The following is a 56890-nucleotide window of genomic DNA, read 5'->3' on the forward strand; positions in this document are numbered from 1 at the left end:
CCTCAGGCTCAGGCAACAAACGCCCCCACCGATGGGCAGCTGTAAGGCGGGAATAAAGGCGTAAACAAAACACAGCAAGAAAAAAACAGGCCGGGGACTGCATTTACAGTCTCCGGCCTGTTGGCTGACAAGCAGGGGTTGAGGGCGGCAATCAGGAATTCGATTTTGTCTCCTGCTGCGGAGCGGGCATGGGAGCGCGGCGGTTGGTCAGATGAATGCCGCAGAGGCCCAGCGCCCGGTTAAAGGACTTCTTGTTCTTATACAGGATGCCGGTAATGCCCAAGTTGTAGGCCGCCTGGGCATTCTGCTTGTTGTCGTCCACAAAGATGGATTCCTCGTAAGCAAGGTGATATTTCTGCATCAGCAGGGTATAGATTTTGGGATCGGGCTTGTTGACGTGGACATCACAGGAGGCGATGCCGCCGTCGAACAGGGGAAAAAAGTCCCGCTGTTTGATGTTTTCCATGGTGTCGGCGGCAATGTTGGAGAGGTAGTACAGCCGATACCCGGCAAGCTTCAGCTTGCACATGGTCTTGATGGTTGTTTTTTTGGTGCGCAGGATCTTTTCCCACTCGTCGATGACGGTTTGGACCTCAAAGGTGCGGCCGCAGCTGGCAGCGTTTTCCAGCATAATACGGTTGGCCGCTGCCCGGGTGATGTCGCCCCGGTCCAGATCCTCCCATTCCTTGCTGCCGAAGGTCAGATCGTAGACGGCATCCTCAGCGGACTTGTTCATGAAATAATCCATAAGGAAATCTCTGGGGTTGAAGTCCACGACAACGCCGCCCAGATCGAAAATGATGTTTTTATACATAAATCAGGAACCTCCAGGCCCGAGGGGGCCGTTCGTCTCGAATGGCAAAGTATGATTTTGCATTATACACCATTTTGTCTGTCCTGTCACCTGCCGCAGGGAACAAATCCCTTTGTGCACCATATAATGGAAGGAGAAGGCAATCGGCAGAACTGCGGGGGTGATGACCATGACATTGCGGGAACTGAGCAGAAAAGATGTGATTCAGGCCAAAACGGGGGAAAATCTGGGACGGGTGGACGATATCGGCTTTGACAGCGCCACGGCGCAGATCAAGTCGGTGATCCTGCATGGACGCTGCCATTGTTTCGGGCTTCTGGGGCGGGACGAGGACCTGGAAATCCCCTGGGAGAGCATCCGAAGTGTGGGAGCGGATGTGATCATGGTGGACCTGCCGGAGCACACCTGCAGCCGGCAGCCCAGACGTTTCTTTGGCTGAATGGGGGACGGTGACGCCTGGCGGGGATAAAAATCGGTGTTTTGCACCCTGTACGGCATAAAAAATCGGGAAAATGCCGAAAATATGCTTGCAAAGCCTCCGGGCTTGTGCTATTATATTACGGCAATACACACGCATTGCGTTGTTTTTTTGTGCCCAATTCCGATTGGGTTAGGAAACAATCACGCGGTGCGGAGGGTAAAACTAAATGATATTTGGAGGAAAATCACTATGGCAGTCGTATCCATGAAACAGCTTCTCGAAGCAGGCGTCCACTTCGGTCACCAGACCCGTCGCTGGAACCCCAAGATGGCAAAGTACATCTTCACCGAGCGCAACGGCATCTACATCATCGACCTGCAGAAGACCGTTAAGAAGCTGGATGAGGCTTACAACTTTGTTCGTGAGACCGCAGCCGCCGGCGGCGACATCCTGTTTGTCGGCACCAAGAAGCAGGCTCAGGAGTCCATTCGCGATGAGGCTACCCGCTGCGGCATGCACTATGTCAACGCTCGCTGGCTGGGCGGTATGCTGACCAACTTCCGCACCATCCGCAAGCGCATCGACCGCATGGATCAGCTCAAGACCATGCAGGAGGACGGCACCTTTGATCTGCTGCCCAAGAAGGAAGTTGTCAAGCTCGAGCTGGAGATGGCCAAGCTGGAGAAGTATCTGGGCGGCGTCAAGAACCTGAAGGGTCTGCCCAAGGCCATGTTCATTGTTGACCCCCACAAGGAGCGCATTGCCGTTTCTGAGGCCCGCAAGCTGAACATCCCCATCATTGCTATCGTCGATACCAACTGCGATCCCGATGAGATCGATTACGTCATCCCCGGCAACGACGACGCTATCCGCGCTGTCAAGCTGATCTCCGGCGCTATGGCTGATGCTGTTCTGGAAGGCAAGCAGGGCACCCAGGACGCTGAGGCAGCTCCCGCTCAGGAGCAGGCTCAGGCCTGAGTAAATCCCCACACCTGTCACGCGAACTTTTGAAACGGAAAGGACAATAGAATTATGGCTATTTCTGCAAAAGACGTTATGGAACTGCGCAAGCAGACCGACTGCGGCATGATGGAGTGCAAGAAGGCTCTGACCCAGGCTGACGGCGATTTCGCCAAGGCCATTGAGATCCTGCGTGAGCAGGGCCTGGCAACTGCTTCCAAGAAGGCTGGCCGTATCGCTGCTGAGGGCATGGTTTACGCCGTTGCTTTTGAAAACTGCGCTGTCATGGTCGAGGTTAACGCTGAGACCGACTTTGTTGCCAAGAACGACAAGTTCGTTGACTTCACCAAGGAGCTGGCTGGCGTTATCGCTGAGCAGGCTCCCGCTGATGTGGATGCGCTGATGACCTGCAAAATGGGCGAGGGCACTGTTGATGATGCGCTCAAGGCTCTGATTCTGGTCATCAAGGAGAACATCAAGGTTCGCCGTTTTGCCCGCTATGAGGGCCATTGCTCTGCTTATGTCCACGGCGGCGGCACCCATGGTGTCATCGTCAAGTTCGAGACCAGCGACGAGGTTGCTGCAAAGCCTGAGTTCGTTGCTTTCGGCAAGGACATTGCTATGCAGATCGCTGCTGCCAACCCCACCTACCTGAACCAGGAGGCTGTGCCTGCTGACGTTCTGGCCAAGGAGAAGGAGATCGTTCTGGCTCAGATGGCCAACGATCCCAAGACTGCCAACAAGCCCGACGCTATCAAAGAGAAGATGGCCATCGGCAAGCTGGGCAAGTTCTACAAGGAGAACTGCCTGATGGATCAGGCGTTCATCAAGGACGGCAGCATGGACGTTACCAAGTATGTTGCTGCTACTGCCAAGGAGCTGGGCGGCGACATCAAGGTCGTCGAGTACACCCATTATATCAAGGGTGAGGGCCTGGAGAAGCGCAACGAGGATTTCGCTGCTGAAGTGGCTGCTGCTATCAAGGGCTGATTTGTGTTTTGGGGCAATTTATCTTGTCCAAAAGGGCAATTTAATTTGTCAATGATATGAAAAATATACGGAGTAATGTGGAGTTTTCACTCTCATTACTCCGTTATTTTTTTACCATTTTTGCAGCGGATAACCTCCAAGTGCTCTCCTGATGATTCTCCTCATAACCCTTCTGTAAAGGGTGGGAAATGAGGGAAATTATCAGAAATGCAGGTGATTTTCCGCGAATTATCGCAAAATATTTTGCGCGTCAATGACTGCCGGGTACCTCTTCAAACTCTTTACCTTCATCCTATTACAACTGCAAAACGCGAAAAAGCGGCCGGGTACCCCGAGTAATTTCTCTTATCCTGTTCTCAAGTTCCATTGACAAGTTATTTTTGCTCGATTGACAAATTATTTTGCCCCCTGACAATTTGGCGATATCCTGAACCCAAACAAATAGCAAACCGCCCCGGGAAGATTTCCTTCCCGGGGCGGTTTTTGCATGCCGGAGGCTTACGGAGGAGCAAAAGGAGTCAGCAGGTCGAGATTTGTTCCTTGATCTGCCGCAGTGCGTTTTTTTCCAGCCGGCTGACCTGAGCCTGACTGATGCCGATTTCTCGGGCTACTTGCATCTGTGTTTTGCCGCAGAGATAGCGCAGCGAAATTATTTTTTTCTCCCGTGGACTCAGTGCCCGGACGGTATCGCGGAACATGATGTCACTGATCCAGCTCTCTTCATTGCTGCCCTCATTAACCTGATCCATGATGGATACCGAGTCATCCCCATCGGAGTAGGCTGACTCATACAGGCTGGCCGGTTCGATCACCGATTCCAGTGCCATGGCTACACTCTCAGGGGAGGAACCTACCGCTTCGGCAATCTCACTGAGGTGAGGCTCCCGACCGGTTTTCTGCTGCAGCAATTCCCGCGCCTGCATGGACTTGTAGGCCAGATCCCGGATGGAACGACTGACCCGGACCGGGTTGTTGTCCCGCAAAAAGCGTCGGATCTCTCCCACGATCATGGGAACGCCATAGGTGGAAAACCGTACATTCAGTGTGGGGTCAAAATGGTCGATGGCCTTGATCAGCCCGATGCAGCCTACCTGAAAGAGGTCATCCAGATTCTCTCCCCGGCCGGCAAACTTCTGAACCACGCTCAGTACAAGACGCAGATTCCCCTGGATCATCTGCTGCCTTGCATTGCCGTCGCCGTTTCGGGCGGCGGCCAAAAGTTCACATTTTTCTTTTTCACTCAGGACGGGGAGCTGTGCTGTGTTCACCCCGCAGATTTCTACTTTTCCTGCATACATTTCAGCCTATCCTCCTGTCTGTACAGACAGTATGGGCACGCGGCGGAAGGAACAGACAGAAAAATATTTCCATTTGCCGCCCGCACACCGGGAGAGCTTTGTGCATAGGATGGCTAAGAGGGAGGGGTGAACAATGGAGCAAACAACAATCTGGGTCATTTTACTGGCAGTGTTTGTGGCATTGTCGGTGGGGCTGGCCATTGCACTGGCTGCTGTGAGCTATGCCTTGCGCCGGAGCAAGAAACCGGAGCGGGAAGTTCATGTAGAATATCTTCGGCCGGATTATACACGGTCGGCGGGATTTCGGCTGGATACACTGCCTGACGATGATATTCTGACGCCGACCCGCTACTGGCTGGTGGATGGCGAAATTGCGGAGGTGGAGTATTCAGTGGCGTACAGCGATGACATAACCTTCCGCGTGGCCCCCACGGGAAATTTACAGGTGCCGGACAAATACGCCGGCTTCGACTATGAGAGCCTCGGCAGTTACCCGGTGGGAGATGTGGATGTCACACTGCAGCAGTCCCCGGGCAGGGCGTCGATTATGAACTGGACCAGAGACGGCTTTGATTATGCCGTCTTTGCACCGGGGGCCGAAATGAACCTGATGGGTGGTGTATCCCAGCAGTTCGTGACGGATTCCAGTGCCGTTTACGGAAGATAACCCAACCAAAAAGCCTGTGGGAATCCTGAGCGTTCTCACAGGCTTTTTCATGCGGAACATGGCAATGCTTCTCAGACGGCTGCTTCCATTTCACGGCGCAGGCGTTTAATGATCCGCTTTTCCAGACGGGAGATATAACTTTGAGAGATGCCGATAATATCGGCAACCTCTTTTTGTGTGTGCTCCACACCGCTGTCGAGCCCAAACCGCAGCTCCATGATCTGGCGCTCCCGGGGAGCCAGACGCTCAACAGCACGGCGCAGGGCCGCACGCTCAGCACTGCGCTCCAGTTCCTCGCCAACTTGTGCATCCTCACTTACAAGGACATCGACCAACAGCAGTTCATTGCCGTCGGAATCGGTGTTGAGAGGCTCATCGATGCTGGCGTCCTGGCGGCGGTTGGAACCTTTGCGCAGATACATCAAAATTTCATTTTCAATGCATCGGCTGGCATAGGTGGCGAGTTTGATGTTCTTTTCCGGCTCAAAGGTGTTGACGGCTTTGATCAACCCGATGGTCCCTATAGAGATCATGTCCTCTACACCCGCCGAGGCACTTTCAAACTTTTTGGCAATGTACACGACCAGCCGAAGGTTATGTGTAATGAGGGTATCGCGGGCACCAGGCTGTCCGGCAGCAAGCTCGGCAAAGACCTTACGCTCTTCGTCTGGAGAGAGGGGCGGCGGCAGCGTGTCGGGGCCGTTGATGTAGTGAAGCGTCTGAGCGCCGGTCAACTGCAGAAAGAACCGGTACAGCTGGGAGCGGATCTGGTCGATGTTCATGGCGGGAGCCTCCTTCCGATGAATGGACAGACGGCGGAATGCATGGAGCAAAATGATACACTATAAAAAATCTGCACCGTACAGGGCCTCGTAGGATTCGCTGCCGAAGCTTTGACGGGAAAAGGCTACGGCAGTGCGGTCAAGGGGGATCACTCCGCTGGAAGAAATCAACCCGATGCGCCCCACCGCAAAGCCGGGCAGAATGGAGCGTTCCTCCGCTGTTGTACAGGGAATGACACGGAAACGGAGTCCGTCAGGGGGTTCGGCAGGTGGAAATCCATCGAACCAGGCAGAAAGGAATTCCCGAACAGTGGCGGGCAGGCGAGTCTCGGCGTCGGGATAGCTGACCAGCAGGACAGGCAGACAGGTGATGGGATCGCTGAGATGGCAGCCGGTATCCAGCATGGCGCGCAGACAGACCTTGGTCCCGCAGAGCTCCAGCTCAAGACCGACGGATTCATGCGGTTCGCCGCGCCGGGGCAGCACTCGCATGACAATCTCAGCACCAAGACAGCAGATGCCGGCCAGGAAGAGGAGCAGAAGTGGGGAGATGCGCAGATACACTGACAGATTGTTGGTCTGCAGAAAAGGACTGCCAGTCTGCAGAATGACAAGCAAGGTCAGCCCTGCAAGCAGCAGGTTGAACATGACATACCAGAACAGCGCACACAGAAAACGACGCCCAGAACGAAAGCCAAAGGCAACCCAAACGATGCAGCCGCCGCTCACAAATTTATAGAGAAGCTGAACCGGATAGGGAAGCTCCGGGACAAACAGAATCAGAGCGGAAAGGGCGGCCAGGGCGGAGGCAGCCAGCATTCGAGGGAGCCGTGCTGCACAGCCGAACAAAAGTCCGGTGGCCATCAGCAAAAAATAGCCTGCAAGAAAATTGACCAGCAGCAGTACATCCAGATAGATGACGGTTTTCATTGCAGGAAGCCTCCTTGTCCAGACCACGGGCCGCTATCATTTTGGGGCTTTTCCAGTGTATTCGATGCCCGGAGAAAAAATGCGGGAAAGAGAGCGGGCCGGTAATCCGCCGACATTCGGAAAATCTTTGCAAAAAGGTGCACAGACAAAAAGAAAAGCCTTCCCAATCCGGGAAGGCTTGACCTTTTCTTGGTGACTGGAGGTCGATTAACGGTAATCAATGGGGAGGGTGGGCAGACCGTTCAACGTGAGATCGGCGATGTTGCCGTCCAGATATTCATAGTATCCCTGGGCAGCGATCATGGCACCGTTGTCGCCACAGTATTTCAGTTCGGGCAGATAGACTTTGGCACCAAGTTTCTGCACGCCGTCGTTGACCAGTTGGCGAAGGCGTCCGTTGGCAGCAACACCGCCGGCCAGGCAGACGACCTTGGCGCCGGTATCCGCTGCGGCAGCCAGCAGCTTTTTGGCAAGGATCTGGGCAATACGTTCCTGAAAACTTGCCGCCATATCGGAGACATTGATGGTTTCTCCGCGCTGTTCGGCGTTATGTACCTCATTGATGACGGCGGTCTTGAGGCCGGAAAAACTCACGTTGTATTTTCCTTCTACATGAGGCGTCGGCAGGTGATAGGCGCGAGGATTGCCGCCCTTGGCCGCGGCAGAAACGCTGGGACCGCCGGGATAGGGCAAGCCTAAGGTGCGCGCCACCTTGTCGAAGGCCTCACCCGCTGCATCATCGACGGTACGGCCCAGTACGCGGTAGCGGCACCAGTCCTCCACCATAACGATATGACTGTGCCCGCCGCTGGCAACCAGACAAAGGAAAGGTGGCTTCAGATCAGGGTGGGTCAGGTAGTTTGCGGCGATATGCCCGCGAAGATGGTGTACCGGGACCAGCGGTTTGCCGGAGGCGTAGGAGAGGCCCTTGGCAAAGTTGACGCCCACCAGCACCGCGCCGATCAGCCCGGGGGCAAAGGTGACGGCCACCGCGTCAATGTCCTTCATCTCCATGGAGGCGTCGGCGAGGGCCTTCTCCACGGTGGCACTGATGTACTCCACGTGGCGGCGGCTTGCGATTTCGGGCACAACGCCGCCGTACAGAGCCTGCTCTTTGACACTGGTGCTGATCACATTGGAAATCAATGTGCGCCCATCCTGCACAATGGCTGCGGCGGTCTCATCACAGGTGGACTCGATGCCAAGAATATACATAGGAAAAATCACCAACCAATCTTGCGTTGTGAATCAATAACAGAAAATCAGACAACATGCCGTGTGAAGCGATAAGACTTTACATGTTCGCCGCAATTCCGTGACGGCGCGGCAGTGCTGTAAAGATAAAAGCTTTACGGTCTGTCAGTGTGCTTCCAGCCAGGTCTTGCCGGTTCCCACATCGGCAGTCAGAGGGACGGAGTAGCTGACGACCTGCTCCATCTTTTCCTTGAGCAGCTGCTTGACGCGCTCCACCTCATCCTCGGGAGCCTCAACGATCAGTTCGTCGTGGACCTGTAGCAGCAGCCTGGCCTTTAGGCCCTCCTCCCGGAGGCTCTGCCAAACATGGACCATGGCCAGCTTGATGATGTCGGCGGCCGTACCCTGAATGGGCGTGTTGCGGGCCATGCGTTCCCCGCTGGAACGGACCTGGAAGTTGGAACTGGCCAGCTCAGGCAGCGGACGGCGTCGCCCGAACAGAGTGGAGACGTAGCCGTTCTCCTTGGCCTGAGCTATGCAGTCCTTCATATAGCCGTCAACCTTGGGGAAGGTGTTGAGGTAGGTCTTGAGGAAGGTCTCCGCCTCCTTGACCGGTACATTCAGGTCACGGCTGAGAGAGAACGCCCCTTTGCCGTACATGATGCCGAAATTGATGGCCTTGGCGGAGGTGCGGAGCTCATGGGTCACAGCCTCGGGGGGAATGCCGTAAATCTTGGCAGCGGTGGAACGGTGAATGTCGGCCCCCGACTGGAAGGCGTGCTGCATGGCTTCGTCACCGGTGATGTGGGCCAGGATGCGCAGCTCAATCTGAGAGTAGTCGGCGTCCACCAGTTCGGCGCCGTCCGCTGCCACAAAGAATCCGCGCAGGCGGCTGCCCAGTTCGGTGCGGATGGGAATGTTCTGCAGGTTGGGCTCGGTGGAACTGATGCGCCCGGTGCGGGCTTCCGTCTGGATGAAGGTGGAATGGATGCGCCCGTCGGGACCTATGGCCTTGAGCAGGCCTTCCACGTAGGTGGAGTTCAGCTTCTGGTAGGTGCGGTACTGCAGGATATCGTCGATGACCGGACTGTACGGCCGCAGGCTTTCCAGTGTCTCGGCGTCGGTGGAGTAGCCGCTCTTTGTCTTTTTGCGGGGCGGCAGGCCCAGCTTCTCAAACAGGGCTTCCCCCAGCTGCTTGGGACTGTTCAGGTTGAAGGTGTAGCCCACCTCGCTGTAAATGCGCTCCAGAAGTTCCTGCAGGGTGGTGGTCAGCTCTACGCCGAAGGCACGGATGCCGTCGGCATCCACCGCAAAGCCGATGCGTTCCATGTCGGCGAGCACGCGGGCCAGGGGCAGCTCGATCTCGTCGTGCAGACGGAGCATGCCCTGTTCCTCCAGATGAGAGTGCAGCGCTTCGCACAGCGGGGCAAGCACGGCGGCGTCAGGAAACTCCGCACAGGCAAAGGCCGGGGCAATACCGTACTCCGCTGCCAGCGAGGCAACTTCATAGCGGCTGGCGGAGGGGTTGAGCAGATAGGCGGCCAGCTTGCCGTCAAAGTGCAGGGAACGGCCGATGCCGCCGTGTTCCAATGCCAGACGATAGAGGGGTTTGGCATCAAAGGCCCAGAGCTCGGCGTCACTGTCGAGAAGGGCAGCGAGGCGGCTTTCCTCCAGCGAGTAGACAGCGGGCTCCGGCTGAGTCCGAACCGCATACCACTGCCCACTGTCGTCCTTGGTGGCTGTGCGGGCAAGATAGAGACGGCCTGATACCAGGAAAGGCAGAGGCTCAGCCTCTGTCTGCGGCAGAGGAGTCTCCGGTGCGGCGGATGTCTCATTCAGCCCCCAGCGGTCCACCAGTTTGTGCATTTCCAGATCGGCCAGCAGCTTGGCGGCTGCCGCAGGGTCGCCATCTCCACGGACGTAGCTCTGGGGATCGGTGTCGATGGGGGCGTCCCGCCGGATGGTGCCCAGCATATGGGAGAGTTCGGCCTCTTGCCGGTGGTTGAGCAGGTTTTCCCGCTGCTTGGGCTTGATGGCCTTGTCGTCGATATTGGCATAGACATTTTCCAGGCTGCCGAACTTCTGCACCAGAGAGAGCGCGGTTTTCTCGCCGATGCCGGCAACGCCCGGAATGTTGTCGGAGGCGTCTCCCATCAGGCTCTTGACCTCGATGAGCTGGGGCGGGGTGACGCCATATTTCTCCTGGATGGCTGCCTCATCCATGGTCAGGGTTTCCCGGTTGGTGGCGAGGAGCACGGTGGTAGAACCGTCAACCAGCTGCAGACTGTCCCGGTCACCGGTGGCCAGCAGGGTGGTGCCGCCGGTCTTTTCACAGGCGGCTGCCAGCGTGCCCAGAATGTCGTCGGCTTCCCAGCCGGCCTTGCTCACCTGAACAAACCCCAGGTCAGACAAGAGCTCTTTGAGCACCGGCATCTGCTCGGCCAGCTCCTGCGGCATACCGTGGCGGGTGGCCTTGTACCCGTCGTAGGCGGTGTGGCGGAAGGTGGGGGCCTTCTCATCCCATGCGATGGCGACGGCGTCGGGTTTGTGAGCTGTCAGCAGATTGAGCAGAATATTCTGGAAGCCGTAGATCGCATTGGTGTAACGGCCGTCCTTTGTGGTAAGCACCTTGATGCCGAAAAATGCCCGGTTCACCAGGCTGTTGCCGTCTAGGACAAGTAGTTTCATAAAATGTGGCCTCCTGATTCTGGTTGGAAGGTTCTGAGGGATCGCACGGAAGTGAAAAAGAATACCTCCGGCAGATAATTTGTAAAAACAAAAATACGGACACTTTTTTCAGTATACCACAAATTGTCACGGTGTGCGTATTGTGGTACAATAAAATAGTTTTGAATCACATGACAGGAAACGGAGAGAAAACCGGATGACAATACGCATTGGCAGTCTTGAACTCCCCACGGGAGCAGTTTTTGCCCCCATGGCGGGCTTTACCGACGCGTCCTGCCGCCATTTGATGGCGGACCATGGCGCCGCGTACACGGTGAGCGAGATGGCAAGCGCAAAGGCAATCACCTACGGCGACCAGAAGAGCGTGGGCCTTCTGCGAGATAAGGACCCCCACGGCATCTATGCGGTGCAGCTGTTCGGCGCAGAGCCGGAAACACTGGGGGAGGCTGTGCGCATCATCCGGGAAAAGGGCGTGCAGTTTGATATTTTGGACATCAACATGGGATGTCCGGCCCCCAAAATCACTGGCAGCGGGGCGGGCAGCAAGCTGATGCTTGACCCGGACCTGTGCGGCCGCTTGGTGCGTGCCGCCGTGGCTGCGGCGGAAGGAACGCCGGTCACTGTCAAAATGCGCGCCGGATGGGACGGGGAACACCTGACCGCCGTGGAGGTGGCCAAGCAGTGTGAGGCAAACGGCGCCGCACTCATCACCGTTCATGGGCGGACCCGGGAACAGATGTATATCCCGCCTATCAGCCCGGAAGTGATCCGGGCGGTCAAGCAGGCAGTATCGGTTCCGGTGCTGGGCAACGGGGATATCACGACGGCGGAGGACGCTCTTGCCATGATCCGCGAAACCGGCTGCGACGGCGTCATGGTGGGGCGGGGAGCGCTGGGCAATCCCTGGCTGTTTGAGGAGATCCGCGCCGCACTGCTGGGGCAGCCTGCTCCCAAAGCGCCCACGCTGCGGCAGAAAATGCAGACGCTGCGGGATCAGATCTACGATATGTGTGAGCGCAAGGGGGAGTGGACTGCCATGGCGCAGGCCCGCAGTCAGGCGATCCATTACATGAGAGGTCTGCGCGGGGCGGCGGCTCTGCGCAGAGCCTGCGCAACACTCAGCCACTTTGAGGATGTGGACCGCCTCATCGAGGCGGTTTACCGTGCCCAGGACTGAGGGGGCAAAGAACGACTCAAAAACGGCCCCGGGTCAGCTCATCCAGATTCTGGGTATAGCAGGGGAGCATGTGCTCCATAAAATATTCGGCCTCGGGACACTGCATTTCATGGATGGCAGCTTCCTGCTGACGGCGCGCCGCCTCAAACTCCCGGTTGCCGCTCTGGCATTCCTCAATGCACTTGATCAGGGCGGAAAGCCGGTCCGCCGCCTTGAGCAGCTTGCGCTCGGCCTCCGACAGAACGGCTCCCGTCAGGTAAAGCTCGGTCTCGCCGGAAATCTCCTCGGGGAGCAGTCCGGCCATTGCCCGGGCGCTCTCGGCTTCCACGGCCTTGTAAGCGGTGCGCAGAGCGTCGTTTTTGTATTTTACAGGGGTCGGCATATCTCCGGTTAAAATTTCGGGCGCATCATGGTATAATGCTGCTGTAGCCACCGTGTCGGGGCGGATACCGTCCCCGGTGTGGGTACAGCGCTGAGCAATCCGGCACAGCATATGGGCAATCAGGGCCGTGTCTGCGGTGTGTTCGCTCAGACTTTCCGGACGGCTGTTGTGCATCAGGCTCCAGCGGGTGATGTATTTCATCCGGCCGAGCAGCGCATTGAAGGGATAGGTTTTCATCTGCTTGCAGGTTCCTTTCCAGGCCGCATGGACTGCGGCGTTTCACTTGTCTCAGTATACCACACAACCGGGCGGACAGAAACCTTTTCTCTGTCCCGGTCCACAGGAAAATGAAAGGGAGGCATCCAAGATGGAAAAACTCCAGAAGCAAAAATCCTGGTATTGGCGTACATTTTTTATCTGCCTGGGACTTGCCGCGGCGTTGTTTCTGCCTCACTGCCTCATCGATGCCAGCCAGGGGGATTTCTTCCGCTATGCGGGGGATTTCAATGATCAGATGATTCCCTTTTATCAGTATACCAATGCCTTTGTCAAGGAGGGGGGCACCTTCAGCTGGGCCACCGATCTGGGCAGCGGCTTTGTCAATGCCTACTCGTACTATTCTCTGGGAAGCCCGTTTTTCTGGCTGACCATCCTGCTGCCGTCCCGCTGGATGCCCTGGCTGATGGCGCCCATGATGTGCCTCAAGTTCGCCGTTGCGGGCAGCGGCGCCTATCTGTGGCTGCGCCGCTGGTCCAGGGATCAGCGGATGGCTGTGTTGGCTGGCTGTCTGTATGCCTTCTGCGGATTCAACATCTACAATATCTTTTTCTATTTCTTCCTGGATGCTCCGGCTATTTTCCCGTATATGCTGGCGGCGCTGGACGATACTGCCATCGACGGCAAAAAGGGACGGTTCCCGGCCTGGGTGGCTGTCTGCCTGCTCAATAACTATTTCTTCTTTGCGGGACAGGCGGTTTTCCTGGTATTGTATTTTATCTGTATGTGGGCGACCAGGCGCTATCCCATCACCCTGAAAAGGTTCGGCACCCTTTTTCTGGAGACAGTCATCGGTTGCATGGCGGGCAGCCTGCTGCTTGTGCCCACAGCACTGTCCCTGCTGCAAAATCCCCGCACCATCGATCCCTTTACGGGATACGGGTATCTGGTCTACGGCAATGCACAGCAGTATCTGGCCATCCTGTACAGCATGTTCCTCATGCCGGATGCTCCCTATCTGACCGACATGTTCAATGGGGGCATCCTCAAGTGGACCAGCATGTCCGCCTATCTGCCCGTCGTCGGCATTGCGGCGGGGCTTGCCTTCATGCGCAAGCGGCGCAGGCATCCTTTCACGGTGATTCTGAAAATCAGCCTGGTCTGTGCTCTGGTTCCGGGGCTCAACAGCCTGTTTTATGCCCTCAACTCCAGTTACTATGCCCGGTGGTATTATATGCCGCTGCTTGTGCTCTGCGGAGCGACGGCCATGGCCCTTCAGGACGAGGCGGCCAACCTGTGGGGTGCAAACCGGCTGGTCGCTATTTTTACCCTTTCGGCAGCAGCCTTTGCACTGGTCCCCAATACCGATGAGGACGGTAATTTTATCGCCGGCGTGGTGGACAATCAGGCGAGGTTCTGGGCAATCTTCGGCATCAGCGTGCTGGGGGTGTTGCTTTTTGCCCTGATTCTCCGCTTCTTCCGTTATACCAGGCACTATTTCCCGATACTCATGGCGGCAGTTCTGGGATTCAGCTTTTTGTACGGTACGGTACACATCTCCATCTCCAAGTATGCCCAGTGGTACAACGACGCCGAGTATGTCCAACAGACTTACCGGGAGGCTGATGAGATCAACGAAATATTGCCGGAAGATACCTTCTATCGGCTGGATGCCTACAATTGTTACAACAATATGGGAATCTGGCTGGACAAGAGCTGCATTCAGTTCTTCCATTCCACGGTGGCGCCCCATATCCTGGAGTTCTATCCCACTGTGGGTGTGACACGCGACGTGAATTCCAAACCGGACTTTGACCTGTATGCTCTGCGGGGTCTTCTGAGCGTCCGGTATACGCTGGTCCCCAAGAGCGATCAGGTATCGTGGGAGAATCTTTCCCTGAAAGGCTGGAACCTGGCGGAGACCACCACCAGCTATCAGATCTATGAAAATGAAAACTGGGTGCCCATGGGCTTTGCATATGAGTATTACATGACACAGGACCAGTTTGAGGCAATCGATGAAGAAGAGCGGGGCAATGCCCTGATGCGTGCCATTCTGCTGACGGGGGAACAGATTGAGACATACGGAGATCTTCTGCGGCCCATCAGTGATGAAGAACTGGAAAAGCTGGACTATTCCTCCTATGTCAGCGACTGCAATGACCGCCGGGCGGCAGGAGTGACTTCGTTCACAGCCAACGACAGCGGATTTACTGCGGTGACCGATTATGAGGAGAGTACCCTGGTCTTTTTCAGCGTGCCGTATGATGACGGTTTTTCGGCAACGGTCAACGGCCAGGAAGCACGAATCGAAAAAGTGGATAACGGTCTGATGGCGATCCGTATGCCCGGCGGCCATGCCGAGATTTCGTTCGTCTACAAAACGCCCGGCCTGGACACAGGAATGCAAGTCAGCCTGACCGGCCTTGCCCTGTATGCCGTGTATTTACTGATTTTGTTCGGCATCAGCAGGCGGCGCAGGCAGCAGCCGATACCTTCGGAAATTCCGGAGTCCCTGTGCGAGGATCAGCCCGCAGAGGACAGCGAGCATTTTGCACAGTCCGTACAGCTTCCAATGCCCGGGGAGTTTGCGCCATCCCCGCAGGAAAATACAGATCAGTCTAAGGAGAACTCATGACACAGAAAAACGATCACATCCAACAGCTTGCACAGGAACTGGGCCTGGTGCCCGCCAATGTAGCAGGGGCCGTTGCCCTCATTGATGAGGGCAATACCATCCCGTTTATTGCCCGTTACCGCAAGGAGGCAACCGGTTCCATGGACGATCAGGTTCTGCGCAGCCTGGGAGAGCGTCTGGAATACCTGCGGGGGCTGGATGCCCGCAAGGAGGAGGTCACCCGCAGCATTACCGAGCAGAACGCCATGACCCCGGAACTGGAGAAAAGCCTGTCCGAGGCTAAAACGCTGGCGGAGGTGGAGGACATCTACCGTCCCTACAAACCCAAGCGCAAGACCCGGGCCAGCATTGCCCGTGCCCGTGGTCTGCAGCCGCTGGCCGATGCCATCCTCAGGCAGGACCCGTCCTTTGATCCGCAGACTGCGGCGCAACAGTATCTCGGGGAGGAGGTCCCCGACGGCGCGGCCGCACTGGCTGGTGCGCAGGACATCCTGGCGGAGGCAATCTCGGACGATGCCCGTTGCCGTGCCGAGCTGCGGCGATTCTACCGTGCCTTCGGCATGGTGCGCAGTGTCAAGGCCAAGGAGGAGGACAGTGTCTACGCACAGTATTACGATTACGCGGAGCCCATCGGCAAAATCCCTGGGCACCGTGTTCTGGCGCTTGACCGGGGGGAGCGGGAAGGCTTCCTCAAGGTCAGCATCCAGGTGGAGAGCGAGCGTGCCGCAGCCATCACGGCGCAGCTGTTTGTGCACCGCAAGGGCGGCGCCAGTGCGGCAATCGTGGAGGCCGCTGCTCTGGACGCCTACAAGCGGCTGATCCATCCCAGCCTGGAAACCGAGCTGCGCGGAGATCTTTCCGACAAAGCGGCGGAGGGGGCCATCCAGGTTTTTGGCGAGAATCTTCGCCAGCTGCTGATGCAGCCGCCGATCCGCGGCAAAGTGGTGATGGGGCTGGACCCCGGCTACCGCATGGGCTGCAAAGTGGCTGTGGTGGATGCCACTGGCCGTGTTCTGGATACTAACGTGGTGTATCCGGTGCCCGAGTTCAAGCGGGTGGAACAGGCCAAGAGCACCATCAAAAAAATGATCCTGCAAAATGGTGTGGAGCTGCTGGCCATTGGCAACGGCACTGCCGGACGGGAAACCGAGCAGTTCGCAGCGGATGTGATCCGTGAACTGGCCCAATCCAATGGACTTCATTTGCAATATATGGTGGTCAGCGAGGCCGGTGCCAGTGTGTACTCGGCTTCCAAACTGGCAGCAGAGGAATTTCCCCAGTTTGATGTCAATCTGCGTAGTGCGGTGTCCATTGCCCGGCGTCTGCAGGACCCGCTGTCCGAGTTGGTCAAGATCGATCCCAAGGCGGTGGGCGTGGGGCAGTATCAGCATGACATGCCCCAGAAGCGTCTGAACGAAACGCTGGACGGCGTGGTAGAGGACTGCGTCAACTCGGTGGGGGTGGACCTCAACACGGCGTCTGCACCACTGTTGCGCCGAGTGGCGGGTGTTACGGCGACAGTGGCAAAAAATATTGTGGCCCGGAGAGAAAGTGAGGGCGCTTTCGCCAGCCGCGCCGAGTTGAAAAAGGTGAAGGGTCTGGGGCCGAAGGCATATGAACAGTGTGCCGGTTTCCTTCGCCTGCCCGGTGCCAAAAACAAGCTGGATGAGACGGCAGTCCACCCGGAAAGTTATGCCGCCGCCCGTGCCCTGCTGGAAGAATGCGGATACAAGACCGCCGATATCGGTACCCCGGCACTGAACGATCTGGAACAGCGGGTCTCCTCCATGGGAGCAGTGAACCTGTGTGCTAAAATCGGAATCGGGGAACCCACTCTCAAGGATATTGTGGCGGAACTGCGCAAGCCGGGGCGGGATGTTCGAGACAGCCTGCCCAAACCCCTTCTGCGCAGCGATGTGATGCAGCTGGAAGACCTGAAAGAGGGAATGGAGCTCTCCGGCACGGTTCGCAATGTGATCGATTTCGGCGCTTTTGTGGACATTGGAGTGCATCAGGATGGCCTTGTGCATATCTCTCAGATTACCGATCGATACATCAAACATCCGCGGGAAGTACTCAAAGTCGGGGATGTGGTTCGAGTCAAGGTGATCAGCGTTGATGTCAAGAAAAAGCGCATTGGCCTGAGCATGAAAGGTGTTGCACAATCCTGATAACCCGAATTCCGAATGAAAGCGGGCTCCCTGTTATATGGAGCATTGTTGTGCCCTGCCGGGCAGAAAGGCGGAAAAAATTTAGAAGTCATCTTGACAAAAACGCCAAAAAACGACACACAATGCGCTTATAATGCAAGAATACGCATTCATAAGTGCAATATACTCCTCATGCAATGGGAAAAAGCGCTGGAAATATGTGTGAAGTCACAAGATATTTTTTTCGTGTTGAATTATCGCTGTAAAAATTGCTGAAAAGCGGTGCCGGAAGCCTGCAATCCCTCACCAAAGCCCATAATCATGCTATAATGATGCTGCAAGTAGTTGGCACATGATGTTGTGTGCAGCCTTGCATGGGAAAAAATGGAGGGAGTTTATTTATGGTAAGACAAGTCAAGGTTTCCAACTTTGCCGAAGTCCAGGGGATCGTGTCTGCCGCTGCCAAGTGTTATAACGAAGTTGGCGTGCATGACGTCAAGGGCAGCATTGCCGATGCCAAGAGCATTCTGGGAATGATGAGCCTGGATTTCAGCCATCCGGTCAAAATCGTGTGTGAGGACGAAAACGATCTCAATCGTGTGGTCAGTGCACTCGAGCAGTAAGAAACGGAACCATCTTCTCAAAAGGAGGAGCTGCCTGCAGGCGGCTCCTCCTTTTTGCATGCCATTGGCGGGCAGAGCGACGCCAGCGTTCAGGCAAAAAAGAACTTGAAGAAAAAAGGGAAAACCTGTTATAATACAACAAATGGTATCGCTTCCGGCGAACAGTTTCGCGGTCGCCGGAGAGAAAAGCGGAGGAAGCATTCATGAACAATACCGAATCCACCCGGCACAGAATCACCAGAACAGAGTTGCATCGTCATGAGGAACGCATCAAATTTGCGCTCCGGGATCAGGTGGCCGAGCTGGCAAGCCTTTTGGAAGTCGTGGTGTCCTGTCTGGTTCTGCTGGGGCTTCTGATCAGTTCTATTCCTGTTGCCAAGGAAATGCTGACATTGTGGAGCAGCTCCAGCACGGAAGCCTTCCAAACGTTTTTGGGGCATGCGTTTAACCTGGTTATCGGCATTGAGTTCATTAAGATGCTTGCCAAGCACAGTCCGGGCAGTGCTTTGGAAGTGTTATTGTACGCCATTGCGCGTAACATGATTCTGGGGCACGGGACGGCCATTGAAAACCTCCTGGGCGTGGCGTCCATCGGCTTGATCTTTGTTATTCGGAAATTCTGCTTTGTTCCGTCTTTTGGCGCTACGCTGCCGGGAGGCAAGGTGGCGGAGGATGTCAAGCCTGTGCTTGCCCGTTTCCGCAAGGAGCAAAAGGCAAAGGAACCGAAAAAAGAAGCGACGGCCGGAGAAAATTCATGAGACGGTCATGCAACAGCCGCCAATACAGCATCTTGTGATGGTTGACTGCTGTTTAAGAAAAAATAAGAAAGCCTTCGGCCGCTATGCGACCGGAGGCTTTCTTTTTATGGATCTTTAGGGAATACAGAAGAAAATCAGAACAGACCGGTAATGCGTCCCTGGGCGTCACAGTCAATATCCATGGCGGCAGGGTGGCGGGGCAGGCCGGGCATGGTCATGATATTGCCGCAGATAACGACAACGAAACCGGCACCGGCGGAAAGACGGACTTCGCGCACGTTCATGGTAAAATGCTCGGGAGCTGCCAGCAGGGAGGCATCGTCACTGAAAGAGTACTGTGTCTTTGCAATGCAGACCGGCAGATTTCCGTAACCCATGGCGGTATACTCATCCAGAGCCTTCTGAGCAGCGGGAGCAAAGCGAACATCGTCGGCGCGGTAGATTTTTTGCGCCACAGCCTTGACTTTGTCGGCCAGACTCTGTTCCAGATCATAGGTGAAGTGGAGAGGGCGTTCCTCCATAATGGACAGCACTGTCTTGGCCAGCTCGACGCCGCCGGCGCCGCCCTTGGCAAAGACCTCGGACAGAGCGCAGGGGACACCCTTGTCGGCACAGACCTTGCGGATCACATCCACTTCTTCCTCGGTATCGGTGGGGAAGGCATTGACCGCAACGCAGACAGACAGACCAAACTGGTCTTTCAGATTGTCAATGTGGCGTGCCAGGTTGGCCACGCCCTTGCGGACGTAGTCGGCGTTGGGAGTGCCCAGTTCAGCGCGGGGGCAGCCGCCGTGATGCTTCAGCGCGCGGACGGTGGCCACGAGAACTACCGCATCCGGGGAGAGACCTGCCATACGGCACTTGATGTCCAGGAACTTTTCGGCACCCAGATCTGCACCGAAACCGGCTTCGGTGACAACGTAATCGGCAAGCTTCAGGCTGAGCTTGGTAGCCATTACGCTGTTGCAGCCATGAGCAATGTTGGCAAAGGGACCACCGTGAATAATAGCAGGATTGTTCTCCAGGGTCTGAACAAGGTTGGGATCAATGGCATCTTTGAGCAGTGCGGTCATGGCGCCTGCTGCCCCCAGATCGCCGGCAGTGACGGGCTTTCCGTCGTAAGAGTATGCACAGACAATGCGGGACAGACGGGCTTTGAGGTCTTCCAGATCGGTGGCCAGGCAGAAGACAGCCATAACCTCGCTGGCGACGGTGATGTCGAAGCCGTCTTCACGGGGGGTGCCGTTTACCTTTCCGCCCAGACCGTCCACAATGAAGCGGAGCTGGCGGTCATTGATGTCGAGGCAGCGTTTCCAGGTGACGCGGCGGGGATCGATGTTCAGGGGATTGCCCTGCTGGATCGAGTTGTCGATCATGGCAGCCAGCAGGTTGTTGGCCGCCCCAATGGCGTGGATGTCGCCGGTAAAGTGCAGGTTGATGTCCTCCATAGGGACGACCTGGGCATAACCGCCGCCGGCGGCGCCGCCCTTCATGCCGAACACAGGACCCAGGGAAGGCTCACGCAGGCAGAGCATGGTCTTTTTGCCCAGAGAGTTCATGGCATCAGCCAGACCGACGCTGGTGGTGGTTTTGCCCTCGCCGGCAGGAGTGGGACTGATGGCAGTGACCAGGATCAGGCGACCGTCCTTGCGGTCGGAATGGATCAGCTGATGGTTGATCTTGGCTTTGTACTTGCCGTAGGGAATCAGAGAATCCGAATCGATCCCCAGTTTTTCCGCAATTTCGGTGATGGGCTGCATTTTGGCAGCCTGAGCAATTTCAATATCAGACAACATTGACATCTGTTCCTCCCGTATTTTGTATACCGCGAATCGTATATCTACAAGTTTAGCAAAGAGTTGACACAAATACAAGGCATTGCCCACAACTAACAGGTCGGGGCTGAAGGCAAAAGCCTGCGGTGGGGCAAACACTTCATGAAAAAAAGACAGAACACACCGCAACATGCGGCATGTTCTGTCCGATACAAGGCAAGCAAAGAACTCCGGTTAAACGGACCCCTTTTTGATGCCCCATTTTTTGAAATAGTGAATCATGCTGCCCAGCTGCATTTTGAATTTTCCGGCATCCCGGGCGGGGGCGCGGTGCCAGGCATGCACGGCATGGTACTGCGGGACCAGATATACCCGGCCTTCCTGAAGAATTTTCTGGGTCAGATCAGCGTCCTCCACATACATGAAATAATCCTCATCAAAGCCGCCGACCTTCTGCAGCACTTCCGTGCGCACGGCCATAAAGCTGCCGGTGCAGAATTCAATCGGCCGAGGCAGGGAAAGGTCTTCGTCCTGCATGGTATAGTGTCGATCGCTCTTGTCAAAAACAGAACCCGGGAAACGCGGTGCAAGCTGACGGGCAAACAAGGCCCAGGGTGTCGGCTTGCGGCGGGGAAGATGCTGGATACGCCCATCCGGATAATAGAGCTGCGGTGTAGCCATGGCGGCTTCCGGATGGTCTTCAAGCCATCCGGCCAGGGCATGTAGAACATCGTCCTGCAGAAGAATGTCCGGATTGAGGATAAAGTGAAACCGGCTTTTCAAAAAAGGGAGGACGGTATTGTGTCCCCGCCCGAAACCGACGTTTTCGGGCAGGGTGATGACCTGAACACGGGGGTCGGCAAAATCGGTTTCTGCAAGCCGAGTGCCGCATCCGTCCGGACTGGCGTTGTCCACGACATACAGAGCAAGATCCCCCGGAGTGTTGGCCAAAACGCTGCGGACCGCAGCGCAAACTTCATCATAATCACAGTAGGAGACAATGCAGGCGCTCAGCGAGTACTGCTCCGACATAAATAGTCCACTTCCTTTATGGCTTGGGTAATAGAAAATCATCAGGCCTGCGGGGCAATAAACCCATCAAACAGGGTGTCTGCATCGAGCAAGTCGGCATACAGGGGACCCTGCACAAAATCAGCTCCGGCGTGTACCGAGACTTCTGCCTGTTCGGCGGTAGCAATCGTTTCGACACAGACATACATGCCCAGCTGATGAAAAAGTGCAAAGACCGAGGACAGGATAGGAGGCTTGCCGCTGTCTGTATCGCAGGCAAGCCGGGTGGGAATCTTGATCCACTGCGGACACATGTCCCGCAGAAGGGAAAGGGTCAGATGTTCAGGAGCAAAACCGTCCAGAGCTGTCATGATACCGCATTTGCGCAGCTTGGAAGTCAGCTCAAAAAGATGACGGGGACCGGCGGCGTAGCAACCGTCGTTGAGCTCAAGACAAAGGGTGTTGGAAGGCAGACTGTATTTAGCAGCCAGTTCACAGATCTGATCGATAAAGCCGCGCTGGACGATCTGACGACAGCAGATGTCCATGCTGATGCCGAACAGGGGAACGGTGCGCTGCCACTCTTTGAGCTGTTGCAGCGCTTTCTCCAGAGCCCAGCGCCCGATGGGCAAAATGTCACCGCTGTCCTCAAGGGCAGCCATCAGTTCCTCGTGAGTAACGCTGGGGTAATCTTCCGATGCCCAGCAAAGAATCGCCTCTGCAGCGGGACAGGTTTTGCCCTTGGCGTAGATTTGCGGCTGATAACGCAGATAGAATCCCTCAAAGTCGTTCTGCACCGACTGATGGATGGCGGCACGCAGAGCGTCCAAGCGCTGCTCATCCCGGAACATCTCAGAAGAGTAGGCACAGAGCCCGCCGGGCTGGGTGAGCTTTGCAATGGTAAGTGCAACTTCCAGCCGGCGATGCAGATCTTCCGCACGCATCCCGTCGGCCGGATACAATATATAGCTCCCAGTCAGAACGAGAGGAATTTCTTCCTCGCCCACCTTCAGCTCGGCAGCTGCGGCAGAGTAGCGGGCAAAAACTACTTCCAGATCTTCCGGCTCGGCATCCTGCATCCAGTAGGCAAATTTGTCTCCGTCCATACGGAATAAGAAACCGGGAAAGTGCAGCGCAAGCAGTTTCTCGGCAAAGGCGCGCAGTACCAGATTGCCAAAGGCATAATCGTGTACATCGTTGATGCGGCTGAAATCGTCAATGCCGAACAGAAGAATGCCGCCTTTTTGATTGGGCTGTGAGAGCGTCTCATACAGGCGGGAACGGAATTCGTGGATGGTATAGAGATTGGTATTGGTGTCGTATTTGGGGTTCAGTCCCATATTGCGGAGAACACAGGAAAAAACGGCAGGAGAGCCGTTTTCGTGGCGGCGCAGTACACCGCGGCTGCGAATCCACACATATTGTCCAGCCTTGTTCTTGATGCGGTATTCACAGTGATGAACATCGCCGTTCTGTCCGGTCATCATACGTTCAAGATCGCGCACAAACGCAGTCTGATCCTCCGGGTGAATCCGGCAAAGCCAAAGCCAGTCGGTTCCATCCATGTATTCATCTTTCAGATCGAACTCCTCCACAGCGGCAGCACTCCAGCGGGAACGCCCGGATGTGATGTCGCTTACATAGAAATAAATGTCTGATGCACTTTGCGAAAGCATATCAAAAAGCTCGCAGTCCAGCAGCGAGTCGCGATTCTCAGTGATGCCGGCCACCTCCCTGAAAGAAACTGTTACGCACAGCAATTTTGTTTATTCTACCATATTTCTGAGCCTTTGTCATGTAAAAAGACAAATTGCAAGGGATTTTACGACAGTTTCAGATATGGCAAAAACAGTATGGCCAGATGAAATGCTTTGAAATCCTGATGAAGCAAAGGCAAAAGTAGTTGGAAAAACAAAAAGAGAAGGTCAAAGCAAAATGGGGAATATTTCGCCAAAAAACACTTTGAAAAAAGGCAAAAAATGTGCTATTATACTAAACAAACCTGAAAATTTGGATGTAAAAATCTTGAGGAGGCGGAAACGTGAATATGGATTGCGGATATTCGCCGGAACTTGATTTCTATATTGAGAAGATTGACCGAAACAATGCATATGAAATGGCAACATTTCATACCCATCACAAATATGAAATCTATTACGAGATCGAAGGAACACGCCGATATTTCATTGAGGATGCCGCCTATGTGGTCAATGCAGGCAGTGTGGTGCTGATTGGTGAGAATCAGATACACAAAACCGGTACAATTGGCGACGGACCATCCAGCCGGATTGCAATTATCTTTCGGCCGGAGTATCTTCAGGAAATCTGCAACAGCTTTGCAGACGTGGATTTCTTCGATTTTCTGGGCAAGCGCGGCAATCACCTGCTCAACAGCATCTCTGTCAAGCAGCAGAACCGGATTTTTGCCATGATGCAGCAGATGATGAGTCTTCAGGGTGAGGAAGGGCAGGATGTCAAAGCGGCTAACAAGATGATGCTGGCCACACTTTTGCTGTATCTAAAACATCTATGCCAGATGCAGCGGGAACGCGGGGGGGACAGCGGCCGGGTGTCTAACCGTATTATTGATCAGATTCAAAGCTATATCTCGCTGCATTATGCGGAAAAACTTACACTCACCGGCATCGCAGAAAAATTCTATATCAGTCCCTATTATCTGAGTCGATTGTTCAAGAAAACAATCAATTTGAGCTTGGTGGAATACATCAACGGGATTCGGATCAAGGCGGCACAGAGCCTGATAGAAAAGACGGACGACAGCATCGCGGATGTGGCAGGGAAGACGGGCTTTATGACAACGGCACATTTTCGCCGCGTATTCAAAGATGCCACAGGGTTTTCGCCCCAGCAATATCGGCAGTTCTACCGCAAGATCAGCAAGAGCGAGGGATAATTGTTTGATCAGAAACAAAAACAGCATGCAGTATGAAAGGCTGCATGCTGTTTTTTGTCGTTATTGCTGCCCACAAGCCGGCAAAATCATTTGGATTTTCCGGTACGTTTGAGAAAGGCCCGGTATTCCCGGTACCAGCACTGGGGGCAAAGGCTTTGATATTCTACGTTGTCCACTGTGTCGATGGCGACCTGTGCACCTTCAAACACAAAACTGCCGTTGACCATGCGGCCGTTGCAGGTGGCCTTGCGTCCGCAGGAGCAGATGGTTTTCAATTCCTCAATGGTGTGAGCCAGCTCCAGCAGGCGGGTGGAGCCGGAAAAGCCGCGCATCATGAAATCTGCGCGCAGCCCGTAGCAGATGACCGGGATGCCCAGGTCTACCGTTACAAGGAACAGCTGTTCCGCCTGCTCCGGAGTGAAAAACTGACTCTCATCACACAGCACACAGGCCAGGGGACCGTTGACTTCCCGGTCATGGGCGACCAGCTCCAGAATGTTCATTTCTTTGGTGATCAGGGCGTCCACCTTGCAGCTGATACCGAGACGGGAGACCAGCATATCACCGCCTTTGGTATCGATGGAAGGCTTCAGAATCAGAACCCGCATGCCGCGTTCGGTGTAATTGAAGGCGACCTGCAAAAGAGCGGTGGTTTTGCCGCTGTTCATGGCACCATATCGGAAATAGAGCTTTGCCATTGATATCCTCCATTCAAACAGTTAACGCCCGGATGGGATATCACTCCGCATCGCCTTTCCGCAGGGCGCTTTATGAATCATTATAGGCAGGCTGGCTGAAAATGCAATGCTGCCCACAGAAAAAGCCGCCGAAAACAGGCGGCTTCAAGGCGGGAACGCATGGATAGAACATACCCGAAAGATTAAAATGCCCGGCGGGCTCAGGAGTCCTGATTGCGCAGACGGTATCCCAGGCTCATCAAACTGTCCCCGAGATGGACGTTTTCTACAGTGACTTCCGGATGTGCCACGGACAGATCATAGTGACTGAAGTTCCAGAAGCCCTGAATTCCCAGGCGGACCAGTTCGTCACTCAGATCAACAGCACTCTGGCGGGGAACGCATAAAACTGCAACAGCGGGCTTGTTTTCGAGGCAGAAAGATTCCAGCTCATCCAAAGGACGGATGGTGACACCGCTCATCTGGTGGCCTACAAGCTCGGGATTGATGTCAAAAGCGGCCAGAAGGCGGTAGCCGTTGGTATCCCGTGCGATAAAGCTGGACACCGCGTTGCCAAGACGGCCGGCACCAATCAGAATGGTGGGAAGCAGTTCACCGCTGCCGAACAGGAGGCGGCCGATTTCTTCCAACAGGACATCAACCTTATAACCAATGCCCTGCTGACCAAAACCACCGAAGCAGTTGAAGTCCTGGCGGACCTGACTGGCGGTTGTGCCCATCATGTGGGCCAGTTCGCTGGAGGAAACTTTATCCTTTCCGTCCGCCGCCAGATTGGTCAGATAGCGATAATACTTGGGCAGCCGTTTGATGACGGGCAGGGAAACCTTGCCTTGCGTGGACATAAAAAACATGCACCTCCCGTGCAAAGTTAAAATGAGAATACGTCAAAACAGCCAAGAAAACGGCCCGGTCTCATCTGGATGGAAAGGGGACCGACCGAACATTTATTGCTGTAAAATAGTATAATCAATTTGCTTACATTTGTCAATTTTTTGTCTAAGTTTTTGTGTGCGTTGCTAAATAGGCATGTGGATGTCTGGGCATACTGCCAGAAGAATCAAAAAAGCCTTGCCTGTAAAACTGGCATGGAAACGGGAGGAAATTTTATGAGTGCAAAATCCGTTGTATCCGGTGAGGACGCATTGCAAAAACAGAAAGAGCAAGAAATGATTGCAGAGAGCGGAAGTGTAGCCGCTACAAGGGGACGGTATGCCATTCATTGTCTGACGGTTGTCGGTACCATTGAAGGGCATACCCTTTCGCCGGACAACCAGAAAACCACAAAATATGAGCATGTGATCCCGCAGCTGGTGGATATCGAAGAGGACCCCGACATTGAGGGCCTGCTGGTTATTCTGAACACAGTGGGCGGAGACGTGGAAGCGGGCCTGGCCCTGGCGGAACTGATTGCCGGATTGACAAAACCAAGTGCTACGCTGGTATTGGGCGGAGGACATTCCATTGGAATTCCGCTGGCGGTTTCGGCGGGGCGCAGCTTTATTGTTCCCACGGCAACCATGACGGTGCATCCGGTACGGCATTCCGGTATGGTGTTGGGTGTCCCTCAGACCATGCGGTATTTTGAACAGATGCAGGAACGCATTGTAGGGTTTGTGGCCAAACACTCGGGAATTACGTCCCAGCGTTTCACCCAGCTGATGCACAATACCGGGGAACTGGTTATGGATATGGGAACGGTTTTGAATGGTGAGCAGGCTGTACAGGAGGGACTGATCGACGCTCTGGGCGGGCTGGGAGATGCTCTGGGCTATCTCTATGAGGAGATTGAAAAGCGCCGCTGAGCCGGGAACTGCTTTGTTTTGTGAGAAATGTCCAAAGTTTTCCGTATATAATATGTGACCTTTTACGGGAAAAACAATCAAAAATTGGCGAACAGATTTTACAACAGGACCCATTCATGATAAAATAATAAACCATAGATTTTTTTGAGGAGCTTCCGTATCGGAGGTGATGCGGTTCTCCTCGACGTACATAAATCCCTGTATTTGATAGCAGGATCATCAGCAAACACTTGAGGGGTACATTCAAAATGGCACAGTCTCGATCCGGAAAGAGTACCGGAAAATCATCACAAAAATCATCGTCCAGAAGCAGTTCTTCCTCCAAACGACGCACCTCGGCTCAGAGCCGCAGCGCTGCGCAAAGGAAGAGTGTTTCCAAATCTGCATCCAACCGGGCACGCAGACGCCAGGAACGGCACAGCGTGATGGGCAGTATCCCGCTGGCGGCAATCGGCATTCTTGCCATTGCGCTGGTTATTGTTCCGGGTCAGAGCGTCTGGAGCGAGGTGCGCAGCTGGATGTTCGGCGTGTTTGGCATTACTACGTACCTGGTGGGGCCGCTGCTGCTGTATCTGGCCTACTTGATTGCCTCCGGGTATCTGGTCGGCAAGTTCCTGGCCAAGACGGTTTTACTGGCTTTAGTGTGTGCCAGCGTACCGGTGGTGTTCTCGGATTTCAAAGTCGGCGACTCCAGCTTTGTTCAGGTGGTACAGACGTTGTTTGCCTGGGGACAGAGCAAGTTCTGGAGCGGCGGCGTGTTCGGCGGGGCAATCGGCGCTACACTGGTGGCCCTGTGCGGCCGTCCGGCAGCCAATTTTGTGATGCTGCTGCTGTTTGCTACGGGACTGATGGTGTTTTTTGCCGTTACGCCGCGGGATATTGTGCAGTTTGTGCTGTACCAGTCCGCTCGCCTGAAGGAAGCCCGAGCTGCATCCTATGAGGCAGAAGATGAATACGATACACAGCTCTTTTCGGGCGGTCCGGAGGAAGAGCCCATTGAAAATTTGACGGGAACTCTGCCGCAGGACCCCGCCCAGGAAGTACCGCACCATCCGGCTTTTGACGCTGCGCCTTATCTGGCGCAGGATGAAGCCCGGCGCAATCGCCGTACGGCACAGGCGGCGGCCTCGGGCATGCGGGAAGCGGCAGCAACTGCTGCTCCGGCTGCGCCTGTGGCTCCTGCGGCACCGGTTATGCCGGAGTCGGAGCCCCGTGCATCCTTTGACGTTGACCTTGGTCCGGATATGTCCACGCGGGCTTTGCATGAAGCGGTGGAACACGATCCGCTGGAGCCGGTGGTGATTGGACCGGGCGGAACCTTTGGCCTTGACCCGCTGGAACAGCTCAGCCATCGCAGCAAAGCTTCGCAGAATACTGCACCCATCCAACAGGAGGAACCGGAGGACTTCTCTCTCCATCTGGAGGCGCAGCCGGAACCGGAAACCACTACAGCAGGGGAACTGGACCAGCTGATTCAGAAGGCAATGGGTGAAATCCCTCAAAATGACGAAAATGTTCCGCTGGGAGAGATTCGCCTGGATGTCCATGAAGATGCACAGCCTTCCCAGCATGTGGCGGCAGAGCCTGATCCTGTGGGGACAATGGATGTGATTCCTTCCATCGGCGGCAGCTTTGATACAGTGCAGGCGGCCTGGAACGCCGGTGTCCCCATGGGGAGCCTTCTCTCCGGTACTGTGCCTCCGGTACGGGAGGAGGATACAGTTCCCGCCGCAGTATCCCGCGCTGAAAATATTTCCCAGCCTTCCGGGCATTTGCGGGTGAGCGAGACGGTAGGCAATTCGGCCTCTGAGCCGATCCATACACCGCCCCGCGCCGAAAAGGCGGAGCAGATGGCTCCGATTTCGGATCTGGTTGCCGAGCAGGCAGAAACGCAGCCCTACTGCTATCCTTCGCTGAACCTGTTCAATCCCTCCCGCGCGGAGGATGACGCCGGCGCTGCCCGCGAGATGAAAAAGAATGCGGATACGCTGGTCAAAACGCTGGACAGCTTCGGCGTCAAGACGCGAATTCTGGATATCTGCCGCGGGCCTTCGGTCACCCGGTATGAGCTGCAGCCTCAGGCGGGTGTCAAAATCAGCCGCATCACCAATCTGGCCGACGACATTGCTCTGAACCTTGCCACGGCGGGCGTCCGCATTGAAGCACCTATCCCCGGCAAGCCTGCTGTGGGCATTGAGGTGCCCAACCGCATTCGCTCGGCGGTCAACATCCGCAGCGTCTTTGAGGCGCAGAATTATATCAATATGCGCTCCCCGCTGACCATGGCGTTGGGCAAGGATATTGCAGGCACCGCACAGGTAGCCGATCTCTGCAAGATGCCTCATCTGCTGATTGCAGGCTCCACCGGCAGCGGTAAATCGGTCTGCGTCAACTCCATTATCATCAGTTTCCTGTTCCGCTCGGGCCCGGAGGATGTCAAACTGATCCTGATCGACCCCAAAGTCGTTGAGCTGGCTGAATACAATGGAATTCCGCATCTGCTCATGCCTGTGGTCACCGAGCCGCGCAAGGCAGCCGGTGCTCTGGGCGCATCTGTTGCCGAGATGGAACGCCGTTACAAGCTGTTTGCGGAAAATAACGTCCGCGATATCAAGAGCTACAACAAGCTGGCGGAGCAGTATCCTGCGCTGGAGCATCTGCCCTATATTGCTATTGTGATCGACGAGCTGGCCGATCTGATGATGGTGGCAGGCAAGGAAGTGGAAGATTACATCTGCCGTATCGCTCAGAAGGCCCGTGCAGCGGGAATTCACCTGATCATTGCGACCCAGCGCCCCAGTGTGGATGTTATCACCGGCCTCATCAAGGCGAATGTTCCCAGCCGCATTGCCTTTGCAGTGTCCAGCCAGATCGATTCCCGCACCATTCTGGATGCCGGTGGTGCGGAAAAACTGCTGGGCAACGGCGATATGCTGTTCCTCCCGGTTGGTGCGGCCAAGCCCGTCCGTATTCAGGGCACCTACGTGACCGACGAGGAAATTTCGGCGGTTCTGAACTTCATCAAGACCACCAGCCAGACCCAGTACGACGAGGAAATGATTGCCGAAATGGAGCGCCGTGCTGTGGCGGAAAAGGGTAAGGATTCCGGGGATGAGGACGGCGAAGGTTCCTCTGCCCACGACCCGATGTTCGATCAGGCGGTAGAGTGCGTCATTGATGCCGGACAGGCATCCACCAGCCTTTTGCAGCGCCGCTGCAAGCTGGGCTATGCCCGTGCGGCACGCATCATGGATCAGATGGAACAGGAGGGCGTCATCGGCCCCTATGAGGGAGCCAAGCCCCGTGCCGTTCTTGTGACCCGGGCACAGTGGCAGGAGCGCAAGCTCGGCGTGCAGGAAGAGTAAAATAGAAAAGGAAAAACAATGGCTCGCAGAAGAAACAGAAAACGCCGATCCAACACTGTGCGTAAAATTGTATCGATTCTGACTGCGGTGGCGGCGGGATGCATTGCGCTGGCGGCTTTTGTCATCGAATATTACGGCGGTCAGGGGGCGGTTCCCACCTGGGATACCCTGTATGATCAATTTGGAATTGAGAACAGCATTCCCGATTCCGAGACCGTGTCGTCGGGAGATACCTCGGTATCCTTTCTTAACGTGGGACAGGGGGACTCAGTGCTGATCTGTCAGGATGGGGAATTCTGTCTGATCGATGCAGGTACCCCGGATTCGCAGGAACAGCTGCTGCGCAGTCTGGAGGGCGCCGGGGTGGAACGCCTGACCTATGTGGTCATGACCCATCCCCACGCGGACCACGCCGGAGGCATGGCGGCGGTGCTGGAGGCGTTTCCCACCGATACGCTGATCCTGCCGCAGCTGGATGGTCTGGAAGACCGGTCTTCCACACTGGAACGCACGCTGGATGCGGCGGAAGAGTATGGTGTCGAGATGATTCAGGCTTCCACCGGGGACAGCTATACCCTGGGCGGCGGGCAGCTGGATGTCCTGCTTGCTCCCACGCCGGAGGAGGCAGGGGACAATCTGAACAATCTGTCTCTCTGCCTGCGATTTACGGCAGGCAAGTTCACCTTTGTGGATACCGGCGATGCTGAGGAAGAGATTGAGGAACAGCTGATCCAGCAGTACTGGTCGGGACTGAGGGCGGATCTTCTCAAGGCAGGCCACCACGGCTCCAACACATCCAACACCCAGGAGTTTCTGGAGGCAGTTTCGCCGGAGATCGTGGTGGCAAGCTGCGGACTGGATAACGATTACGGCCATCCTCACGAGGAAGTTGTGGAGCGGGTGGAGGACATTGGCGCTGCATTTTACCGCACCGACCTGGACGGAACGGTTACGGTGGTTTCGCATGACGGCACGATGCAGGTGGATTGTACTGCCCGATATGCGCAGGACGCAGATCAGGCTGCATAATATAGAATTGGGTGAGGAAAACAAACAGAAGGAGTAAAACGGACCATGAAAATTTCGGAACTGTTTCAGACAAAAAGCTGTGTCTTTTCCATTGAATGCTTCCCTCCGAAGCAGACAACACAGTTTGCAGCCATGCAGCAGACGCTGCGCCGTATGAAGGAGCTTTCCCCGGATTTCATCAGTGTTACTTACGGTGCGGGCGGCTCCGCGGGCGGTGTGTCCACGGTGGAGGTCGCGGATTTCCTGCAAAAAGAGCTGGGCATTCTTCCTCTGGCGCATATGATCTGCATGGGCAGTGACAAGGCTTCGGCAGCACAGCTTTTGGACAAGCTGCGCGCAGCCGGTGTCAGCAATGTTCTGGCACTGCGCGGCGACCGCACTCCTTTGCGTCCGGAAAGTCCGAACTTTCATCATGCCAGCGATCTGATGGCTTTCATCCGGGAGAGCGCACCTGACATCAGTGTGTCCGGTGCCTGCTATCCGGAGGGCCATCCCGAAGCCCCCACACTTCTTCAGGATGTTGCCAATCTGCGTCATAAACAGGAAAACGGGGCGCAGCATCTGGTTACCCAGCTGTTCTTCGACAACGGACATTTTTATCGCTTCCTGAACATGGCACGCAAGGCGGGGATCACGCTGCCGGCTTCGGCGGGTGTCATGCCCATTGTCCGCCGCAGTCAGGTGGAGCGCACAGTGGCACTGTCCAGCGCCAGCCTGCCCTCTGAATTTACCCGCATGATCTCCCGCTGGCAGGACGACCCGGAGTCGCTGCACAAGGCCGGTATCGAGTATGCGGTCAATCAGCTGCGGGATCTGATCGAGGGCGGCGCCGATGGCGTTCATCTCTATGCTATGAACGATGCTGCCGTGGCTGCCGAGGTCTACGACGGCATCCGGGATCTCCTGCCTGAGGCATAACCCGGGAGAAAAGGAGGGACCATATGGAACTGGTTCTGCCCAAAACACTGGACCGTGCCACCACGCTGCGGTATCTTGGCGCAGCAAATTGGACACCGGATGAAAATACCGAGACCTTGCTGGCAACCGCGGAGCGGGAACTGCGTTCCGCCTGCACTCCCCGGGGCATCTGGCGGGAGCTTCCTGCCGATCTGCTCTGGCTGCAGGATGCAGGGACTGATCTTTCCCGGCATCTGGCGGGATGCGACAGGGTCGTTCTGATGGCTGTGACGCTGGGCAGCGGGGCGGACGCTCTGCTGCGCCGTCTTTGCCTGCAGGATATTGCACTGGGAGCCGTGGCGGATGCTGCGGCTTCGGTCCTGATGGAAGGACTCTGCGACGATCTGGAAGCGCAGATCCGAACGGAACAGCAGCAACATGGCCGGCATATGACGGGGCGGTATTCTCCGGGCTATGGGGATTGCCCGCTGGACCGGCAGGACGAGCTTTGTCTGGCACTGGATACGGTGCGGGGAATCGGCCTGTGCGTGACAAAAGAACATTTGATGACGCCGCGCAAGAGCGTGACGGCGATTCTGGGGACGGCAGATCATCCGGTCAAAGGAGCAAGGGCCGGCTGTGCACACTGCGTGCTGCGAGAGACCTGTGCGTACCGAAAGAGGGGGATTACCTGTGAAACTGCCTGAACTGTTTGAACGCAAGCGTTTTATCCTGATGGACGGGGCTATGGGGACGCAGCTGACCGAGCGGGGCCTGCGTACCGGGCAAAAGCCGGAGCTGGCGGCCTTTCTGATGCCGGAAACGCTGGAGGCCATTCACCGCGATTACGCCAGGGCGGGGGCGGATATCCTCCTTGCCAATACCTTTGGGGCCAATCCCAAAAAGCTGGCAGGAACGGGATATGCTGCGGAGCAGATAATCATGGCTTCCATTGCCTGTGCCCGCCGGGCAGCCGAAGAGACGGGGGCCCTGGTGGCATTGGATATTGGACCTCTCGGCGAGCTGCTGACCCCTGCCGGAACGCTGGAGTTTGAGGACGCCTGCAGCCAGTTTGCGGATATGGTCCGCGCTGGCGTCAAGGCAGGGGCGGACCTGATCGTGCTGGAAACCATGACCGATCTGTATGAACTGAAGGCGGGGATTCTGGCGGCCAGGGAAAACAGCGATCTGCCGGTACTGGTCTCCATGAGCTTTGAAAGCCGCGGACGGACCTTTACCGGCTGCACCGTGGAGAGTTTTGCCGCCACCGCAGCGGGTCTGGGCGTGGACGGCATCGGCATCAACTGCTCCCTGGGCCCGGTGGAGATCCTTCCTTTTGCCCGGCGCCTCTGCCGGTGTGTGCCTGCGGAGATGCCGGTTTTCGTCAAGCCCAATGCAGGTCTGCCCAACCCCGACGGCAGCTACGACATTACCCCGGAGGATTTTGCCCGGGATATGAGCGAGTATCTCTCCACCGGCGTCTCCATGGTGGGTGGCTGCTGCGGCAGCAATCCCGAGTATATCCGTTTGCTGCGGGAAACTTTTGCGGACAAGGTCCCGGCCCGGAAGATCCCTGTTAAAAAAAGCGTTCTCTGCACCCCGGTGCGCTGCGTTGAAGTGGACGGTATCACGGTGGTGGGGGAACGCATCAATCCCACCGGCAAGAAGCGGCTGCAGCAGGCGCTGCGGGAGGGGGATTCGGCCTATCCCTGTGCGCAGGCTGTGGCGCAGGCTGAGGCCGGAGCAGAGGTGCTGGATGTCAACGCAGGCCTGCCCGGCATTGACGAGGCAGCCGTATTGACGCATCTGGTCAAGGAGCTCCAGAGCGTCACCGACCTGCCGCTGCAGCTGGATTCCTCCAATCCGGAGGCTCTGGCACGGGCGCTGCGCATTTATAACGGCAAGCCCATTGTCAACTCGGTCAACGGTGAGCAGGCGGTGCTGGATGCCATTTTGCCCCTGTGCAAAAAGTACGGCGCGGCGGTAGTGGGTCTGACGCTGGATGAGCACGGCATTCCCAAGACATCAGATGAGCGTTTTGCCATTGCCCGGCGCATCGTGCATGCGGCTGAGGAAGCAGGCATTGCACGGGAGGATATCTACATCGACTGCCTGACCCTTACGGCCAGCGCTCAGCAGGAGGGAGCGGCACAGACGCTGGAAGCGCTGACCCGCTGCAAGAAAGAACTTGGCGTGCGGACTGTTTTGGGCGTGTCCAACATCAGTTTCGGCCTGCCCTGCCGGGGATATCTCAATTCCACCTTCCTGACTATGGCAATGCAGGCGGGGCTGGACCTTGCTATCATCAACCCCAACACGCCGGAGATGATGGGCGCGGTACGGTCGTTCCGGGTGCTCACCTCTCAGGATGAAAAGAGCGCCGATTATATTGAAGCATATGCCGGGGTCCAGGTGCAGACGACGCAGTCTGCAAAAGCGGAACAGGCTGCACAGGTACAGTCCGCCGGCGGGGATATGTCGCTGTTTGATGCGGTCCGCCGCGGCCTCAAGGCGGAAGCGCGCGAGGCGGCCAGACAGGCCCTGACGGTAACGGAACCCCTGACTCTTGTCAACGAGACGCTGATCCCCGCCCTGGATGCGGTGGGGGACGGCTTTGAAAAAGGGACCATATTCCTGCCCCAACTGCTGCAGTCGGCTTCGGCAGCCCAGGCGGCCTTTGACCTGGTCAAGGAGGCCATTGCCGCCTCCGGACGCCAGGGGGAGAGCCGGGGCCGCATCGTGCTGGCAACAGTCAAGGGCGATGTCCACGACATCGGCAAGAATATTGTCCGTGTGATTCTGGAAAACTACGGATATGACGTTCTGGATCTCGGCCGGGACGTGCCGCCGGAAGCGGTGGTGCAGGCTGTCAAAGAAACAGGAGCCCCGCTGGTGGGACTCTCCGCACTGATGACCACGACAGTGGCAAGCATGCAGGCTACGATAGAGGCCCTTCACAAGGCAGGGCTTTCCTGCAAGGTCATGGTGGGGGGCGCGGTCCTCACGCCGGAATACGCCCGTCAGATCGGTGCGGACTTCTATGCCAAGGACGCCAAGGCCAGTGCCGACATTGCCAAACAGATCTTTTCGTAATTCATAATTATTTTGCAATTCACTGCGCGGCACTGCACTTGCAATTCACTGCGCGGTATTGTATAATGCTAAAAGCGGACAGGGCTGTATTTGCGCTGTTTTGCATACGGATGCGGGCCCCGTGCGCGGGTGCCCTGTGAACCATGTCAGGCGGGGAACCGAGCAGCATTAAGCGGTGCGTACCCGGCGCCGCGGCAAGCCTGCATCCGTATGCAAAGCAGCGCAGCCGCGGGGCACACCCCCGCACACCCGGTCCGCTTACTTTTTTGCCGCAAAGCAGGGGAGGTGCGTGCAGGTGTATCATGCGTTGTACCGCAAGTGGCGTCCGCAAAAGTTTGCCGACGTTGTGGGGCAGGATGCCATCGTCACGGCGCTGCAAAATCAGATCGCCGCAGGCCGCATCGGCCATGCCTACCTGTTTACCGGCACGCGCGGAACCGGCAAGACGACCTGTGCCAAAATCTTCGCCAAGGCGATCAACTGTCTGGATCATTCCAGCCCCGACCCCTGCGGCGAGTGCGAGGTCTGCCGGGGCATTGACGACGGCACGGTACTGGATGTGTCCGAGATCGATGCGGCGTCCAACAACAGCGTGGACGATATCCGGGATCTTCGGGACGAGACGGCATTTCTGCCCACGGTCTGCCAGTACAAGGTCTATATCATCGACGAGGTCCACATGCTGTCGACCTCCGCATTCAATGCGCTGCTCAAGACGATGGAGGAGCCGCCGCCCCATGTCATCTTCATTCTGGCGACGACCGAGGTTCAAAAGGTCCCGGCGACCATTCTGAGCCGCTGCCAGCGGTATGACTTTTCCCGCATCACGGCGGAGGACATTGCCGGACGGCTGAGCTATGTGGCGAGCCAGGAAAACTTTGAGTTGACCGACGGCGCGGCACAGTTGATCGGGCGCCTTGCCGACGGAGCCATGCGGGATGCGCTATCCATTCTGGATACCTGTGCAGGTGTCAGCACCAGCGTGGACGAGGCGCTGGTGCGCCGAATGGCAGGCGTAACAGACCGTGCCTATCTCTTTGAGATCAGCGATGCCATCACAAAGAAAGATGCCGTCACGGCCCTGCAGAAGGTGGCTGAATTGCGGCAGAAGTCTGTGGATATGCGCCGTCTCTGCGTAGAACTGGCGGGGCATTACCGCAATCTGATGCTGGCGTCGCTGCCTCAGGGAACGTCGCTTCTGGCAGGCGTCTCTCCGGAGGAGGAGGCCGCCTACGCTGCGCGGGCATCCCTTCCGCAGTCGGAAGCGGTGCGCGGGATTGAGGCCTTCGGTGACGCTCTGGAAAAAATGGGACGTGGTACCGATCAGCGTATTGAACTGGAACTGGCGATTTTCTCGCTGACGCAGCCGGAAATTCGTCCGGTGGCTGTGGCCGCCGCACCTGCGATGGCTCAGAACAATCCGGCGCAGCCGGCACCCTTTGCCTCAGCCCCTGTCTCTCCCCAACCGATTCCTGCCCCGGCTCCGGCGTTTCCGCCTGCCGCGGTGGAACAGCCGGCAATGGAGACGTTTCAGACGGTTGCTCCGACTCCTGCACCAGCTGCAGCTGCAGCGGTGCCGGGAATGTCTCAATCCGATAGCCGAGGGCCGGTCCAGGTCCACACACCGCAGCCCTTTGAACCGTGGAATGCGGTTCTCCAAACTCTGCAGGAGCGTGACCCGGCGCTCAGCTCTTTCCTTCGGGGGAGTACCGCTTATTACGACGGAAAGCGTGTGCTGATCGCATGCAGCGAGACGTTCCGCGATTATATGCGCAAGAACAAGGAGACAGGGAAAACCCTCAAGAGTATCATTCTTGAGGTCAGCGGAGTCCGATGCAATATCGGACCCTATGAGCCCAAAAAGACTCATCCGGACGGACAGGAAGTTCGTCCCATTGAAGATACCCTCAAAACCATGCAAAGCCTTGGCGTCGATGTGGTAGTTGAGGATAAATAAATCCCCTCGGCCCCACACAGGGCGCGGAGAATACGAGATTTTTCAGGTAAGGAGTAAAAGATATGAAAGCAAGAATGCCCAAAGGCTTCGGCCGTCCCGACCCCAACGCCATGATGCGTCAGGTTCAGAAGATGCAGGATGCAATCCGCGAGAAGCAGGCGGAGCTGGAAGCCAAAGAGTATACCGGCACTGCCAGCGGTGAGATGGTGACCGTCACCATGACCGGTAAGCATGAGATCACCGCGGTCAAGATCAAGCCGGAGGCGGTTGATCCCGACGATATCGAAATGCTGGAAGATCTTGTGGCAGCAGCCGTGAACAGCGCGACGGCAGCCGTTGATAAGGAAGCCGATGAAGAAATGGCCAAGATGACCGGCGGCATGAACATTCCGGGTCTGGGCTGAGAGGAAGACAACCATGCCCAATCATGTCGAACCGCTGGAAAACCTGATTGACCAGTTCGCCAGGTTTCCCGGTGTGGGCCGAAAAGGTGCAACGCGCATGGCCTACGAGGTCATGGCAATGTCCAACGAACAGGCGATGGAGCTGGCCAAGGCCATTGAACATGCCAAGACGGGGCTGCACCGCTGCCGTCTGTGCCAGGATTACACCGAGGGTGAGCTGTGCAAGATCTGCCTGTCCAGCAAACGGGACCGTTCCTGCATCTGTGTGGTCGAAAGCCCCCGGGATATCCAATCCATTGAGCGGACCCATGAATACAATGGATTGTACCATGTGCTGCATGGTCTGATTTCTCCTATGGATGGCATTGGCGCCGACCAGCTCTGCGTCAAGGAATTACTGGCGCGCCTGAATTCCGATATTGTCAAGGAGGTCATCATGGCCACAAGTCCCACTGTGGAAGGGGAGGCGACGGCCATGTATCTTGCCAAGCTCATCAAGCCGCTGGGCATCAAGACCACCCGCCTGGCCTATGGCTTGCCGGTCGGGTCCAGCCTGGAGTATGCTGACGAGACGACAATCTATCGTGCCATGCAGGGCCGCGGAGAGCTGTAAGCAGGTCAGACCGCAGCACAGCGACAAGATTTGCTTGACGAATGCCTTAAAACAACGTATACTGGTGTTCAATCGTAAGCTATAAGCCAGGAAAGAAAGGAGGCGGACCTGTTGGCGACGGGAAAAAAGGGGGAACTCCGCAAAATCATTGCCCAGAACCGGGAGGCCCGCCACGAGTATTTCGTGATCGAGACGCTGGAAACCGGCATTGAGCTGGTGGGAACGGAAGTAAAAAGCCTTCGCAACGGGGGTGTCACGCTCAAGGATTCCTGGGCGGATATTGATGATGGAGAGCTGATCGTCAAGGGTATGCATATCAGCCCTTATGAGATGGGCAACATCTTCAATAAAGACCCCCGGCGTCCCCGGCGTCTGCTGGCCCACAAAAGCGAGATCCGACGCTTTGCCCAGCAGATCAAACTGCAGGGCTATACGCTGGTGCCTCTGTCGCTTTATTTCAAGCACGGCAGAGTCAAACTGGAGTTGGGCCTTTGCAAGGGCAAAAAGCTCTACGATAAGCGTGCTACGGCCGCTGAGCGGGACGCAAGGCGGGATATAGAGCGCGCGCTCAAAACAAGGCATTGAACAAAAAGCATCACGATTTGTTTCCTCGGGGCGTTTTGCCCCGAAATCATGGGGATGTAATGGTTTCGACGGGGAGAGAGAGGCGTGAGCAGCGGGCCGTGGCGGGGACCCACGATAAAAGCCTCAAAACAAATTAACTGACAACAACACTGTTGCAGTCGCTGCCTAATTAAAGGCAGCCGTCCTGCCCACTTTAGCACCGCGTGGGGTCAGGGCGTCGACAGGTGCTGAACGTGCACGGACTTAAGCTTTGCGGTCCGTCATGAATTTATGAAGCTACCAAGGCATACAGCGCGTGCACTCGCCCATGCTGCGGGAATTTCAATAAGTGTCCTGCGCCCGGAGATACTCTAACCGCTTTCTTTTCGGACAGGGGTTCGACTCCCCTCATCTCCACCAAACGAGTTATAAACAAACCCTATTTCTTCAAAAATGGCTTTGCCATTACGGTTTGGTTATAACAGACAGAGAAAGTCAGCACGTTTTGTGCTGGCTTTTTTCTTTGAAAAAACCAAAAAACCAAAAACACCATCTGTCCCAAAATTAAAAACGATAGCAGACAAGGGACGGCAAAATGGGCTTTTTAGGGACAGACAGTATAAAAATAAAGGGTTTTATCTTGTCACAATGTTTTTTGGATTTTGGATGCACAAACCGTGGCTTTTTTGGCTTTTTGGCTTTTGTGCGGATAAAGCCTTATACACCAACACCGAAAAAAACCAAGCATTTGGTTTTCGTTGGTTTTTCAGACAAAGAAAAGGGCAGCCCCGCCACCGGCTGCCCTCTTTTTAGATTACGAATGTTTTTCCGTCGGTCACGATCACCAGCACCCCGCCCCGGATGTAAACGGTTGCGGCCTCGCTGGGGTGGCTTTCCCGCGCCGTGTAAGGCTCTGCGGGTGTGGCCTGGGTTTCTTCCTGTTTGAGCTTCAACGCCTTGCGGTAGGTCGTTTTCGTGCCGCTGGCGTGGTCTTGCAGGACGGTTTCCAGCCCGTTGGTGGTGATGGTCAACTGTTCATTGTCCAGCAGTGTGACCGTTTCCCGCACGGGCGTGGGGGTGGATGCTGGCGCGTCTTTCGGCGCTGCGGTGCATCCGGCCAGCAATGAGGCGGCCAGCACGGCCACAAGTACAAGTCTTTTCATTCCTGTTTGCCCTCGCTTTCCCCGCCCACGTTGGCGGCCTGCATCGGCATTCCACCGACAAATACCGGCGCACCATCTGGCGGTGCAACAGCAAGTTTACCGGCGAGGAAAAGTGCCAGACACCGCACCTGACCGAGGAAGAGATCAAGGCACGGTTCCTGGATGCCTTCAATACGCTGGTTTCGGACAAAGAGCGGTTGCTGGATGAGTGCCGCACCATGCAAGCGGCGCTTACCGACACCCGTTCTCTGGACAGCGAGATAGCGACCCTTCTGTCCGAAATGGAAGTGGTGGCTGAGCTGACCAAACGGTGCATCGAGGAGAACTCTACCACCGCCCAGGACCAGGCCGCCTATCTGGAACGTTACAACGGTCTGGCGGAGCGGTACGAAACCGCCAAGGCCAAGCTGGAACAGCTCCAGGCGGTGAAGGCAAAGCGGGAAGCCAAGGCCGAGGACATTGGCGGCTTTATGTTCGAACTGGCGGAGTACGGAGAACCGATCACCGAATTCGATGACCGGCTTTGGCTCACGGTCATCGACATTGTCACCGTCCACCGGGATGGGCGGCTTACATTCAAATTCCAGACGGGGCATGAGATGCTTGAATAAGAATCAATTTTATTAAAAAAGGGGGCGGAAGGTTTCCGTCCCCTTTACTATTATGGAATGTATTTCATCCCCCACTGTGAAATAGCATAAAACACTGGCAATAAGTCCTGCCCTTTCTCTGTGAGGGAATACTCCACCCGCAGCGGCATCTCATTATATTGAATGCGCTGCACCAGTTCATCCTTTTCCAATTCTTTGAGCGCATTGGTTAGCGCCGTATTGGTGATGGGCTTGAGCAGCTTTTTGAGTTCGCCAAACCGCATGGGAGACTTGATGCACAGCTCATAGAGGATCTGGAGCTTCCACTTACCCTGCAGCATCTGCACCACCGGCATAACAGGGCAATTGCCACTCTCCGTAAGAATGACGTTGCTTACCTTTTCTTTGAATTCCTCGTAAGTCATTGTTGATTCCCCACTTTAGACAGGTATTGTTTTTGATACCAGGTACAAACAATTTGCGTACTTGATTTATTATGACAATCAAGTATAATAATTGTACCAGCAGAAGCTGGATATGTCAATCTCCAAATCACTCTGAAAGGATGAAACACGATGAGAGAACTGAACATTATGGAGGCCACTGTCTATTCTTCCCCCAATCCGCTGACTTTGATCTGTTCTTTGAATGAAGATGGCACCACCAACCTGGCCCCCATCTGCTTTGTCTCCTATCTCTCTTTCAACCCGCCGATGGTGGGATTCGCCGCCGGAAAGCAGTCCCACACCGGCAAGCGTGTGCGGGAGACTGGAAAAGTCATCGTCACGGTCCCCGGTGAAAGTCTGGCTGGCGCAGTGATGGCCTGCGGCACCTCCACCGGCGCCAAGTTAAACAAGGTGGCCGAAAATCACATCGAAATGAAGTCGGTGGACGGCAGCGACATTCAGATTCCAGCGGACACCCGGCTGGCTATAGCGGCGACCCTGCAGCAGTCCGTGGAGGTGGGCGACCACATCCTGCACATCTGCCAGGTGGACAAGTTCCTGGGCGATGAGGACAAGAAAGGTCTGTATGCTTGGAACGGCTTTGGAAAGGTCGCATCTGCGGCAGAAGGTTGAATCTTAAAGCAGGAAGGAGGCGTCAGCGGTGGCCATCTGCATCAAGGACTGTATTCAGAATATGAATCTGGTGATCGGCTGTCCCATTGGCTGCAGCTACTGCTACGCCAGAGACAATGTCCGCCGGTTCCACATGATCGACGACTTTGAAAAGCCGGAGTTCTTCCCAGGTAAGCTGCGGCTGATGGAGAAGAAGCGTCCTCAAAATTTCCTGCTCACCGGCATGAGCGATTTTGCCCACTGGCAGACAGAGTGGCGAGATCAGGTATTTTCCAAAATGGCTGAAAATCCACAGCACCAGTATCTGTTCTTGACCAAGCGGCCGGAGGACATCGTCTTTTCCACCCCATTAGACAATGCCTGGTTCGGCGTGACTGTGACTTCCAGCAGGGAGAAAGGCCGCATCCAGACTTTACGGGAGCACATCCGCGGCGGGCATTACCATGTGACCTTTGAACCCATGTTTGACAACATCGGTACAGTAGACCTCACTGGCATCGAATGGATCGTCATTGGTACTGAGACTGGACGCAGGAAGGGCAAGGCCGTCTCCAAACCGGAGTGGGTGTGGAATTTGACTCATCAGGCTCACGCACTTGGTACTCCTGTGTTCATGAAGGAAGATCTGCTTCCTATCATTGGCGAGGAAAGCATGACACAAGAGTTGCCTCCGGCCTTCTGCCGGGTATTGGAGGAACAGAAAGCATGGCGGAAATAGTGGAAAGCGGTGTCCTGATCCGGGATGTGGAAACGAAAAACATCATGACCAAATCCACCCTTCCAGTGGGCGGCTATTCGGTGAACCCCTATGTAGGCTGCACCCACGGCTGTAAGTACTGCTACGCCTCGTTTATGAAGCGATTTACCGGGCATACCGAACCATGGGGCACCTTTCTGGATGTGAAACACTGGCCTGCCATTTGCTGGGGTTAGATAGCGATACTTTTTACATCTACCATGTTGCGGCGGTCATGGTTGACAACTTGCGTCGGCTCCTGCTCGGTATCAACCTGTCCGACAAAGCTATAATGGATTTCGATTTTCCGGGTGTTGGTTTCCCGGTCTAATTCATGTATCAAAATACGGTCGATAAACTCATGGACGTTTTCATAGGTCAATTCCTGTATGTCGCTGTATTTCCCGACAATCTGAATAAACCTTGATATATCCCTTTTTCGCTCGGTAACGGTTGCGATCTGCTGTTGTAACTCGTCTATCCTTGCGGCAAGGGATTTCTTTTCGTCCTCATAGCCGGAAGTTAGAAACACAAACCGTTCATCTGTCAGTCTGCCTAATGCGTTGTCCTCATACAGCTTGCGGAAAAGCGTGTCAAGTTCGGTCATACGCGCCTGTGCTTTGAAAAGTTCCTTTTGCTGCTGCGCTAATGCCTTTCTCGCTTCCATGTCGCCGTACTCGGTAGCTTTACAGATAAAGTCCTGTTCGTGTTCCTTAACATACCGCAAAACCCGCCGCATATCTTCCAGCACTAAATCAAGAAGTACGTTTTTGCGGATATAATGAGAGGTACACTCGCTGCCTGTCCTTGCCCTGTTGCGCCATGCGCCGCAAGAATAGGAAAACTTGCGCGGCTCGATATTTACGCCCTGTTGGTAATACATCTTATGTCTGCAACCAGCGCAAAACAGCAAGCCGGAAAAAATATCAATCTCCGCTGCTTTTGTCGGGCGGTGGCGGGTAGCAATCCGCTTTTGCGCAAGTTCAAAGGTTTCCTCGTCAACAAGCGGCTCATGGGTGTTTGGGAAGAAATAGCGTTGTTCTTCTTCGTTCTTCCGGGTCTTTTTCGACTTGTAGGATACCTTGTGAGTTTTCGCGGTTATGGTATGCCCTAAATATTCCTGCCTTGCTAATATGTCATAGAGCGTTTTGTCCGGCCAAGTATAGGGGGCGATCATTGCCCGCTGATACCGCGCCTGTCCTGTACGCTGATAGCGCAACGCTCCAATCGTCAAGACTTTGTTTTCCGCAAGCCATTTTTGGATTTCGCACATACGCACGCCGCTAACAAACATAGCGAAAACCTGTTTGACAATCGGCGCGGTTTCCGGGTCGGGTATAAGGTGGTGGCGGTTGTTCGGGTCTGGGATATAGCCGTATGGATATTCCCCGTTGACGCGCTCGCCTTTTTGCGCCTGTGCCTGTTTAACTGCGCGGATTTTCTTGCTTGTGTCGCGGGCGTAAAACTCGTTAAACCAGTTCCGCAAGGGGGTAAACTCGTTATCCTCCCGCGCTGTGTCAACTCCGTCGTTGATCGCGATATAGCGTACTCCGTTTTCGGGAAATACAATCTCTATGAGTTCGCCCGTTTTCAGATAGTTTCTGCCAAGACGGGAAAGGTCTTTGGTAATGACCGTCGCCACTCGTCCGGCTTCCACTTCCTGCAACATCGCTTGCAGCCCCTCGCGCTCAAAACTCACGCCGGAAAATCCGTCGTCCACAAAAAACTTTGTGTTCAAAAAATGGTGTTCGTCCGCATAGCGTTGAAGTATCATTTTTTGGTGCTGTATGCTTCCGCTTTCTCCGGCTTGCATATCCTCTTGACTTAAACGGCAGTAAAGGGCGGTGATTTTATTCGACTGTAACATTAGTCCTCCTTTCCGACAGCCGAATAAACAGGTATAATGTGTTGCTATCATTATACCATATCCCGCCGCCTAATGCACTACTCGGACGCTAAAAATCCCGGATTTCCGGGCTTTTTCTGCAAATCCTTTACAATGAGTTTCTCAATCTTTTTATGGATTGTATCGGTTGCCTTTTCACTCGGCAACGCTTGAACAAGATAGGTGATTTTCCCTATTTTGCGTTCGGTTGTAATTGTCTGTTTTTTATCCATTAGAAAAACCTCCTTTTCCTGTATGGATAAACTATATTCGTCAAAAGGCAAAAACGGGCGGTTGTTAGCTGCAACCTCACGGGAGTTTCACCCCGGCCCATGCTTATGGGTGCGCCGCGCAATACTTTGAGGGTGTTCAACGCGGGAGTATCATTGTGCCGCCTTGTATGTCGTCGCCCACAAGCTGCTAAACTTGTTTTACGGCGCGGTAGTTCTCGCTCGACTTTTCCCCAACGGGGAAAAGCGGTCATGGCGTACCCGCCGCCCGGCTCGGTACAGACGGAATGTACCCGTTGCCTGTTATGCTGCGCACCAAAGGCCGCTTTCTTTGTCAAGGAACAATAGGCTTTGTCGGCCTGTAACAGTACACCGTTTCCGATGTGCTGTTACGGAACGACAAATAGCCCATAACGGGAAGCGTGGAAAGGGGACACGCTCCCCGCATGGGCTAAAAGATTATCCTACATGAAAAGCAAGGGTGCGGGTACAAAGTTTCGCTATGTAACCCTCGTAATGCTTCAAGATCGCGCACATGGCGGTTGTGTCGCCGTTTGCCGCTGCGGAAATGACAGGGAACGGCAACAGATTTTCAGATTTCCTAACGGTATTCATCATCTGCTTTTCCCTCCAAATACTGTTTGATTTTCGCAAGCGCGGATTTCCTGTGCCGGAAAACCGTCGTGCGTACAACATTCAGCAGTTCAGCAATTTCCGCGTCGCTCATGTCCAAGAAGTAGGACAAAAGGATAATGTCGCGTTTCCTTTCGGGCAAAGCGTTAAGGGCTTCGGCAAGCAGTTCATTTTTGACGAGTACATCAAAGCCGGACACTTGAAAACGGAAATAATCGCTTTTGTATTCGTCCGTTGTGAAAAGCTGCGCGAGTTCGCTTTCGCTCAAATCCGAAAAAGGTACTTCGCGTGCTGCGCGTTTCGCAAGAGTGCGGCGGTGGCTTTTCGCTTCGCCAACCAAAGTTTTCTTTGCTAATGCGTCGTACTGATGTTGTATTCTTTCCTTGTCGGAAGAAGATAGCTCCATAGAGTTCACCTCCTTCCCGCGTGGAGTAGAGGACGGGAGTTAAGGGCTTGTCCTCTCTGCCCCTTTCGCTCCGTACCCGTTCGGGAGATGGCTCTTGAGTGCGCTTTTCAGAAAAAAGTTGAAAAAAGCAAAATGCGCCCGTCCGCAAGACGCGGACGGGCGCAAAGGAAATGTAAGCAGTAGCTAAATGTATTGACAGTTCACATTCATAGCCGGAATATCCCGCTTGCGGAGCATAGCTTTTTTGACCGCAAAGCATTAGGCGGGTTACGGTAGTGTCAAGTATTTTTCGCAAAATGGTTTGCAGGCCCTGGCATGAGAGAAGTCAGCCAGCAATGGAGGCATCCTCAACGGCAGCCTCCAGGTGCTTCATGTTCATGTATTTCTTGTTACCCCACTGGGTACCGGCTACATGGCGCAGCCGGGCACAGACCAGCATGAGGGCGGAGTTGCCGTCCGGGAAGCTCCCCACCACGCGAGTGCGGCGGCGGATTTCCCGGTTCAGTCTCTCAATTACATTATTGGTCCGGATACGAGTCCAGTGCTCGCTGGGGAAATCGCAGTAAGTCAGCGTTTCTTCAATGCCGTCCTCCACCTTCCTGGCGGCCTCTTTCAGCTTCATGGAGCGCAGTTGCTCCACCACGGCTTTGGCTTTCTCCCGGGCCGCTCTTTTGCTTTCCTGGGCATGGATTGCCTTGAGCATCTTTGCCACCAGCTTCACCTTGGAGCGAGGCGTGACAGAGAACACATTGCGGTAAAAGTGGACGGTGCAGCGCTGGTACTTGGCTTCGGGGAATACTTCTCCCACAGCCTCCAGCATACCAAGACACTTGTCGCCAACAATGAGTTTCACTCCGTCCAGGCCACGGCTGCGGAGCCACTGGAAGAAGCTGATCCAACTGGCCTTGTCCTCTTTCATGCCCTCGGCGGCACCAAGAACCTCACGGTATCCGTCCTCCTTTACCGCAATCGCCACCAGAATGGCCACATTTTCAAACTCTCCGCCCCAATTTCGGCGCAGGTAGATCCCATCCACATAGACATACGGATAGCGCCCACCTTGCAGAGGGCGGTTCCGCCAGTCCTCAATGTGGACATACGCTTTCTTATTCAGCTCGCTGATGGTGGCCGGAGACACCTTGCTTCCCCACAGAGCCTCGGTAATATCCTCTACGCGCCGGACGGATACGCCTGCCAGGTACATCTCAATGAGGGCTTCCTCCACGCTGCTCTCCCGGCGGCGATACCGCTCAATGATGGCGGTCTCGAAGGAGATCCCTTTGAGCTTGGGTACCTTGAGGGTAACATCCCCGGAAGTGGTGGTAAGATTGCGGCTGTAGTGGCCGCTGCGGTATCCCTGGCGCTGCTCATTACGCTCGTACCGGGCCGCCTGGGTCAGCTTTTGAGCCTCAGTCTCCAGCAGCTCGTTGAGAGTTTCCTCTACGCTCCCACGCACAAGTTCCTTGAGTTCGTTCTTGATTACGGCCTCGTTTAGTTGTACAATCTTCTCGGACATGGTTTGCTCTCTCCTTTCAGAATGGTGTGTCGCAACTTCATTCTACCAGAGTTCTGCAAACCATGTCTTCTTTTATCCTCTTTTCAATTTGCGAAACTTATTGTACCTTATCCGGGTTACAGTAAATAAAAATGGACACGGCGATACCTCCCCGATACCGCCGTATCCTTAAAAAAGGGCGACTTTAATACACTACCCGCAATCCATTCTATAATAGGGAACAGCGGCTTTTGCGCAATATTAAATAAAAAAGCCGATAACACATAGGTTTTTTGACCTAATGCGTTATCGGCTCTGCGTCTATGCGTCTGGCACTTTTAATCATTTTTTTTTGAATTTATTATATGTGTTAGCTAACTGTCCACAAGCCGCGTTAATCTCTCTGCCATGAGAAACTCTTATAGTAACTTCAAGTCCTGCTTGCTCTAATTGATGTTTGAATGCAACTATTTCCCGTTTCTGTGGTGCTTTAATTCTTGAATTGCTTGTTGGGTTGTATTGTAACACGTTAATCATAACTTTTTTGCCCCGAAACCATTTTGCAAGTTGTCTTACATCTGAGGGCCGGTCATTTATACCCGGTAAAAGCAAATACGCAAAGACAATTTTGCGATTATGCCTTTCAGAATAGGATAAGGCTTGCTTAACAACATCTTCAATAGCATATATGCGCATGTGAGGAATAATACGATTTCTTGCAGATTGTGTTGCTGCGTGTAAAGATATTGTCAACTGAATTTTAAGATGTTCCTCGCGCAATTTTTTTAATTGATCGACCGGACCAACTGTTGATATGGTAATGCCGTCGGTTGGAAAGTTGAGCCCATATCTATCTCGGAGAATATGGATTGCTTTTATCAAGTTGTCATAATTGAATAAAGGCTCTCCCATACCCATAAAAACGATACGGTTTACTTTTCGACGCAACAATATAATCTGTTGTACGATTTCTGACGATGTTAGATTACGAACAAAGCCATTTCGCCCGGACTCACAAAAAATACAACCAACAGGACAACCGACTTGTGTGCTCACGCAAACAGTTCCACCATCTCGCCGCTTGATAAAACCGTTTCAATGTATTTGTTGTCTTTCAGTTCGTAAACATACTTTTCAGTATCACTGCTTTTGCAAATATTTTTTACCAACATTGATAGATTTTTTTTGCGTGGTAATTGCTTATATAATTCTTCATATAAGGCTTTTGCTTCATTCTCGCCAATAACTTCCGACATTTCTTTGTAAGTAAATCCGTATGGATCATTCCGTACTTCCGCAGGCGTATATTTAGGTAAACGTTTCATTTTTATATCCTTTCTTCTAAATAATAAAAGTTTGTTTTTCTGTATTTTTGATTACAATCTCTAATTTTTCTACATCAATGATATGCGTCAATTTGCATTTAGGGCAGAAAAGAGGAAAATCTTTTTTTTCAATGCTTATCTAATACGCATGCTATGCAACATAAACGCCGCCTCCTTTTACATAAATTTTATTTTATCAGAAAATCAGTCTACTGTCAATACACAACAGGAAGTATTTAACCTAATGATATGAATTGTGTGGACATATCCAAAAAGAAAGGTGAACTGTAAAATGTAACAGGGTGAATGAAAATGGCAAAAAGACCCGTACCATTGTACGACTTTAAGGCTTTCGGGGCAGCTATAAAAGCCGCGAGAAATGAATACGGCGAGAGCCGCAAAAAGGTAAGCGACGAGTTATATATTTCCCCGCGCTACCTTGCGAATATCGAGAACAAGGGACAACAGCCGAGTTTACAGGTATTCTATGACCTTGTAACCCGGTATCATATTTCGGTAGATCAATTTTTCTTCCCGAACAGCAATGCGGAGAAATCCACCGGGCGGCGGCAGCTTGACGCGCTGCTGGACGGTATGAGCGATAAAGGCATACGGATTGTAACCGCAACGGCAAGGGAGATAACAGAAGTCGAACAAGCAGAGGACTAACCTCACAATATGGGAAGCAGGAGATTGCAGCGCATAGGGGCTGCAATCTTTTTTTGCGCCAAATTAGAAAGAGAGTGCAACAAACGCTGCCTTTGAAACGGGATAAGGAGTAGATAGCAAGCACAGCAAACGAGTACCCGTTTGCGAAAAGTGCTTGTTGGGATAATCCCAAACCCTTATACCGAAAGGCGGTGCGGAAATGGAAAACCGAAAGAGAAATATACAGATGAAGTTTTACGTTACGGAAGAAGAAAAGCGGCTGATCGACGAGAAGATGAAGCAGCTTCCCATAAAGCAGTATGGGGCATACTTCCGTAAAATGGCGATAGACGGGTATATTCTTGTCGTTGACCGAAGCGACACAAAAGCATATATCCGGGAACTGCAAGCGGTGAGCCGGAACATCAACCAGATTGCAAAACGCGCCAATGCGACGGGGACGGTTTACAGGCAGGATATAGAGGACATTAAAAAGGCGGTGGACGAGATATGGCGGTTACAAAGACGCACCCTATTAAATCAACCTTAAAGGCTGCGATAGACTATATCTTAAATCCCGAAAAGACAGACGGGAAGCTGCTTGCGTCCTCTTTCGGCTGCGGGCTGGAAACCGCCGATATTGAGTTTGCATGGACGCGGGAAGCTGCCGGAGATCGCGGCACACATTTAGGGCGGCACTTGATACAATCCTTTGCGGTGGGAGAAACCACACCGGAAGAAGCGCACAAAATCGGCATGGAACTTGCCGGGGCGGTATTAGGCGGCAAGTATGAGTTTGTTTTGACAACTCACGTCGATAAAGACCATCTGCATAATCACTTGATTTTCAACGCGGTTAGCTTCGTTGACTACAAAAAGTACCATTCCAACAAGCAAAGCTATCACTTTATCCGGCGCACCAGCGACAGGATATGTAAAGAGCATGGGCTATCCGTCGTCGTACCGGGACAGGACAAGGGAAAAAGCTATGCAGAATACACCGCCGAAAAGCAAGGGACAAGCTACAAAGCAAAGCTGAAAACGGCGATAGATACTCTCATTCCCCAAGTGAAAGATTTTGACGAACTGCTGCGCCGCTTGCAGGAAATGGGGTATGAAATCAAACAGGGCAAATACATTTCCTTTCGCGCTGCCGGACAGGAACGGTTTACCCGCACAAAGACGCTCGGCGCGGCCTATACGGAAGAAGCGATAAAGGAGCGTATCAAGGGCGTGTATGTTGCCAAAACAAAAACGCTGCGGGAAGATAAGAAAATCCGGCTTGTCGTCGATCTTGAAAACAGTATCAAAGCCCAACAGTCGGCGGGCTATGAACGGTGGGCAAAAATCCATAATCTGAAACAGGCTGCTAAAAGCATGAACTTCCTAACCGAAAACAAGATTGAGTATTATAGCGAACTTGAAAGCAAGATAGCCGATATTATGACCGCTCATGACGCGGCGGCAAAGGCGGTTAAGGAAGTGGAACAGCGTATGTCTGATTTGTCGCTGCTTATCAAGCACACCACCACATACCGACAGTTAAAACCGATTTACGATGAATACCGAAAATCGCCGGACAAGGAAAAGTATCTGCGGGGGCATGAAAGCGAAATTATCCTGTTTGAAGCTGCGGCAAGGGCATTAAAGGAAATGCAGATAAAGAAGCTGCCCGATCTCGCCGCGCTGCGCAAGGAGTATAGAAGCTTAAACGACAGGAAAACCAAATTGTATGAAGATTATCGGCAAGCCAAGAAGCAAATGCAGGAATACGGCGTTGTCAAAAAGAACGTCGATAGTATTCTTTACCCGTCCCAAAGCAGGGCGCGGGAGCAGGAGCGATAAGGCGCAAAACATGGGGTGGCAAGTGGAATGTTAAGGGCTGAAAACGCCTGTGTTTCTGCGGCTTCCAGCGCATGAAAACGACATAGACGATAAAGTATATTCAAACCCGCAAAAACGGCTTTCTAATTGTCCACGCAAGGACAAAAAAAGAACAGGGGCGCGGTGCCGGAAATCGGCAACCGCGCCCCTGTTCTCTATGGGCTATTCCTCGTCGGTCAAGATAAACTCCCTTTCGGAAAACTCGCTGTCCGTCATGGCTTGCAGCTTGTTCACCGCTGCGGCGGCAAGCTGGCGCATATCCTCGTCCATGTAGGGCATGGCGGCAAGGATATTTTCAAGCGTTGTTTCCCGGCTGTCCTCGGCGTAGATCGCAACAATGTTTTCTTCCTCAATGGTAAAGCGGGTATTCATGCTATCAAACCTCCAAATCCTTTTTATGCTCTTTCTGTTTATCTTTCGGCTGCTGCGCCGCCTGTTTCTTGTATTCGTCCAGCTTCTTCAAAATGGACGGTTTTTTCTGCGGCTGTTCCCGTTTCTCGGCTTTTACCGCTTTTGCAAGGTCGGTAACGGAAATCGCTTCCCCCGCCTTTGCCCGCTGCTCAAAATCTGCAACGGTGGGCGTTTGCGGCGTATTGTTGATAAGCCCGTCAAAATTGTTGTCGTTCTGCTCTATGGTGTCCTCGACGTGCTTTAAGGGATTATCCCGCTGCGGCTGCTCGGCGGCTATGGCATAAGCCTGTGTGCCATTCCCCATAATGAGATACTTCCCGTCCTCCGACGCATGGTGAAAACCAAATCCCGCCGCTTCGATCTGTTCACGGCTCATATCGGTAATATGAAAATTGCCCCTCGGCGTTCTAACGGTTTCACCCGTCAAAAGGCTGTCGGGGGTCGCTTCCGGCTGCTGCTTTTCAAGCTGCCCGTCCTTGTAGGAATATCCTTGCGCCGCGATTGCTTCAAGGGTCTTGCCCGTAACGTCGCCATAAATCCGCTTGTCTGCGTCAACCAGCATTTGCAAAGTGTCTTGTACGGTGTCGGACAAGGCTTGCTGCTGTTCGGGCGGCAGCTTGTCAAATACGGGGGTCTGCTGCTCCTGCAAAAACTCCGGCACTTGCTGAAAACCGATACTGTCTACATAGTGGGCGGTGTCCTCGTCGTTCTGATGAAGCACAACAATGTCGGAAACGGAAAGGCTATGCCCCTTAAAGTCGGCGGGGTGGTCGATATTAAACCTTTCCCAAATGTCGCCCAGCGTCATATCCTTTGTAAGCGGTGCAGTATAGACGAGTTCATAATTTACCCGGTCAATGGTAAGTCCAGCCGCTTGCAGACGGTCATAAGGCTCAAAGCGCAAGTCCCTTGTTTCGTCCCCGCGCTTTAACTGATAAATGGAAAAGGTATCGCCCTGCTCCTGCTCGGCTTGCCGCTGCTGCTGCAACTCGGTAAAATGCCCCTCAATCTCGGTAATGAGTTCCTTTGCGGTGGTCTGTATTGTTTCAAGGGACGCTTTTAACTCGGTCATTTCCTTGCCGCTGCTCCAACCAGCCACATAGCCGAAAGAGTAATCGGAAGTATCAAGGCCGAAATGCTGGCAAACCGTATAAGCGACGCTTTCCGCTTCTACCTCGCAGGTATGGCGGTCAACGCGGTTTTGCTGCTCCGGCGGGGCGTTTAAGTCTACGTCGTGCAGCTTCGCATGGGCGATTTCGTGAATGGCGGTCTTTACCGCCTGTAATTCACTCACGCCCTCTTTGATTGCAATACGCTTGTCGGTCAAACTGAAATACCCATTTGCGCCGTTTGTGATCTGCTCAAATGCAATCGGGACGGGGGACGCTTTTTCAAGGGCGGCGAAAAAATCCTCGTACTGCTCCACATCGGCAAGCAGCGGTTTAACGGAAAGGTCGGGAAACTCCTTGCCCTCGGTCTGCGAAATATCAAAGACGGTTATAACCTTAAAGGCGGGGACGGTGATTTCCTTTTCTTCCTTTACCACTTTTCCCTCGCGGTCAAGCATGGGCTTTCTCGTTTCGGGGTCGATTTTATCAACCAGCTTTTTCACCTTGTAGGGCGCGGGGGCAAAGATTTTAATGCCTTTCTCGCCTTTCTTTACATGGCGGTCAAACTCCTTTTCCCATTGACGGAAGCCCATTACCAAATTGCCGCCCTGCATAGCAATTAGGATAGTGTTATTCAAACTATAATCATGGAACTTTGACATAGCGGTTAGAAACTCTTTGTAGCGGTCGCTGTCAAAAATCGCCTGTACGCCCTGTTCCAAACGCGCGGTGATCTCCTTTACCTTTTCGGCGGGCTTTTCGGAAGTAAGGATAATGGGGACGACGGGGCGGGGCTGCTGCGGCTCTGCGGCCTGTGCGTCTGCTTGCTGCGTTTCGGCTGCGTCCATATAGGCTTTGTCCTGTTCGCCGCGCTCCGGCTGCGGGTAACTCATAATGCGGTATTCTTCCGGCACTTCGCGCCCCTCAAACTGCCGTTCCCACTCGTCGCCGCTTTCCACGATATAGCCGTACTCGGTAAACGCGCCTTTTTCCTGCGCGGCAGCGTTCCTGCCAAAAGTAGAAAGGTCAATGCCGCCTTTCCATTCTTCGGGCATTTGTACCATGCCGGATTGATTTAAGTAATAGTCGCCCAAATCGTGGTAGTTATGTACTTCGGGGATATGGACGTAAAAATCCACGTTGTAGGTGAAGTCAATTACCTGTCCAATATTTGCAAGCCCGTTTTTCTGCTGCAAAGCTGCGTTCAGCTTGCCAACCTCGGCGGGGTCAAGCTGTTCGAGCCGCGCCGCAAGAAAATTGAGTTCGTCCACGTCGGCGGCGCATACCATTTCATAAGGCAAGGCAATATGTTTCTCCGGGTCGTCGGAATAGCCGCGAATGGAAAAATCCTGCGGGTTGTCGGCGGTAATGCCGACGTTCCGCATAGCTTCGTGCAACTGCTCCTTTGTGGCGGGCATATCCAACCAATAGCCGCCGGGGTCGCCCGCGTCAAAGCGGCTGCGGTTGCCTATCATAATAGAAAACTGTTCGCTCATGTGTTCACGCTCCTTTTCCTGCCCGGTATTTTCGGGGATAGCTGCCGCCTGTTGCTGCTGCGGGGGTTCTTCGCCCTCTATGGTGTAGTCCGGCATGAGCATACCGTTTACTTTGAAATAGTCGGCGTACTCCTGCGGGATAGGCGGGGAGATTTCCGTAAACAAGCGGTCATACGCTTTGATACGCCCATTCAGATACTTTTCCATAGCTGCCTTGTCGGTGAAAACCTTTCTATCTTGTCCGGCAATCTTCGCTTGGGTTCTGCTTGGGCTGTTGGTGCGCACGCTCCATGTATGCAAGACCAGATCGCGCCGGATATGTCATCGGTTGCTGCGATTGTCTGTATCAAAACCGCATAAATACCGACGCACACAAGAATTAGAAAAGCCTGAAAACCGAGGGCAAGCAAGGATTTTAAGTAGTTCTGTCCCATGCCGCCCCATTCACGATTTACCATTGTCGCAACGGGGATAGGGGCGATACTCGTTACAAGGTATATTTCAATCATGCGCCCGTACACCACCAGCATGATACAGATAGACAACGCTTTCATGGTAAGCCCCACAAAGAGTGATTGAAACCATAGCCCCAAAAGCCCGCCGACGCTCATAGCGTCCAGCTTTGCTTCTATATCGGTGATAACGGTTGCAATATCTATGCTTGTGTCGGATATGATAACGCCCGCGCTGTCGTTGACGACGCTCTGTGTAATGTCAAATACGCCCATGACGATGTTCCAAGTATTTGTTACCAGCAGCACCGCAACAAAGGTTTTGAAAATCCACTTGAAGAAAATCCAAGTGTCGAGATCGTGCAGATTGTTTTTCTCAATTACAAGCTGGATTAGTTCGTAGCACATGACAAAGGTAATGATAACGCCCGCAATCGGCACAATGACGTTTTCCGATAGGCTGCGTATCATATTGAATATGCCCGCGTTCCACCCGGCGGGGGTTGTGCCGACTTGCGTTGCGATTTCTCCAACCTCTGTATTTACGCTGTCGAACAGCCCGGAGAGATTAGAGAGTATTCCGTCTGTCAAAATGCCGCGAAACCAATCTTCAATCATCTGCCATATCAAAAGCTAATCCCTCCTTTCCCGCGCCCTCCCGCGTGAAGCGGGAGAGCGCGGCGGGTAGTGTTAGTTTGTGGCATTATCCAAACAGGCCGGAGAGCAGCGGGACAAGGGTAAGGCCGATAAGGGCAACGCCGCCGCCCGCCATCAACTGTTTCATGCCCTGCGACTTCGCGCCGGGGTTATCGTTGCCGTACCCCTCCATGAGGTTAATGCCGCCCCAAATGCCAAGTCCTGCGCCAAGCGCGATTACCAAAGTCTGCAATACGTCAACTGCGCTGTTGAAAAAATCCATATAAACCTCGCTTTCTGCCGCTAAAACGGCTCAAAAAATGTTGTTGGAAATAAAAATGCCGCCGTTTTTATTCGGCGGCTGCGTCCTCGTCGGACAAATCTATTTCGTATATGTCAAAGGGTTCGTCGGGCTTTACGATTGCCGGACGGGTGGACATATACCGTTCAACGTCAAAAGCGTTTTTCTTGTCGAAGTCGGAAAGGTATTTGTAGTTCGGGTGCTGCGTTATATCGTACTTATCGCTGAAAAAGGGGCGCACGCCGCGCAACTGCAAAATACATTTTCCTCCGTCCATAACTGCGATTTCGTCCTGTGTCATCAACTCCTTTCCCAATTTCTGATAATTGAGGCCATGAGAAACCTGCGTGCCGCGATTTTCGGAAGTGTTGAAACTGTCGATTGTTTCACGTCCCAAGTTCTCCGAAATATCCTTTGCATTTTTCCCGCGCCCTCCCAAAAACAAGGTGCTGTCGGCATTGTCAAGTATGATTTCTGCCGCGTCCTTGTAAATGGCTTTTAGCTGGCTCTGCGATTGCAGAATGATAGAAGCCGAGATTTCCCGGCTGCGGATTGTGGCAATCAATTTTTCAAACTGCGGGATTTGTCCAATGTTTGCAAACTCGTCTAACAGGCAGCGAACATGAACCGGCAGCTTGCCGCCGTATTCGTCGTCGGCCTTGTCGCACAAGAGATTAAATAACTGCGATTGCAGCATAGCGATAACAAAATTAAACGTGCTGTCCGTATCGCTCATAATCAAAAACAAAGCTGTTTTTCTGTCGCCTAACGTGTCAAGTTCTAATTCGTCGTAGGACATAAGATCGCGCAATTCCTTTATATCAAAAGGAGCGAGCCTCGCACCGCAAGAAATGAGGATTGATTTTGCGGTTTTGCCCGAAACGAGTTGTCAAGGACTTTTTAATCAAATTCACAAAAAAGCCACAAAAAAAGTGCCAGGAAGCAGATTTTAGCTCCTGACACTTTGGCGGATGGGTTATTTTCTCCTGCTTAACAGTTCGTCGCAAAGGTACGCATATTCCGGCAGTTGGTCGATATAGGGTTTCCAGCGCCGCTTAATCTCGGCCAGTTCCAGCGGATCGGCGTCCTCGAAGTCATGGTCGTTTCCGGTCATTCCAAAAACATCCAGTGCTATATCATTCAAGCACTCATTACAAAGACCGGCAGCGGACTCTATCCAGTTGCCGGTGTCAATATAGACCGGGTCGATAGATATTGCCAGCCACACATAGCCGACCTTATCCGACCAAACCAAATCATAAGCGGTCATCTGCCGGATATGTTTCTCAAACACTTTGCGGACGCGCTCAATCTCATTTTTCTCTTTTTCTGTGTACAGCATTTTCATGTCCTCCTTGGCTAAAGTTTTGGTGTGTACCATCATCAGTTTAACACAAGGCGGCTGGCTTTATCAGCCGGTCACATCTGCTGTATCTCGTTTTTGAGCATACGCTTGATTTTGTCGCTCATGGTCTCGGTGCTGGTATTGCTGAAATGGACGCGCACCTTGTAGGTGGTCTTGCCGATTTTCTTTACCAGCGCGGGGGCGTCCTCCGGCGCTCTGGCGGGGGTGGTGCCTGCGGTCTGCATGGTACGGGTTT

General features: G+C 54.1%; 54 protein-coding genes, 2 other RNA genes and 3 pseudogenes (1 of these 59 only partly in view). 30 read left to right on the plus strand and 29 right to left on the minus strand.

Annotated features, from left to right (window positions below; translation table 11 throughout):
• A protein-coding gene (locus tag INF35_RS01090; protein ID WP_193499741.1) for a CPBP family intramembrane glutamic endopeptidase crosses the window boundary here: on the plus strand, nt 1–45 show its 3' end. Its footprint begins 1002 nt before the window's first position; 45 of the gene's 1047 nt are visible here — the last part of the coding sequence; its start codon lies off the left edge, out of view; its stop codon occupies nt 43–45.
• Between the two features lie 106 nt (nt 46–151).
• Here the strand turns inward: INF35_RS01090 and INF35_RS01095 are convergent, their stop codons facing one another.
• Nucleotides 152–814 (minus strand): HAD family hydrolase, encoded by a 663-nt coding sequence (locus tag INF35_RS01095; RefSeq protein WP_193499742.1) that lies wholly within the window; start codon nt 812–814, stop codon nt 152–154.
• A gap of 169 nt (nt 815–983) precedes the next feature.
• Here INF35_RS01095 and INF35_RS01100 point away from each other — a divergent pair, with 169 nt between their 5' ends.
• The 3 genes from INF35_RS01100 to tsf all read left to right on the plus strand — a co-directional run bounded on the left by INF35_RS01100 (nt 984) and on the right by tsf (nt 3185).
• Nucleotides 984–1253 (plus strand): YlmC/YmxH family sporulation protein, encoded by a 270-nt coding sequence (locus INF35_RS01100; RefSeq protein ID WP_193499743.1) that lies wholly within the window; start codon nt 984–986, stop codon nt 1251–1253.
• A gap of 231 nt (nt 1254–1484) precedes the next feature.
• Nucleotides 1485–2213: a 30S ribosomal protein S2 gene (gene rpsB / locus INF35_RS01105; protein ID WP_193499744.1), complete on the plus strand. Its 729-nt coding sequence runs from the start codon at nt 1485–1487 to the stop codon at nt 2211–2213.
• A 54-nt stretch (nt 2214–2267) separates the two neighbouring features.
• Nucleotides 2268–3185 (plus strand): translation elongation factor Ts, encoded by a 918-nt coding sequence (gene tsf / locus INF35_RS01110; RefSeq protein WP_193499745.1) that lies wholly within the window; start codon nt 2268–2270, stop codon nt 3183–3185.
• Nucleotides 3186–3703: 518 nt separating this feature from the next.
• Here the strand turns inward: tsf and INF35_RS01115 are convergent.
• Nucleotides 3704–4483, minus strand: a complete 780-nt coding sequence (locus INF35_RS01115; RefSeq protein WP_193499746.1) for a SigB/SigF/SigG family RNA polymerase sigma factor — start codon at nt 4481–4483, stop codon at nt 3704–3706.
• 133 nt (nt 4484–4616) lie between these two features.
• On the opposite strand from INF35_RS01115, the gene INF35_RS01120 reads away from it, so the two are divergent.
• Nucleotides 4617–5150: a hypothetical protein gene (locus INF35_RS01120; RefSeq protein WP_193499747.1), complete on the plus strand. Its 534-nt coding sequence runs from the start codon at nt 4617–4619 to the stop codon at nt 5148–5150.
• 71 nt (nt 5151–5221) lie between these two features.
• On the opposite strand, the gene sigK is transcribed toward INF35_RS01120, so the two are convergent.
• The 4 genes from sigK to polA form a co-directional block, all read right to left on the minus strand.
• Nucleotides 5222–5932, minus strand: coding sequence for an RNA polymerase sporulation sigma factor SigK (gene sigK, locus INF35_RS01125; protein ID WP_193499748.1), 711 nt, complete (start codon nt 5930–5932; stop codon nt 5222–5224).
• 60 nt (nt 5933–5992) lie between these two features.
• Nucleotides 5993–6862: a sigma-E processing peptidase SpoIIGA gene (locus tag INF35_RS01130; RefSeq protein WP_193499749.1), complete on the minus strand. Its 870-nt coding sequence runs from the start codon at nt 6860–6862 to the stop codon at nt 5993–5995.
• Nucleotides 6863–7069: 207 nt separating this feature from the next.
• Nucleotides 7070–8077: a tRNA (adenosine(37)-N6)-threonylcarbamoyltransferase complex transferase subunit TsaD gene (tsaD, locus tag INF35_RS01135; protein WP_193499750.1), complete on the minus strand. Its 1008-nt coding sequence runs from the start codon at nt 8075–8077 to the stop codon at nt 7070–7072.
• Nucleotides 8078–8221: 144 nt separating this feature from the next.
• Nucleotides 8222–10744, minus strand: coding sequence for a DNA polymerase I (gene polA / locus INF35_RS01140; RefSeq protein WP_193499751.1), 2523 nt, complete (start codon nt 10742–10744; stop codon nt 8222–8224).
• Between the two features lie 196 nt (nt 10745–10940).
• On the opposite strand from polA, the gene dusB reads away from it, so the two are divergent.
• Nucleotides 10941–11921 carry a tRNA dihydrouridine synthase DusB gene (dusB, locus tag INF35_RS01145; protein WP_193499752.1) on the plus strand — a complete coding sequence of 327 codons (981 nt, stop codon included), beginning with the start codon at nt 10941–10943 and terminating at the stop codon, nt 11919–11921.
• Between the two features lie 16 nt (nt 11922–11937).
• On the opposite strand, the gene yfbR is transcribed toward dusB, so the two are convergent.
• Nucleotides 11938–12540, minus strand: coding sequence for a 5'-deoxynucleotidase (gene yfbR, locus INF35_RS01150; protein WP_193499753.1), 603 nt, complete (start codon nt 12538–12540; stop codon nt 11938–11940).
• 130 nt (nt 12541–12670) lie between these two features.
• Between yfbR and INF35_RS01155 the strand changes: the two genes are divergently transcribed.
• From INF35_RS01155 to INF35_RS01170, 4 genes are all read left to right on the plus strand, one after another.
• A complete protein-coding gene (locus tag INF35_RS01155) occupies nt 12671–15157 on the plus strand; it encodes a YfhO family protein (protein ID WP_193499754.1) in 2487 nt (828 codons plus the stop codon).
• Entirely contained in the window at nt 15154–17328 is a 2175-nt protein-coding gene (locus INF35_RS01160; protein ID WP_193499755.1) for a Tex family protein, read from the plus strand. The genes INF35_RS01155 and INF35_RS01160 overlap by 4 nt, the downstream gene beginning before the upstream one ends.
• A gap of 380 nt (nt 17329–17708) precedes the next feature.
• On the plus strand, nt 17709–17930 hold the full coding sequence (locus tag INF35_RS01165) for an HPr family phosphocarrier protein (RefSeq protein ID WP_193499756.1): 222 nt from the start codon (nt 17709–17711) through the stop codon (nt 17928–17930).
• Nucleotides 17931–18133: 203 nt separating this feature from the next.
• Nucleotides 18134–18688: a transporter gene (locus tag INF35_RS01170; protein WP_193499757.1), complete on the plus strand. Its 555-nt coding sequence runs from the start codon at nt 18134–18136 to the stop codon at nt 18686–18688.
• Nucleotides 18689–18822: 134 nt separating this feature from the next.
• On the opposite strand, the gene INF35_RS01175 is transcribed toward INF35_RS01170, so the two are convergent.
• The 3 genes from INF35_RS01175 to INF35_RS01185 form a co-directional block, all read right to left on the minus strand.
• Nucleotides 18823–20490 (minus strand): formate--tetrahydrofolate ligase, encoded by a 1668-nt coding sequence (locus INF35_RS01175; RefSeq protein ID WP_193499758.1) that lies wholly within the window; start codon nt 20488–20490, stop codon nt 18823–18825.
• Nucleotides 20491–20697: 207 nt separating this feature from the next.
• The gene (locus INF35_RS01180) at nt 20698–21495 is read right to left on the minus strand and encodes a glycosyltransferase family 2 protein (RefSeq protein ID WP_193499759.1); all 798 of its coding nucleotides are present in this window, start codon (nt 21493–21495) and stop codon (nt 20698–20700) included.
• A gap of 41 nt (nt 21496–21536) precedes the next feature.
• Nucleotides 21537–23204, minus strand: coding sequence for an EAL domain-containing protein (locus tag INF35_RS01185; RefSeq protein WP_193499760.1), 1668 nt, complete (start codon nt 23202–23204; stop codon nt 21537–21539).
• A 317-nt stretch (nt 23205–23521) separates the two neighbouring features.
• On the opposite strand from INF35_RS01185, the gene INF35_RS01190 reads away from it, so the two are divergent.
• On the plus strand, nt 23522–24388 hold the full coding sequence (locus INF35_RS01190) for an AraC family transcriptional regulator (protein ID WP_235983121.1): 867 nt from the start codon (nt 23522–23524) through the stop codon (nt 24386–24388).
• Between the two features lie 86 nt (nt 24389–24474).
• Here INF35_RS01190 and INF35_RS01195 read toward each other — a convergent pair whose 3' ends face one another.
• Complete coding sequence (locus tag INF35_RS01195; protein WP_193499762.1) at nt 24475–25086, minus strand: thymidine kinase; 612 nt, start codon at nt 25084–25086, stop codon at nt 24475–24477.
• Between the two features lie 200 nt (nt 25087–25286).
• The gene (locus INF35_RS01200) at nt 25287–25928 is read right to left on the minus strand and encodes a redox-sensing transcriptional repressor Rex (protein ID WP_193499763.1); all 642 of its coding nucleotides are present in this window, start codon (nt 25926–25928) and stop codon (nt 25287–25289) included.
• 324 nt (nt 25929–26252) lie between these two features.
• Here INF35_RS01200 and INF35_RS01205 point away from each other — a divergent pair, with 324 nt between their 5' ends.
• From INF35_RS01205 to ssrA, 12 genes are all read left to right on the plus strand, one after another.
• Nucleotides 26253–26888 (plus strand): ClpP family protease, encoded by a 636-nt coding sequence (locus tag INF35_RS01205; RefSeq protein ID WP_235983122.1) that lies wholly within the window; start codon nt 26253–26255, stop codon nt 26886–26888.
• Nucleotides 26889–27313: 425 nt separating this feature from the next.
• Nucleotides 27314–30253, plus strand: coding sequence for an FtsK/SpoIIIE family DNA translocase (locus INF35_RS01210; protein WP_235983123.1), 2940 nt, complete (start codon nt 27314–27316; stop codon nt 30251–30253).
• 57 nt (nt 30254–30310) lie between these two features.
• Nucleotides 30311–31282: a ComEC/Rec2 family competence protein gene (locus tag INF35_RS01215; protein WP_193499766.1), complete on the plus strand. Its 972-nt coding sequence runs from the start codon at nt 30311–30313 to the stop codon at nt 31280–31282.
• Nucleotides 31283–31327: 45 nt separating this feature from the next.
• Entirely contained in the window at nt 31328–32200 is an 873-nt protein-coding gene (locus INF35_RS01220; RefSeq protein ID WP_193499767.1) for a methylenetetrahydrofolate reductase, read from the plus strand.
• Nucleotides 32201–32223: 23 nt separating this feature from the next.
• Nucleotides 32224–32886, plus strand: a complete 663-nt coding sequence (locus tag INF35_RS01225) for a vitamin B12 dependent-methionine synthase activation domain-containing protein (RefSeq protein WP_193499768.1) — start codon at nt 32224–32226, stop codon at nt 32884–32886.
• A complete protein-coding gene (locus INF35_RS01230; protein WP_407925625.1) occupies nt 32873–35272 on the plus strand; it encodes a homocysteine S-methyltransferase family protein in 2400 nt (799 codons plus the stop codon). Before INF35_RS01225 ends, INF35_RS01230 begins: the two co-directional genes overlap by 14 nt.
• A gap of 110 nt (nt 35273–35382) precedes the next feature.
• Nucleotides 35383–35481, plus strand: an RNA gene (ffs, locus tag INF35_RS01235) — signal recognition particle sRNA small type.
• Between the two features lie 86 nt (nt 35482–35567).
• Nucleotides 35568–37229 (plus strand): DNA polymerase III subunit gamma/tau, encoded by a 1662-nt coding sequence (gene dnaX / locus INF35_RS01240; protein WP_193499769.1) that lies wholly within the window; start codon nt 35568–35570, stop codon nt 37227–37229.
• A 62-nt stretch (nt 37230–37291) separates the two neighbouring features.
• On the plus strand, nt 37292–37633 hold the full coding sequence (locus INF35_RS01245) for a YbaB/EbfC family nucleoid-associated protein (protein WP_193499770.1): 342 nt from the start codon (nt 37292–37294) through the stop codon (nt 37631–37633).
• 13 nt (nt 37634–37646) lie between these two features.
• Nucleotides 37647–38246 (plus strand): recombination mediator RecR, encoded by a 600-nt coding sequence (gene recR / locus INF35_RS01250; RefSeq protein WP_193499771.1) that lies wholly within the window; start codon nt 37647–37649, stop codon nt 38244–38246.
• 111 nt (nt 38247–38357) lie between these two features.
• On the plus strand, nt 38358–38831 hold the full coding sequence (gene smpB, locus INF35_RS01255) for an SsrA-binding protein SmpB (protein ID WP_193499772.1): 474 nt from the start codon (nt 38358–38360) through the stop codon (nt 38829–38831).
• Nucleotides 38832–38881: 50 nt separating this feature from the next.
• Nucleotides 38882–39230: a transfer-messenger RNA gene (ssrA, locus tag INF35_RS01260) on the plus strand.
• 389 nt (nt 39231–39619) lie between these two features.
• Here the strand turns inward: ssrA and INF35_RS01265 are convergent.
• On the minus strand, nt 39620–39973 hold the full coding sequence (locus INF35_RS01265; RefSeq protein WP_193499773.1) for a hypothetical protein: 354 nt from the start codon (nt 39971–39973) through the stop codon (nt 39620–39622).
• Here INF35_RS01265 and INF35_RS01270 point away from each other — a divergent pair.
• The gene (locus tag INF35_RS01270; RefSeq protein WP_193499774.1) at nt 39934–40584 is read left to right on the plus strand and encodes a zinc ribbon domain-containing protein; all 651 of its coding nucleotides are present in this window, start codon (nt 39934–39936) and stop codon (nt 40582–40584) included. The two genes, INF35_RS01265 and INF35_RS01270, sit on opposite strands and share 40 nt — an antisense overlap.
• A gap of 50 nt (nt 40585–40634) precedes the next feature.
• On the opposite strand, the gene INF35_RS01275 is transcribed toward INF35_RS01270, so the two are convergent.
• The gene (locus tag INF35_RS01275; RefSeq protein WP_193499775.1) at nt 40635–40988 is read right to left on the minus strand and encodes a winged helix-turn-helix transcriptional regulator; all 354 of its coding nucleotides are present in this window, start codon (nt 40986–40988) and stop codon (nt 40635–40637) included.
• A 150-nt stretch (nt 40989–41138) separates the two neighbouring features.
• Here INF35_RS01275 and INF35_RS01280 point away from each other — a divergent pair, with 150 nt between their 5' ends.
• The 3 genes and pseudogenes from INF35_RS01280 to INF35_RS01290 form a co-directional block, all read left to right on the plus strand.
• The gene (locus INF35_RS01280; RefSeq protein WP_193499776.1) at nt 41139–41642 is read left to right on the plus strand and encodes a flavin reductase family protein; all 504 of its coding nucleotides are present in this window, start codon (nt 41139–41141) and stop codon (nt 41640–41642) included.
• 28 nt (nt 41643–41670) lie between these two features.
• A complete protein-coding gene (locus INF35_RS01285; protein ID WP_193499777.1) occupies nt 41671–42360 on the plus strand; it encodes a radical SAM mobile pair protein A in 690 nt (229 codons plus the stop codon).
• A pseudogene (locus INF35_RS01290) lies at nt 42348–42563 on the plus strand (radical SAM mobile pair protein B); the annotation flags it as partial. The gene INF35_RS01285 and the pseudogene INF35_RS01290, both read left to right, overlap by 13 nt.
• Nucleotides 42564–42571: 8 nt before the next feature.
• Here INF35_RS01290 and INF35_RS01295 read toward each other — a convergent pair.
• The 8 genes from INF35_RS01295 to INF35_RS01325 all read right to left on the minus strand — a co-directional run bounded on the left by INF35_RS01295 (nt 42572) and on the right by INF35_RS01325 (nt 48491).
• Nucleotides 42572–44245 carry a recombinase family protein gene (locus INF35_RS01295; RefSeq protein WP_002604471.1) on the minus strand — a complete coding sequence of 558 codons (1674 nt, stop codon included), beginning with the start codon at nt 44243–44245 and terminating at the stop codon, nt 42572–42574.
• A 77-nt stretch (nt 44246–44322) separates the two neighbouring features.
• Nucleotides 44323–44496, minus strand: a complete 174-nt coding sequence (locus INF35_RS01300) for a transposon-encoded TnpW family protein (RefSeq protein WP_002604472.1) — start codon at nt 44494–44496, stop codon at nt 44323–44325.
• A 456-nt stretch (nt 44497–44952) separates the two neighbouring features.
• Complete coding sequence (locus INF35_RS01305) at nt 44953–45189, minus strand: helix-turn-helix domain-containing protein (RefSeq protein ID WP_456237412.1); 237 nt, start codon at nt 45187–45189, stop codon at nt 44953–44955.
• Nucleotides 45095–45532: a sigma-70 family RNA polymerase sigma factor gene (locus INF35_RS01310; protein WP_003502131.1), complete on the minus strand. Its 438-nt coding sequence runs from the start codon at nt 45530–45532 to the stop codon at nt 45095–45097. Before INF35_RS01310 ends, INF35_RS01305 begins: the two co-directional genes overlap by 95 nt.
• 325 nt (nt 45533–45857) lie before the next feature.
• Entirely contained in the window at nt 45858–47048 is a 1191-nt protein-coding gene (locus INF35_RS01315) for an IS256 family transposase (RefSeq protein WP_193499778.1), read from the minus strand.
• 321 nt (nt 47049–47369) lie between these two features.
• Entirely contained in the window at nt 47370–48083 is a 714-nt protein-coding gene (locus INF35_RS01320) for a radical SAM protein (protein WP_456237413.1), read from the minus strand.
• On the minus strand, nt 48080–48352 hold the full coding sequence (locus INF35_RS14160) for a hypothetical protein (protein WP_456237414.1): 273 nt from the start codon (nt 48350–48352) through the stop codon (nt 48080–48082). Before INF35_RS14160 ends, INF35_RS01320 begins: the two co-directional genes overlap by 4 nt.
• A gap of 16 nt (nt 48353–48368) precedes the next feature.
• Nucleotides 48369–48491: a cysteine-rich KTR domain-containing protein gene (locus INF35_RS01325; RefSeq protein ID WP_154669005.1), complete on the minus strand. Its 123-nt coding sequence runs from the start codon at nt 48489–48491 to the stop codon at nt 48369–48371.
• Nucleotides 48492–48664: 173 nt separating this feature from the next.
• Here INF35_RS01325 and INF35_RS01330 point away from each other — a divergent pair, with 173 nt between their 5' ends.
• The 3 genes from INF35_RS01330 to INF35_RS01340 all read left to right on the plus strand — a co-directional run bounded on the left by INF35_RS01330 (nt 48665) and on the right by INF35_RS01340 (nt 50845).
• Complete coding sequence (locus INF35_RS01330; RefSeq protein ID WP_044942672.1) at nt 48665–49021, plus strand: helix-turn-helix transcriptional regulator; 357 nt, start codon at nt 48665–48667, stop codon at nt 49019–49021.
• 199 nt (nt 49022–49220) lie between these two features.
• Complete coding sequence (locus tag INF35_RS01335) at nt 49221–49550, plus strand: plasmid mobilization protein (protein ID WP_002584958.1); 330 nt, start codon at nt 49221–49223, stop codon at nt 49548–49550.
• Nucleotides 49511–50845 (plus strand): relaxase/mobilization nuclease domain-containing protein, encoded by a 1335-nt coding sequence (locus tag INF35_RS01340; RefSeq protein ID WP_002584959.1) that lies wholly within the window; start codon nt 49511–49513, stop codon nt 50843–50845. Before INF35_RS01335 ends, INF35_RS01340 begins: the two co-directional genes overlap by 40 nt.
• A gap of 201 nt (nt 50846–51046) precedes the next feature.
• Here the strand turns inward: INF35_RS01340 and INF35_RS01345 are convergent, their stop codons facing one another.
• From INF35_RS01345 to INF35_RS01375, 7 genes and pseudogenes are all read right to left on the minus strand, one after another.
• Nucleotides 51047–51256, minus strand: coding sequence for a transposon-transfer assisting family protein (locus INF35_RS01345; RefSeq protein ID WP_002584960.1), 210 nt, complete (start codon nt 51254–51256; stop codon nt 51047–51049).
• A gap of 4 nt (nt 51257–51260) precedes the next feature.
• Nucleotides 51261–54194, minus strand: a pseudogene (locus INF35_RS01350) (YodL domain-containing protein); the annotation flags it as partial.
• Entirely contained in the window at nt 54092–54982 is an 891-nt protein-coding gene (locus INF35_RS01355; RefSeq protein ID WP_268885721.1) for a VirB6/TrbL-like conjugal transfer protein, CD1112 family, read from the minus strand. The gene INF35_RS01355 and the pseudogene INF35_RS01350, both read right to left, overlap by 103 nt.
• Nucleotides 54983–55055: 73 nt before the next feature.
• Entirely contained in the window at nt 55056–55271 is a 216-nt protein-coding gene (locus tag INF35_RS01360; protein WP_002604482.1) for a Maff2 family mobile element protein, read from the minus strand.
• A 67-nt stretch (nt 55272–55338) separates the two neighbouring features.
• Nucleotides 55339–56178: pseudogene (locus tag INF35_RS01365) on the minus strand (VirD4-like conjugal transfer protein, CD1115 family); the annotation flags it as partial.
• A gap of 87 nt (nt 56179–56265) precedes the next feature.
• Entirely contained in the window at nt 56266–56631 is a 366-nt protein-coding gene (locus tag INF35_RS01370; RefSeq protein WP_050006185.1) for a hypothetical protein, read from the minus strand.
• A 77-nt stretch (nt 56632–56708) separates the two neighbouring features.
• On the minus strand, nt 56709–56879 hold the full coding sequence (locus INF35_RS01375; protein WP_430651171.1) for a transposon-encoded TnpW family protein: 171 nt from the start codon (nt 56877–56879) through the stop codon (nt 56709–56711).
• Nucleotides 56880–56890: the final 11 nt, after the last annotated feature.

Source organism: Gemmiger gallinarum (assembly GCF_014982805.1).
GTDB lineage: Bacteria > Bacillota > Clostridia > Oscillospirales > Ruminococcaceae > Gemmiger > Gemmiger gallinarum.

Excerpts from the sequence above, each read along its gene's own strand:
- INF35_RS01095 (WP_193499742.1), bottom strand. The coding sequence starts at position 814 with ATGTATAAAAACATCATTTTCGATCTGGGCGGCGTTGTCGTGGACTTC.
- INF35_RS01100 (WP_193499743.1), top strand. The coding sequence starts at position 984 with ATGACATTGCGGGAACTGAGCAGAAAAGATGTGATTCAGGCCAAAACG.
- rpsB (WP_193499744.1), top strand. The coding sequence starts at position 1,485 with ATGGCAGTCGTATCCATGAAACAGCTTCTCGAAGCAGGCGTCCACTTC.
- tsf (WP_193499745.1), top strand. The coding sequence starts at position 2,268 with ATGGCTATTTCTGCAAAAGACGTTATGGAACTGCGCAAGCAGACCGAC.
- INF35_RS01115 (WP_193499746.1), bottom strand. The coding sequence starts at position 4,483 with ATGTATGCAGGAAAAGTAGAAATCTGCGGGGTGAACACAGCACAGCTC.
- INF35_RS01120 (WP_193499747.1), top strand. The coding sequence starts at position 4,617 with ATGGAGCAAACAACAATCTGGGTCATTTTACTGGCAGTGTTTGTGGCA.
- sigK (WP_193499748.1), bottom strand. The coding sequence starts at position 5,932 with ATGAACATCGACCAGATCCGCTCCCAGCTGTACCGGTTCTTTCTGCAG.
- INF35_RS01130 (WP_193499749.1), bottom strand. The coding sequence starts at position 6,862 with ATGAAAACCGTCATCTATCTGGATGTACTGCTGCTGGTCAATTTTCTT.
- tsaD (WP_193499750.1), bottom strand. The coding sequence starts at position 8,077 with ATGTATATTCTTGGCATCGAGTCCACCTGTGATGAGACCGCCGCAGCC.
- polA (WP_193499751.1), bottom strand. The coding sequence starts at position 10,744 with ATGAAACTACTTGTCCTAGACGGCAACAGCCTGGTGAACCGGGCATTT.
- dusB (WP_193499752.1), top strand. The coding sequence starts at position 10,941 with ATGACAATACGCATTGGCAGTCTTGAACTCCCCACGGGAGCAGTTTTT.
- yfbR (WP_193499753.1), bottom strand. The coding sequence starts at position 12,540 with ATGAAAACCTATCCCTTCAATGCGCTGCTCGGCCGGATGAAATACATC.
- INF35_RS01155 (WP_193499754.1), top strand. The coding sequence starts at position 12,671 with ATGGAAAAACTCCAGAAGCAAAAATCCTGGTATTGGCGTACATTTTTT.
- INF35_RS01160 (WP_193499755.1), top strand. The coding sequence starts at position 15,154 with ATGACACAGAAAAACGATCACATCCAACAGCTTGCACAGGAACTGGGC.
- INF35_RS01165 (WP_193499756.1), top strand. The coding sequence starts at position 17,709 with ATGGTAAGACAAGTCAAGGTTTCCAACTTTGCCGAAGTCCAGGGGATC.
- INF35_RS01170 (WP_193499757.1), top strand. The coding sequence starts at position 18,134 with ATGAACAATACCGAATCCACCCGGCACAGAATCACCAGAACAGAGTTG.
- INF35_RS01175 (WP_193499758.1), bottom strand. The coding sequence starts at position 20,490 with ATGTCAATGTTGTCTGATATTGAAATTGCTCAGGCTGCCAAAATGCAG.
- INF35_RS01180 (WP_193499759.1), bottom strand. The coding sequence starts at position 21,495 with ATGTCGGAGCAGTACTCGCTGAGCGCCTGCATTGTCTCCTACTGTGAT.
- INF35_RS01190 (WP_235983121.1), top strand. The coding sequence starts at position 23,522 with ATGGATTGCGGATATTCGCCGGAACTTGATTTCTATATTGAGAAGATT.
- INF35_RS01195 (WP_193499762.1), bottom strand. The coding sequence starts at position 25,086 with ATGGCAAAGCTCTATTTCCGATATGGTGCCATGAACAGCGGCAAAACC.
- INF35_RS01200 (WP_193499763.1), bottom strand. The coding sequence starts at position 25,928 with ATGTCCACGCAAGGCAAGGTTTCCCTGCCCGTCATCAAACGGCTGCCC.
- INF35_RS01205 (WP_235983122.1), top strand. The coding sequence starts at position 26,253 with ATGATTGCAGAGAGCGGAAGTGTAGCCGCTACAAGGGGACGGTATGCC.
- INF35_RS01210 (WP_235983123.1), top strand. The coding sequence starts at position 27,314 with ATGGGCAGTATCCCGCTGGCGGCAATCGGCATTCTTGCCATTGCGCTG.
- INF35_RS01220 (WP_193499767.1), top strand. The coding sequence starts at position 31,328 with ATGAAAATTTCGGAACTGTTTCAGACAAAAAGCTGTGTCTTTTCCATT.
- INF35_RS01225 (WP_193499768.1), top strand. The coding sequence starts at position 32,224 with ATGGAACTGGTTCTGCCCAAAACACTGGACCGTGCCACCACGCTGCGG.
- INF35_RS01245 (WP_193499770.1), top strand. The coding sequence starts at position 37,292 with ATGAAAGCAAGAATGCCCAAAGGCTTCGGCCGTCCCGACCCCAACGCC.
- recR (WP_193499771.1), top strand. The coding sequence starts at position 37,647 with ATGCCCAATCATGTCGAACCGCTGGAAAACCTGATTGACCAGTTCGCC.
- INF35_RS01270 (WP_193499774.1), top strand. The coding sequence starts at position 39,934 with ATGAGGCGGCCAGCACGGCCACAAGTACAAGTCTTTTCATTCCTGTTT.
- INF35_RS01265 (WP_193499773.1), bottom strand. The coding sequence starts at position 39,973 with ATGAAAAGACTTGTACTTGTGGCCGTGCTGGCCGCCTCATTGCTGGCC.
- INF35_RS01275 (WP_193499775.1), bottom strand. The coding sequence starts at position 40,988 with ATGACTTACGAGGAATTCAAAGAAAAGGTAAGCAACGTCATTCTTACG.
- INF35_RS01280 (WP_193499776.1), top strand. The coding sequence starts at position 41,139 with ATGAGAGAACTGAACATTATGGAGGCCACTGTCTATTCTTCCCCCAAT.
- INF35_RS01295 (WP_002604471.1), bottom strand. The coding sequence starts at position 44,245 with ATGTTACAGTCGAATAAAATCACCGCCCTTTACTGCCGTTTAAGTCAA.
- INF35_RS01300 (WP_002604472.1), bottom strand. The coding sequence starts at position 44,496 with ATGGATAAAAAACAGACAATTACAACCGAACGCAAAATAGGGAAAATC.
- INF35_RS01305 (WP_456237412.1), bottom strand. The coding sequence starts at position 45,189 with ATGTTGTACGCACGACGGTTTTCCGGCACAGGAAATCCGCGCTTGCGA.
- INF35_RS01310 (WP_003502131.1), bottom strand. The coding sequence starts at position 45,532 with ATGGAGCTATCTTCTTCCGACAAGGAAAGAATACAACATCAGTACGAC.
- INF35_RS01315 (WP_193499778.1), bottom strand. The coding sequence starts at position 47,048 with ATGTCCGAGAAGATTGTACAACTAAACGAGGCCGTAATCAAGAACGAA.
- INF35_RS14160 (WP_456237414.1), bottom strand. The coding sequence starts at position 48,352 with ATGAAACGTTTACCTAAATATACGCCTGCGGAAGTACGGAATGATCCA.
- INF35_RS01330 (WP_044942672.1), top strand. The coding sequence starts at position 48,665 with ATGGCAAAAAGACCCGTACCATTGTACGACTTTAAGGCTTTCGGGGCA.
- INF35_RS01335 (WP_002584958.1), top strand. The coding sequence starts at position 49,221 with ATGGAAAACCGAAAGAGAAATATACAGATGAAGTTTTACGTTACGGAA.
- INF35_RS01340 (WP_002584959.1), top strand. The coding sequence starts at position 49,511 with ATGGCGGTTACAAAGACGCACCCTATTAAATCAACCTTAAAGGCTGCG.
- INF35_RS01345 (WP_002584960.1), bottom strand. The coding sequence starts at position 51,256 with ATGAATACCCGCTTTACCATTGAGGAAGAAAACATTGTTGCGATCTAC.
- INF35_RS01360 (WP_002604482.1), bottom strand. The coding sequence starts at position 55,271 with ATGGATTTTTTCAACAGCGCAGTTGACGTATTGCAGACTTTGGTAATC.
- INF35_RS01370 (WP_050006185.1), bottom strand. The coding sequence starts at position 56,631 with ATGCTGTACACAGAAAAAGAGAAAAATGAGATTGAGCGCGTCCGCAAA.
- INF35_RS01375 (WP_430651171.1), bottom strand. The coding sequence starts at position 56,879 with ATGCAGACCGCAGGCACCACCCCCGCCAGAGCGCCGGAGGACGCCCCC.